The sequence below is a fragment of the Paenibacillus hunanensis genome, assembly GCF_014645615.1.
In the GTDB taxonomy this organism is placed as follows: Bacteria; Bacillota; Bacilli; order Paenibacillales; family Paenibacillaceae; genus Saccharibacillus; species Saccharibacillus hunanensis.
On record NZ_BMMB01000006.1, the window covers coordinates 57672 to 115342 of the forward strand.

The 57671-nt window shown below is 47.2% G+C and carries 43 protein-coding genes, 1 pseudogene and 1 riboswitch (1 of these 45 only partly in view); of the genes and pseudogenes, 35 read left to right on the forward strand and 9 right to left on the reverse strand.

Annotated features, from left to right (window positions below; translation table 11 throughout):
- Positions 1-216 precede the first annotated feature (216 nt).
- From IEX62_RS13865 to IEX62_RS13900, 8 genes are all read left to right on the forward strand, one after another.
- The gene (locus IEX62_RS13865) at positions 217-477 is read left to right on the forward strand and encodes an IreB family regulatory phosphoprotein (RefSeq protein WP_188776137.1); all 261 of its coding nucleotides are present in this window, start codon (positions 217-219) and stop codon (positions 475-477) included.
- A 20-nt stretch (positions 478-497) separates the two neighbouring features.
- Positions 498-914 (forward strand): Holliday junction resolvase RuvX, encoded by a 417-nt coding sequence (gene ruvX, locus IEX62_RS13870; RefSeq protein WP_188776138.1) that lies wholly within the window; start codon positions 498-500, stop codon positions 912-914.
- Between the two features lie 11 nt (positions 915-925).
- Positions 926-1222, forward strand: a complete 297-nt coding sequence (locus tag IEX62_RS13875) for a DUF1292 domain-containing protein (RefSeq protein ID WP_188776139.1) — start codon at positions 926-928, stop codon at positions 1220-1222.
- A 4-nt stretch (positions 1223-1226) separates the two neighbouring features.
- Positions 1227-1535, forward strand: coding sequence for a DUF1292 domain-containing protein (locus IEX62_RS13880; RefSeq protein ID WP_188776140.1), 309 nt, complete (start codon positions 1227-1229; stop codon positions 1533-1535).
- Positions 1536-1637: 102 nt separating this feature from the next.
- Positions 1638-2729, forward strand: coding sequence for an endolytic transglycosylase MltG (mltG, locus tag IEX62_RS13885; RefSeq protein ID WP_188776141.1), 1092 nt, complete (start codon positions 1638-1640; stop codon positions 2727-2729).
- A 148-nt stretch (positions 2730-2877) separates the two neighbouring features.
- Positions 2878-3807, forward strand: a complete 930-nt coding sequence (locus IEX62_RS13890) for a peptidase U32 family protein (protein ID WP_188776142.1) — start codon at positions 2878-2880, stop codon at positions 3805-3807.
- A 35-nt stretch (positions 3808-3842) separates the two neighbouring features.
- The gene (locus IEX62_RS13895) at positions 3843-5204 is read left to right on the forward strand and encodes a peptidase U32 family protein (RefSeq protein WP_188776143.1); all 1362 of its coding nucleotides are present in this window, start codon (positions 3843-3845) and stop codon (positions 5202-5204) included.
- A 493-nt stretch (positions 5205-5697) separates the two neighbouring features.
- On the forward strand, positions 5698-8265 hold the full coding sequence (locus IEX62_RS13900) for a methyl-accepting chemotaxis protein (RefSeq protein ID WP_188776144.1): 2568 nt from the start codon (positions 5698-5700) through the stop codon (positions 8263-8265).
- A gap of 431 nt (positions 8266-8696) precedes the next feature.
- Here the strand turns inward: IEX62_RS13900 and IEX62_RS13905 are convergent, their stop codons facing one another.
- Positions 8697-9857 (reverse strand): AI-2E family transporter, encoded by a 1161-nt coding sequence (locus tag IEX62_RS13905; protein ID WP_188776145.1) that lies wholly within the window; start codon positions 9855-9857, stop codon positions 8697-8699.
- Positions 9858-10113: 256 nt separating this feature from the next.
- On the opposite strand from IEX62_RS13905, the gene IEX62_RS13910 reads away from it, so the two are divergent.
- Positions 10114-11595, forward strand: a complete 1482-nt coding sequence (locus IEX62_RS13910) for a polysaccharide deacetylase family protein (RefSeq protein WP_444544139.1) — start codon at positions 10114-10116, stop codon at positions 11593-11595.
- A 353-nt stretch (positions 11596-11948) separates the two neighbouring features.
- Here IEX62_RS13910 and ilvD read toward each other — a convergent pair whose 3' ends face one another.
- From ilvD to IEX62_RS13925, 3 genes and pseudogenes are all read right to left on the reverse strand, one after another.
- A complete protein-coding gene (gene ilvD, locus IEX62_RS13915) occupies positions 11949-13622 on the reverse strand; it encodes a dihydroxy-acid dehydratase (protein WP_188776439.1) in 1674 nt (557 codons plus the stop codon).
- Positions 13623-14009: 387 nt separating this feature from the next.
- A pseudogene (locus IEX62_RS13920) lies at positions 14010-14249 on the reverse strand (KGG domain-containing protein); the annotation flags it as partial.
- Positions 14250-14372: 123 nt separating this feature from the next.
- Positions 14373-15443 carry an acyltransferase family protein gene (locus IEX62_RS13925; RefSeq protein ID WP_188776148.1) on the reverse strand — a complete coding sequence of 357 codons (1071 nt, stop codon included), beginning with the start codon at positions 15441-15443 and terminating at the stop codon, positions 14373-14375.
- A 219-nt stretch (positions 15444-15662) separates the two neighbouring features.
- On the opposite strand from IEX62_RS13925, the gene IEX62_RS13930 reads away from it, so the two are divergent.
- From IEX62_RS13930 to IEX62_RS13955, 6 genes are all read left to right on the forward strand, one after another.
- Positions 15663-16625, forward strand: a complete 963-nt coding sequence (locus IEX62_RS13930; RefSeq protein WP_188776149.1) for a sugar kinase — start codon at positions 15663-15665, stop codon at positions 16623-16625.
- Positions 16626-16706: 81 nt separating this feature from the next.
- Positions 16707-17372: a bifunctional 2-keto-4-hydroxyglutarate aldolase/2-keto-3-deoxy-6-phosphogluconate aldolase gene (locus IEX62_RS13935; protein ID WP_188776150.1), complete on the forward strand. Its 666-nt coding sequence runs from the start codon at positions 16707-16709 to the stop codon at positions 17370-17372.
- A gap of 438 nt (positions 17373-17810) precedes the next feature.
- Entirely contained in the window at positions 17811-18629 is an 819-nt protein-coding gene (locus IEX62_RS13940; protein WP_188776151.1) for an alpha/beta fold hydrolase, read from the forward strand.
- 168 nt (positions 18630-18797) lie between these two features.
- Positions 18798-19541, forward strand: a complete 744-nt coding sequence (locus IEX62_RS13945; protein ID WP_188776152.1) for an NAD-dependent protein deacylase — start codon at positions 18798-18800, stop codon at positions 19539-19541.
- Positions 19542-19730: 189 nt separating this feature from the next.
- Positions 19731-20738: an L-glyceraldehyde 3-phosphate reductase gene (gene mgrA / locus IEX62_RS13950; RefSeq protein WP_188776153.1), complete on the forward strand. Its 1008-nt coding sequence runs from the start codon at positions 19731-19733 to the stop codon at positions 20736-20738.
- 365 nt (positions 20739-21103) lie between these two features.
- Complete coding sequence (locus IEX62_RS13955; RefSeq protein WP_188776154.1) at positions 21104-22174, forward strand: ankyrin repeat domain-containing protein; 1071 nt, start codon at positions 21104-21106, stop codon at positions 22172-22174.
- 121 nt (positions 22175-22295) lie between these two features.
- On the opposite strand, the gene IEX62_RS13960 is transcribed toward IEX62_RS13955, so the two are convergent.
- A complete protein-coding gene (locus tag IEX62_RS13960) occupies positions 22296-23165 on the reverse strand; it encodes an AraC family transcriptional regulator (RefSeq protein WP_188776155.1) in 870 nt (289 codons plus the stop codon).
- A 220-nt stretch (positions 23166-23385) separates the two neighbouring features.
- Between IEX62_RS13960 and IEX62_RS13965 the strand changes: the two genes are divergently transcribed.
- The 11 genes from IEX62_RS13965 to IEX62_RS14015 all read left to right on the forward strand — a co-directional run bounded on the left by IEX62_RS13965 (position 23386) and on the right by IEX62_RS14015 (position 39323).
- Positions 23386-24555, forward strand: a complete 1170-nt coding sequence (locus tag IEX62_RS13965) for a galactokinase (protein WP_188776156.1) — start codon at positions 23386-23388, stop codon at positions 24553-24555.
- 189 nt (positions 24556-24744) lie between these two features.
- Entirely contained in the window at positions 24745-25737 is a 993-nt protein-coding gene (galE, locus tag IEX62_RS13970) for a UDP-glucose 4-epimerase GalE (protein WP_188776157.1), read from the forward strand.
- On the forward strand, positions 25730-27340 hold the full coding sequence (locus IEX62_RS13975) for a UDP-glucose--hexose-1-phosphate uridylyltransferase (protein WP_188776158.1): 1611 nt from the start codon (positions 25730-25732) through the stop codon (positions 27338-27340). The genes galE and IEX62_RS13975 overlap by 8 nt, the downstream gene beginning before the upstream one ends.
- An 838-nt stretch (positions 27341-28178) precedes the next feature.
- Positions 28179-29345 (forward strand): iron-containing alcohol dehydrogenase, encoded by a 1167-nt coding sequence (locus tag IEX62_RS13980; protein ID WP_188776159.1) that lies wholly within the window; start codon positions 28179-28181, stop codon positions 29343-29345.
- 671 nt (positions 29346-30016) lie between these two features.
- On the forward strand, positions 30017-30571 hold the full coding sequence (locus IEX62_RS13985) for an NfeD family membrane protein (protein ID WP_188776160.1): 555 nt from the start codon (positions 30017-30019) through the stop codon (positions 30569-30571).
- 199 nt (positions 30572-30770) lie between these two features.
- Positions 30771-32426, forward strand: a complete 1656-nt coding sequence (gene floT / locus IEX62_RS13990; protein WP_188776161.1) for a flotillin lipid rafts scaffold protein FloT — start codon at positions 30771-30773, stop codon at positions 32424-32426.
- Positions 32427-32782: 356 nt separating this feature from the next.
- Entirely contained in the window at positions 32783-33625 is an 843-nt protein-coding gene (gene glcT / locus IEX62_RS13995; RefSeq protein WP_188776162.1) for a glucose PTS transporter transcription antiterminator GlcT, read from the forward strand.
- A gap of 297 nt (positions 33626-33922) precedes the next feature.
- The gene (gene ptsG / locus IEX62_RS14000) at positions 33923-35977 is read left to right on the forward strand and encodes a glucose-specific PTS transporter subunit IIBC (RefSeq protein ID WP_188776163.1); all 2055 of its coding nucleotides are present in this window, start codon (positions 33923-33925) and stop codon (positions 35975-35977) included.
- 413 nt (positions 35978-36390) lie between these two features.
- A complete protein-coding gene (locus tag IEX62_RS14005) occupies positions 36391-36666 on the forward strand; it encodes an HPr family phosphocarrier protein (RefSeq protein WP_188776164.1) in 276 nt (91 codons plus the stop codon).
- Positions 36659-38371 (forward strand): phosphoenolpyruvate--protein phosphotransferase, encoded by a 1713-nt coding sequence (ptsP, locus tag IEX62_RS14010; protein ID WP_188776165.1) that lies wholly within the window; start codon positions 36659-36661, stop codon positions 38369-38371. Before IEX62_RS14005 ends, ptsP begins: the two co-directional genes overlap by 8 nt.
- Before the next feature lie 505 nt (positions 38372-38876).
- Complete coding sequence (locus IEX62_RS14015) at positions 38877-39323, forward strand: GNAT family N-acetyltransferase (protein ID WP_188776166.1); 447 nt, start codon at positions 38877-38879, stop codon at positions 39321-39323.
- Between the two features lie 314 nt (positions 39324-39637).
- Here IEX62_RS14015 and gcvPB read toward each other — a convergent pair whose 3' ends face one another.
- The 3 genes from gcvPB to gcvT all read right to left on the reverse strand — a co-directional run bounded on the left by gcvPB (position 39638) and on the right by gcvT (position 43770).
- A complete protein-coding gene (gene gcvPB, locus IEX62_RS14020) occupies positions 39638-41098 on the reverse strand; it encodes an aminomethyl-transferring glycine dehydrogenase subunit GcvPB (protein ID WP_188776440.1) in 1461 nt (486 codons plus the stop codon).
- Positions 41099-41160: 62 nt separating this feature from the next.
- Entirely contained in the window at positions 41161-42516 is a 1356-nt protein-coding gene (gene gcvPA / locus IEX62_RS14025; RefSeq protein WP_188776167.1) for an aminomethyl-transferring glycine dehydrogenase subunit GcvPA, read from the reverse strand.
- 138 nt (positions 42517-42654) lie between these two features.
- Positions 42655-43770: a glycine cleavage system aminomethyltransferase GcvT gene (gene gcvT / locus IEX62_RS14030; protein WP_188776168.1), complete on the reverse strand. Its 1116-nt coding sequence runs from the start codon at positions 43768-43770 to the stop codon at positions 42655-42657.
- Between the two features lie 384 nt (positions 43771-44154).
- Positions 44155-44251, reverse strand: a riboswitch (glycine riboswitch).
- Positions 44252-44433: 182 nt separating this feature from the next.
- Here gcvT and gcvH point away from each other — a divergent pair.
- The 4 genes from gcvH (at position 44434) to IEX62_RS14050 (ending at position 47852) form a co-directional block, all read left to right on the forward strand.
- On the forward strand, positions 44434-44826 hold the full coding sequence (gene gcvH, locus IEX62_RS14035; protein ID WP_188776169.1) for a glycine cleavage system protein GcvH: 393 nt from the start codon (positions 44434-44436) through the stop codon (positions 44824-44826).
- A gap of 744 nt (positions 44827-45570) precedes the next feature.
- Positions 45571-46434, forward strand: coding sequence for an SDR family oxidoreductase (locus IEX62_RS14040; RefSeq protein ID WP_188776170.1), 864 nt, complete (start codon positions 45571-45573; stop codon positions 46432-46434).
- A gap of 249 nt (positions 46435-46683) precedes the next feature.
- Positions 46684-47232: a DUF2569 family protein gene (locus tag IEX62_RS14045; protein ID WP_188776171.1), complete on the forward strand. Its 549-nt coding sequence runs from the start codon at positions 46684-46686 to the stop codon at positions 47230-47232.
- 107 nt (positions 47233-47339) lie between these two features.
- On the forward strand, positions 47340-47852 hold the full coding sequence (locus tag IEX62_RS14050) for a GNAT family N-acetyltransferase (RefSeq protein WP_188776172.1): 513 nt from the start codon (positions 47340-47342) through the stop codon (positions 47850-47852).
- Between the two features lie 412 nt (positions 47853-48264).
- On the opposite strand, the gene IEX62_RS14055 is transcribed toward IEX62_RS14050, so the two are convergent.
- On the reverse strand, positions 48265-48435 hold the full coding sequence (locus tag IEX62_RS14055) for a hypothetical protein (protein WP_188776173.1): 171 nt from the start codon (positions 48433-48435) through the stop codon (positions 48265-48267).
- A gap of 279 nt (positions 48436-48714) precedes the next feature.
- Between IEX62_RS14055 and map the strand changes: the two genes are divergently transcribed.
- The 5 genes from map to gntK form a co-directional block, all read left to right on the forward strand.
- Complete coding sequence (gene map / locus IEX62_RS14060) at positions 48715-49461, forward strand: type I methionyl aminopeptidase (RefSeq protein ID WP_188776174.1); 747 nt, start codon at positions 48715-48717, stop codon at positions 49459-49461.
- 562 nt (positions 49462-50023) lie between these two features.
- Positions 50024-52918 carry a type I pullulanase gene (gene pulA / locus IEX62_RS14065; protein WP_188776175.1) on the forward strand — a complete coding sequence of 965 codons (2895 nt, stop codon included), beginning with the start codon at positions 50024-50026 and terminating at the stop codon, positions 52916-52918.
- Positions 52919-53122: 204 nt separating this feature from the next.
- Positions 53123-54091 (forward strand): Ppx/GppA phosphatase family protein, encoded by a 969-nt coding sequence (locus IEX62_RS14070; RefSeq protein WP_188776176.1) that lies wholly within the window; start codon positions 53123-53125, stop codon positions 54089-54091.
- 912 nt (positions 54092-55003) lie between these two features.
- On the forward strand, positions 55004-56377 hold the full coding sequence (locus IEX62_RS14075) for a GntP family permease (protein WP_188776177.1): 1374 nt from the start codon (positions 55004-55006) through the stop codon (positions 56375-56377).
- A gap of 42 nt (positions 56378-56419) precedes the next feature.
- Positions 56420-57671: the 5' portion of a gluconokinase gene (gene gntK / locus IEX62_RS14080; protein ID WP_188776178.1), read on the forward strand. Its footprint extends 329 nt past the window's final position; only the first 1252 of its 1581 coding nucleotides appear in the window; its start codon is at positions 56420-56422; its stop codon lies off the right edge, out of view.

Genomic DNA, 57671 nt, shown 5'->3' on the forward strand with positions numbered 1-57671 from the left:
ATCAAATGCAATATAGCGGCAATCGCCTGCAAAATATTTGGCATTTATGTGATAATACTTTAAAATTCTGTAACTTTTCGATTAGTTTGAACGTAAATATTCCTTGTACATCCTTTGATGTGTTATGATGATAAAGAATCAACATGAACATCAGGGGATTCCATTTTGAGGAAGTGTGTGTTCATACACTATTCCGAAAAAGCGAGGTGTCAGCGAGTGGACTCCATGGACAAAACGGTCAAGTTTAATGTCAAGGGTGATGAGCATGAAAGCTCGTCACAGGAAATACTGCTCACCGTGTATGATGCACTGGTGGAAAAAGAATACAATCCGATTAATCAGATTGTAGGTTACCTCATTTCCGGGGACCCCGCTTATATTCCCCGGCATAATAATGCACGCAGCCTAATCGGCAAAAAAGAGCGGGACGAATTAATTGAAGAGCTGGTCCGTTCCTACCTGGCCAGTCATCGGTAGAGACGGAGCGTAGACACATCATGAAAATATTGGGTCTGGATTACGGAGATCGCCGGATCGGTGTCGCGGTTAGCGATGCGTTTGGCTGGACTGCTCAGGGCGTTGAGGTTATTGACCGCCAGCGCAATACAGCAGTCGACGAACGGATTGCTGAACTCATTCAGGAGCACGAGATTAGCGAGATCGTGGTGGGGCTTCCTAAGAACATGAATGGAAGTATCGGTCCCCGTGGTCAAATATGTATCGAATTTGCAGAACATCTTCGGGAATCTGTGCATCTGCCTGTTCACCTATGGGATGAAAGGCTTACAACGATGTCAGCTGAGCGAACTTTGATTGAGGCTGACGTAAGCCGCAAGAAACGCAAGCAGGTCGTTGATAAAATGGCCGCAAGCTTGATTTTGCAAAATTACTTGGATTCTAAAAGTAAAGGGTGAGGGTGGTTAATATGGCGAAGGATCAAAATTTGCTTGAGGACGAACCAGAAATTATTTACATTCCAGATGATGATGGAAATGAAGAGGAATTTGAAGTCATCATGAAATTCGAGGTTGATGGTTCGGACGCCAAATATATGATGGTCGTGCCTATGGAAGCCACAGAGGACGATACCGATGAAGTATATGCGTTCCGGTACGAGGAAGACGAAGATGATCTGAAGCTCTACATCATTGAAGACGAAGACGAGTGGCAGATCGTTGAAGAGACCTTCAATACATTAGTGGCTGAATTGGATGGTGAATAAACCCATGAGTGATCTTTCTGCGAGTAATGTCAAATTATCGTCCAAGTTGCTTGAGGCTTACGGGGTACTGATCGAGTTAACCGACGAGAGCGGCGAGAATGTCGTTTATCGTTTGATCAGCGAATTTGAGACAGAATCAGGTGCCTATGCTGTCTTGCAAAAGGATACAGCATTGCCTGATACCGAAGTCGAAATTTTGAAAATTGTAGACGGTGCGGATGGACATCCGGAGCTGATTACGATTGACGACGACGATGAATGGGAAGACGTAGCTGAATTGTACGACGAGCTGACCTTACCGTTTGAAGATTAATCACGGATTTGTATACGGCAGTTCCATACTGCTACAGTTATGTCTTGAGAAGAGCGGAGCCTATTCCGCTCTTTTTGACTGTCAAAGGAGTTGTTATGTCCATTGCGTAAAAAGGTCAGGACCCTTTTAGGAGTTATTGTTTTGCTGATTATTATCATTGCAGGCGTAGCGATATACGGATGGAATGCGATGCAGCCGACTGCGGCTTCATCTGAGCCGGTTGCTTATACGCTTGCGGAGGGCACGTCAACAGCTAAGCTTGCGGGCGATCTGGAAAGTAAAGGCATCATTCGCAATGACTTCGCGTTTCGAATGTATCTGCGCTGGAACAATGAAGGCAAAGCGTTCAAGGCAGGTGACTATGAATTCACACCTGGCATGACGTATGAGCAGATTGTGACCAAGCTGAACAATGCGGAGGTTGTCGTACCGAAAACGATGAAGTTTACGATTCCGGAGGGCTACACCGTTACCCAGATTGCCGACAAGCTCAGCAGTGCGGGCTATGTGGATCGGGATGAATTTTTGAAGCTGGTAGATGATCCGTCTCAGTTCAAGCAAGCACGTGATTGGAAGGTACCGACAGGTAATGGCATTTTACATCCGTTAGAAGGCTATCTGTTCCCGGCTACATACGATTTGCCACTGGATAGCACACCGCAGGATGTGATTGCGAATATGCTGGCAGGTACGCGTTCAAATCTGGCGACGATCGATAATTTTGATCAAAAGCTGAAAGCACGAGGTATGACCTTGCATCAGCTCTTAACCGAAGCATCGCTGATCGAGCGCGAGGTTGTCGTTCCAGATGAGCGTGCAGAGGTGGCAGGTGTCATTAACAACCGCATTAAGCAAGGGATGCGTCTGCAAATTGATGCGACTGTGCAATACGCACTGGGCAAGCAAAAGCAGCGTCTGCTGTACTCCGATCTCAAAATTGACAGTCCATATAATACGTATCTGCACGACGGACTGCCGCCAGGACCGATTGCCAATCCTGGTATTGAAGCGATTAAGGCAGCATTAGAGCCGAAGACATCCGATTATCTATACTATGTAACGAAAAAGGATGGCTCCGGTGGACATCTATTTGCTAAAACCTATGCAGAGCATCAGAAAAATATCGCTGCGAGCAAAGAAACCAGTGCAGCAGGCCAAGCGGAGAGTAGTAATACTTCCGATGAAGCCAATTGATGCGTTAACAAATACACATCCACAGGCAGCGAGCCATTCGCTGCCTTGTGATGCGTGGAGCTTCAGATAATAGAAGATGTGTATCACCCCATACTTAGCAATACGTACAATGATGAAATAACAGCCGTAAGGCTGGGAGGTGCTTGATATGAGTAATAAACCTGAGCTGTTAAGCACAGCTTCTTCGCTGGAGGAGCTACGTGTACTGGCGGAAGCGGGAGCAGACGCTTTTCTAATTGGTGAAGAACGCTTTGGAATGCGCTTGCCAGGAGACTTTACTTTAGCAGAGATCGCTGAAGCGGTAGCATACAGTCATGATAAGGGCAAGCGTGTGTATGTTGCGGTGAACAATCTGATGACCAATGATATACTGGCTGAACTGCCTGCTTATATCGAAGGTCTGCGCGATGCAGGGGTAGATGGTATTGAATTTGGCGATCCAGCAGTGTTGACTACTGTACGCGAGCTGGCTCCAGACCTTCGTCTACACTGGAATGCGGAGATGACCTCAACCAACTCGTCTACTGCGAATTACTGGGGACGCAAGGGAGCGACACGTGTCGTACTGGCACGTGAGCTGAATATGGATGAGATTACTGGCATGACGGACAAGCTGGAAGTGGAAGCACAGGTACAGGTGCATGGTATGACGAATATTTATCATTCCAAGCGCCGCCTTGTGCAAAGCTATATGGCGCATCAGGGACGTCAGGTAGAGGGCGAGCTGGGGCTAACACGTGGACTGTTTCTAATCGAGGCGGAGCGTCGTGATGAAAAGTTCCCGATCTATGAGGACAGTAACGGTACCCATATTATGAGTTCAGAAGATATTTGTATTCTGGAAGACCTGCATCTACTAATGGAGGCAGGCATCCATAGCTTCAAAATCGAAGGGATGCTCAAGCCGATTGCTTACAATGTCGCTGTCGTTCGCGCCTATCGTACCGCAATTGATGCGTATGCTGCTAATGCAGAGGAATATGAGTTTGACGAATCATGGCTGGAAGAAGTTCGTGAGCTGCAAGACCCTGAGCGTGAGCTGTCGTTTGGTTTCTTTTATAAAGAGCAAGTCTATTAAGATATCATCGTAACAAGATCGAGGGGGAGATCTCCATGGGTACTACATCCAAACCAATTCATTTTGGCAAAAGATACCGTCTGGATAAGCCTGAGCTGCTTGCACCAGCGGGGAATCTGGAAAAGCTGAAATTTGCTATTCATTATGGCGCTGATGCTGTATACATCGGTGGACAAAAATACGGCCTTCGGTCCAACGCAGATAACTTCAGCTTTGAAGAGATGCGGGAAGGCGTAGAATTCGCGAATCAATACGGTGCTAAAGTATTTGTTGCGACTAACATTTATGCGCATGATGAGGATGTTGATGGCATCGAGGAATATCTGCGCAATCTGGAGGAAGCGGGCATCTCGGCGATTATTGTAGCCGATCCAACGATTATCGAAATTGCTCTGCGCTGTGCACCGAAGCTAGAGGTGCATTTGAGCACTCAGCAATCAACATTGAACTGGCAAGCGGTAAAGTTCTGGAAAGAAGAAGGCTTGCCGCGTGTCGTACTGGGGCGCGAAACCAGCCTGGAAGAAATTGCGGAGATTAAGAAGAATGTGGATGTAGAGATTGAGGCATTTATTCACGGTGCGATGTGTTCTTCCTTCTCGGGACGCTGTGTGCTGTCCAACCATTTTACCGACCGTGATTCTAACCGTGGTGGCTGCTGTCAGTCGTGCCGGTGGAAATACGATCTGTTTGAGGATGCGCGTCCACAGGCGGAATGGATCTCGGAAGAGGAAGCGGCAGAGCAGCGTGTACTGGAGCAATTCCAGCTGGGCGTGAATCAGCTTCCGCTATATGAAGAAGGCGATAATCCGTTCTCGATGGGTTCCAAGGATCTGTGTATGCTGGAGGCGATTCCTGATCTGATCGAGGTCGGCATCGATAGCTTTAAGATCGAGGGTCGGATGAAATCGATCCACTATGTGGCGACAGTGGTGAATGCGTATCGTCAGGCGATCGATTCCTACATGGCTGATCCTGACAATTATGAACTCAAGCCAGAATGGCTGGAAGAGCTAAACAAGGCGGCGAATCGTCCACTGAATACAGGCTTCTTCTACGATACACCGGATCAGGAAGATCATATTTACGAGCCAGAAGATAAGGCGGTTCCTTATGATTTTGCCGGGTTGGTGCTGGATTATGATGAAGCAACAGGTATTGCAACTGTGCAGCAGCGTAATCATTTCAAGCCAGGTCAGGATATTGAGTTCTTCGGTCCGAATGGTACATTTTTCAAGCAGCAGGTCGGCACGATCTGGGATGAAGAAGGCAATGAGCTGGATGCCGCTCGTCACCCCTTGCAAAAGATTCGCTTGAAGGTGGATCAGCCGGTTCGTTACTTTGATATGATGCGTAAAAAGAATGTGAAGGCCGCTCCAAAGACAACGGTAACTGTCTAATAGACAAGCTTGTTGTGCGAGAAGGCTAAGCGCCTTTACGTGCATAGTAATCATAAAATAGAGATCTAACAGGATTGGGTAGGCATACGTATCCTTCTACATCGTAAAGGCAGAAAATAGTCTTTTTGGTAAGCTAAAGCGTAATTGAGTTTAGCCCAAAAGACCTGTTTCCTGCCTTTTTTGTGTCATTTACATAACATATAATGATATATTCATGTTTTTTCAGAAAAATAATATCGCTTACAAAAGAGATAATAGCCTAAATTATGGTATTATTTAAATCGTAATGTTAAGTTTTTTATAAATAATAGTATAAAAGACCTTACTTTTTCAAAAAAAGAGTTCATTTTTACTGGATAATCACCGATAATGGAAGCATAACTATAGCTCTAGGACTCCAGCAGGAGTTCTGACTGAATAAAATAAGGAACAGGTAAGCCGGGAGAGAAAGGTATATTGCAGGTCCTGAATTTTGAGATGGTGGGTGAATCGTATGGGTTTATGGCAAAAACCGGGGAAATCGGAAGGCAAGCCAGCAAAGTTATCCAAAAAGTTACTCAAGCAACCAGGCGAGACCAAGCAACTAAAGAATCAAACTCCAAAGCCGAAGCAACAGAAAGTCAACAACGGGAAAAATCCTTCTCAACGGGCGCTACATAAGTGGTTTAAAGAGCGCGGCAGGGGAGCGAAGCAGATGCCTGTTCAGGGTGTAGACGCTGTAGCAGCGTCATCAACAGCCGAACCAGGTAAGCCAGGCAATAGTAAGTTTAACTTGAAAGCGCCACGCATTTCGCGTGAGCAGCTCAAGCATGCTGGTCGTTCCTCGCTGTCTGCTGCTAAAAATTGGCGTAGCTTTAATCCTTCCAAATCAGTTGGAGTAAAGCTATTCTTAATGTTTTTTATTGCTATTATGCTATGTGTTGTTTTGCTAGGCTCATTTTCTTATCTACGCGCGAAAAGTGTAATTAAGGAAAATGCAGCGATTAGCAATGAGCAGACGATCATTCAGACCGGGGAAAAGCTGGATGTGATGCTCAGTCAGATCGTGAACTCTTCTGTACAGGTGTTTTTTGATCCGACTATGCAGAATGATCTGACGAAGCTTACTAGCCCGAATCTGTCGGAATATGATAAATATCAAACGATCAATTCGATTAGCCAGAATCTGCAAAATCAAATGAACTCTACCGATTCGATCGAAGCGATCTATCTGATCCCTGTCGACACAAAGCTGAATGTTATCGGTGCAGGTACAGGTATTCCTGATCCGACTGCGGTTCGTCAAAAGGATTGGTATAAAACATTGACCGATGATAAAGGGGTCATGCAGTGGATTCCAACGGAGTCTGCCGCTGGCACGAATAAAAACTTTACGTATGCGCGTGCAATGCGTTTGTCGAGTAGTCCGGAATCCTTCGTCTTTGTTATGAGCATTAATAGCAAATGGCTGAATGACCAGATCGATAACCTTAATCTGGGTGACGGCGGCAAAGTCGATCTGGTAGGTGGCCCGAATAATACAGTGATTGCTTCCACACAGCCAGAGACCGTATCGGAAGCATCAGCTTACAAATTCCTGGATCAAATCAAGGGCGGTAGCGGACGCTTCCAAAATGATGAAGGCCCGCAGCCCATTCTAGTTGCTTACTCCGTACTTGATACAGCGGATACGTGGAAGCTGATCGGAACTGTACCAGTACAAGCACTTGTATCGAGTGCAAGTCCGATTCTGATGCTAACATGGATTATGGCGATTGTGTGTGCGGTTGTAGCGATTCTGATCGGTCTGGTCATTATTCGCACCATCGGTACGCCACTGCGCAAGCTACAGCGTCTGATGAATCTAGGCTCACAGGGGATTCTGAGCGTACGTACCAATCACAAATCCTCGGACGAGATTGGACAGCTTGGAGTAGCTTTTAATACGATGATGGAAAATATTACAGGTCTGGTGAAGCAGACGAATGAATCTGCCCAGCACGTACTGGACACTGCAACTACGCTTAGCTCGGCTTCTCGCCAAACGGCTACCTCAGCCCGCGAGATCGCTGTAGCTACCGAGGAAATTGCGAACGGGGCAGGTAGTCTGGCACTGGAGGCTGAACGCGGTACAGAGCTGACCGAGACGATGAATGATCGAATGGGTCGCGTTGTTGAGGCGAACAAGCAGATGGAGCTGTCAGCTGAGAAGGTAGAAGAGGCAGGTAAAACAGGGGTTCATCATATGGATGAGCTGATGGGCAAAACGAAAGTGACCGAGGATATGATCCGCTCGCTGAGCGTACGGATCGATTCACTCAAGGAAAGCACATCGTCTGTACAGCAGGTACTTGATGCCATGCAAAATATTACGAAGCAGACGAACATTCTGTCCTTGAATGCAACGATCGAGGCAGCACGTGCAGGCGCTGCGGGTAAAGGCTTTATGGTCGTTGCCGATGAGGTTCGTAATCTGGCAGAGCAATCCCGTCAATCGATCCTGATGGTTGGCGAGATTACCACTAATATCCAGAAGGAAATGGATGAGACGGTGCGTGTGCTGACCGAAGCATTCCCGCTGTTCCGTCAACAAACCGAAGCCGTACAGGCAACAACAGGTATTTTTGAAACGGTACAGCAGCAGATGACCGAGTTTGTGCACAAGCTTGGCTCTGCTACACAATCGATTAATGAGCTGAATCGCGTGCAGCAATCGATGAGTGAAGCGATGAGCAATGTGAGTGCGGTAGCCGAGGAATCCTCTGCAACTTCGCAGGAGGTTGCTTCCTTGAGTAGCGAGCAGCAAAATGTAAGCACACAGCTCGTGACGCTGTCCGGTCAACTGGAAACGGTATCGATTGGCTTGAAGGATACGATTGCACGCTTCACAATCGACGATGTAGAGGTGCCTGAGGACGCTATAGCTGAGGCTAACGCGACTGATGCTACAGCAGGTGAAAACGAATCAACATCGGAGACGGCTGACGTTGTTCCTTTACAGTCGGTTGATGCGGTTCATGCAGAAGAAAATGCGGATGCACCAGATAGGAAGGATGTATCGCATTTGGAAAAAGAAGCGTAAAAAAAGAACGCTGAGCAGCGCAAGAGATCCGAGAGCATTATGGTATCCTGCTACTACGTAATAGAAGGGTATTGCAGGATAGCAGGATGAATGAAAAATCTCGAATAAAGCAATATCAAACGATACTAAAAAGCTGCACTCTTTGTAATCGAAGAGTGCAGCTTTTTGCATTTTTTGTATATGTAGCTCGATGAAGGTAGATCACGCCAAACTGGATACCGCCGCTAATTTTCGTTAAAATTACTTATACGTAACATACACAGCCTTTACATTCAAACGGTATCATAAGCTAAACCCTGCATAATGAATGTCATGATACAGTGTAGTAGCAAATGGTAAGCTGTGAGTTGATCCATTCTATAGGAATAGTAGCAGGGATATCCAGTATCGATGATTTGCATTTGCTTATTCCGATCTAGATCTCGTCAGAATTACAGCTGGTCTGTTGAAGGCTCTGAGTCAGGTGTAGCAGCTGGAGCAGGAGGATCATCTGCACGATCCATCGGCTCAAATTCTTCCTTAGGCAGGCGAATCCAGCGTTGTAGATAGCCCTGCACAAACAATTCTTTGAGCAAAATAATGAGAATCGGCGACAGCACCAGACCTGCCACGCCGAAAATGGACAGCGAGATGATCATCGCAGAGAGCATCAGGTAAGCAGAAGTAATACCGATCGAATTACCGGTAATTTTGGGCTCCAATAGCTGGCGAGTCAGCATAACGACCACAAGCAGTACCGTCAGCCCAATCGCAAGCCCGGTCTGTCCGACAATGAACAGATACACAATCCACGGTATGAAAATAACCGGTATACCGAGTAATGGCAAAATATCGAATACCGCACTCAGGATCGCTAGTGAAAAAGCATGATCGACCTGTAAGATCAGTAATCCTATGTACACAAGTACAAATGTGAGCGACACCATCATCAGCTGCGCTTTAATATACGCGCCGATGGCAAACAATACATGCTCCTTTAAAAAGTAAAAGGATTTTTTGATCGTGTTGGGTGTCTTTTCCGTTGCAATTCTGCGCCACAGATTAATCTCAGCACTCAGGAAGAAGGCGAGCACAATCCCAACGGCAAAGCTACCGATAAAGGATGAGAAGGTGCCAAGCCAGCCAAGCGCTGCATTAAATAATGACTTGCCCCATACGGCGAGTCCAGCAGTAAAGGTAGCAAAGTACTCGTTAATCTGCTCGGCTACACCCGGAGGCAATGCCTTGAGCTGATCCTGTAAAAAGCCAGTGAACTGCGAAAAATGATGCTGCACGATAGAAGCATAGCCTGGCAACGCATCTGTCACCTGACTGATTTGAGCCACAAACACAAGCCCTGCACCAAACAGTGCTCCCAGAATAATAAGTACGAATACCAGCACAGCAATCGCGGAGGAAGCCATTTTCGGTAAGCCACGCCGATTCAAAAACATTGCAAATGGCTCGATCATTGCAAAGATAAGCAATGATAAAAATACAGGTGCAGCAATCCGGTATAACCAGCTGGATAACAGCAATACCAGATAGACGGTCAGAACGACGACACCGATATCAAATGCGGTGCGCCAATACTTTTTGTACAGTGGCAGCATGAAACGTAAAACTCCTTTTCCGTCAAATCGTTGAAATTCCTTCTTACTCTAGCAGCAGGAGGGTATGATAAAATAGTATAGATGCAATACCCCGAAAAGCCAATATAGCAGATTAAGCTAAAATTCATCTCCGTGCATCGTTCTGCACTGCGATAGCAAGATCACAATAATTGCAATTTGCTTGCTCCAACCCTGCAATGAACTAGAGACATGTTACACATCATTATCGCTGGATAAGGAGCTGAAAGGAGCAATGATGGAACATCTGTTTTTATGGCTGCTTTACATATGTTCATTTTATGCCTTTATTCCGGGGCTAGTTAGTCGATTGTTTGGCTATCGTGTATTTCGACGTGGAGACAGCAAGACATCGTTCGCACTGACCTTTGATGATGGCCCCGATCCGATCTATACACCGTTGTTATTAGACCTGCTCAAGCAGTATGAGGCAAAGGCGACCTTTTTTGTTGTAGGGCTTCATGCAGAGCAGAATCCAGACATCATCCGCCGCATTCATGAGGAAGGACATCAGATTGGTATCCATAATTATATTCATCGCGCTAACTGGTTAATGTCGCCAGCCGCAGTACGCCGGCAAATCTATTTGACGCAAAAAATCATTCACAATCTTACAGGCAAGCGGCCTCTATATTATCGCCCACCGTGGGGAATCGTAAATCAGTCTGATCTTTCGCGTAACAGCCATTACGATATTGTGCTCTGGTCGTCTCTGTTTGGTGATTGGCGTAAACGGGTAGGTAGAGATAAACTCGCTGCTCGTATGCTGCGTAAGCTACGAGGTGGCGAGATTATGCTGCTGCACGATTGCGGCAACACCTGGGGAGCGAATCGTGATGCTCCTGCCGAAATGCTTGCTGCGCTGGAGCTTGTGCTACAGGAGGCGCAGCAGCGTGGTCTGGAAGCAGTGACGATCGGCTCTCTGATGGAAGGGAGCAAATATATGTCCAAGCAGAGAAAAGATCGCGCTACTCGTGAGTCAGAGGATGGAACATACGCCCGCCGTGCACCACTCGGCACGCTCCTGTCTCCATTTAAGAAGCTGCTCGTTCAGCTATGGCTGGGCTGGGAAAAGCTGTTCCACTGGATGTTTCATTTGCAAAAGACAGGCCCGGATGGACTATTTCATTACAGACTACGCTCGTATCAAGGCAGACCGCTACAATTAGAAACTGGAGAATGGTTGGAACGTGGAGACTCGATTATCGAGCTTCATTTTGATAATCGCCGTTTATTCGATCTGACCTCAGGCTCACGCTCAATGATGCAGCTTGCGATCCTGTTCATTCAAGCCGCCAGACAGGACTTTCCGAAGCTGGCGCTGCAAATGAAGGAGCAGCCCGAGCTTATGCAAGCACGCGCGCTGTATGGCGTAAGCATGGTCAACCGCGGCCCGGAAAAATTCGGCTTTGCGATACGAGAACTGCCACAGGGCCTATTCGCTTTCCTCACGCGCTGGTATCTCAAGCTGCTGCTAACCATTATCCACCCATCCGGTAGCATGCGCCTAAAAGAACAATCCGAGCATCTGATTCCGCGTGCGATGATACTATCAACACCTGCTTTTATGCAACGTTATGATGTCGACACATCATCCATTGTCGATCCTTCTACACAACACGCCGAACGCGGCATAGCACTAACTGCCGTATCATCAGAACCATCCACATCCATAGAAGATACATTAACAACGACCGATGTACAAACTCAGCCTTCGTAATCATGTGGCAATGAATATAGTATTCGATTCTTCTATGTCCCGGACACTATTCTATACCTTACAGCCCGAAACAAGACGTCTGTTATGCTATTACACAGACATTTGTTTCGGGCTGTTTTTAATATAGGTATAGAAGGTTGATATTAATGACTTTGAGAAACGGGCGGTATTAAAGTGTGTCATACAGATGCACGATTCGAGTATACATATGACGTGTAGATAGTATACTTGCAACAGCAACAGCGTTAATTTAGGGTTGTCCAGCTAGCAGAGATTATCCTGACAGCAAAAAAAGACGCTCCAGATCGCAGCTCACACGATCCAGAACGTCTCTATTAAACCGAATATACCGATTAGATTTTCATAATACCGCCCATGCTAGCATTGGTAACAAGCTTGGAATAACGCGCCAGATAACCGGTTTTCACCTTCGGCTCGAATTCTTTCCACTCATTCTTACGGCGTTCTTCCAGCTCTTCGTCGCTCACATGCAGCGTGATATGACGCTCGTTCAGATCCAGCTCAATGATATCGCCATCATGAACGAATGCGATCGGGCCGCCTTCTGCTGCTTCTGGTGAGATGTGACCGATGCTGATACCGCGAGATGCGCCGGAGAAGCGTCCGTCTGTGATCAGACCAACCTTCGCGCCCAGACCCATACCAACGATCTGAGATGTTGGAGCGAGCATTTCTGGCATACCTGGGCCGCCTTTCGGGCCTTCGTAACGGATAACGACAACATGACCTTCCTTGACGTGACCATTAGCGATGCCATACAGCGCATCATCCTGAGAATCGAAGCAGATCGCAGGGCCTTTGTGGTAGCCGCCAACCGACGGATCAACCGCACCGACCTTAATGATCGAGCCTTCAGGTGCCAGATTACCGAACAGAACTGCCAGACCGCCACGTTCGGAGTGTGGGTTATCAATCGCATGAATAACTTCATGGTTTTGAATTTCCTGGCCTTCTACATTTTCACGAATCGTTTTACCTGTAACTGTAATGCAATCCTCATGCAGAGCCCCCGGCTTTTTCAGCAGCTCATTCAGTACGGCGCTTACGCCACCTGCCAGATGCACATCCTCGATATGCCAGTCCGATGCAGGAGCAAGCTTCGCCAGGTGAGGTACACGGTTGGCTACTTCATTAATGCGTTCGATTGGATACTGGAAGCCAGCTTCGTGTGCCAGTGCCAGTGTGTGCAATACCGTATTGGTAGAACCACCCATTGCCATATCCAGTGCAAATGCATTATCGATCGCTTTTTCCGTTACGATGTCGCGTGGCTTCAGATCAAGCTTGATCAGTTCCATCAGCTGTGTAGCCGATTTGCGAACAAAGTCACGACGTTCTGGAGCAACAGCCAGAATCGTACCGTTACCTGGTAGAGCCAGACCGAGTGCTTCTGCCAGACAGTTCATGGAGTTCGCTGTGAACATACCCGAACAAGAACCACAGGTTGGACAACCGAATTGTTCCAGCTCCAGCAGTGTTTTGTCATCAATTTTGCCAGCCTGGTATGCACCAACGCCTTCAAATACCGATGTCAGAGAGATGGAGCGTCCTGTGCTGTCTTTACCAGCCTTCATTGGGCCGCCGCTGACAAACAGAGTCGGGATATTCACACGCAGTGCGCCCATGAGCATACCTGGTGTGATTTTGTCACAGTTTGGAATACAAACCATGCCGTCAAACCAGTGAGCGGATACGACTGTTTCCAGAGAATCAGCGATGATCTCACGGCTTGGCAGGGAATAGCGCATGCCGATATGGCCCATTGCGATACCGTCATCGACGCCGATTGTGTTGAACTCGAACGGTACACCGCCCGCTTCGCGAATCGCTTCTTTGACGATTTTACCGAACTCTTGCAGATGCACATGCCCCGGAACGATATCAATGTAGGAGTTACATACAGCGATAAACGGCTTGTCGAAATCTTCTTCCTTAACGCCAGCTGCACGCAGCAGGCTGCGGTGCGGTGCACGATCGAAACCTTTTTTGATCATGTCCGAGCGCATTTTGTTTTTTGTGTTGGCTGCCATGGTGTCGGTTTCCCCCCAAATATATGATAGTAGCTTTGTGACTTTAGCGCGGTTGAATAGCAAAGTCCAAGGCTGGAAAAGGATTGCATAATACAGCAAACTAGCAGATGAACATAAGGCAAATAGCGTTCTGGCATACGGACCAATATGTGTCAACATAGGCTTACAGGCTGATATTACACAAAAGTTTTTAATAGAGTCTATCATATGTGTTAGCTTTTTGCCAGCTTATATTATGTAATTTACAGAGAAAAAGACAACAAAAAAGCAGACTCTTTTTGTGCATCGTTAAAAGAGTCTACTTTCGATGATTAGGCTATCGTATACATTTCTCCTGTTTAATAGGAAGAAATGTTAACGACTCCCACCTTTACGACCGATTTCTTTGTAAAAGTCACGATCATGCGTTTCCGAAGTGGCTTCGCCACCCTTACGTCCAATCTCTTGATAGAAATCCTTATCATGGTTGCGGGAGGTTGCCTGTCCGCCTTTTTTGCCAATCTGCTGATAGAATTCTTTGCTATGTTTACGGGAAGTGGCTTGACCGCCCATGCGACCGGCTTCTTGGCGGGTCATTTTGCCATTGCTCTTGGTGTTTGCCATAACAATTTCACTCCTGTCAGTATAAAGGTAAAAAACCTTATTATTGTGATACAACTAGTTGCTCATTAATTACCCTGTCTAAATTGCCTGAAACGAAAATTCCCTAATTTATCCACCTGCCATTTATTTTGTAACTGAAGAACTATGCTGAATATAGTGCCAGAAAACCGTGATTGGACGCGGAACGCAAGGCTCGATCCAGGTTTTCGTCCATTTTTGTACAATCGGCTGAGCGAGCGCGACTGCCATTAATATGGAAAATAATACTAGAAATATTACACTTGCCGGGCTGTAGCCAAGTGCATGAACAAAGCCCGCTGCAACAAGCGTACGCACAACAAGTCCGTGTAAAAGAAACACATATAATGTGCGCCGACCCCATCCGGTGAGATAACCTACCCGCCGTGGTACCCAGGCGAGAAAGGCAAGAGAAGCAACTAGCTGTAAGCTGTACATGCCGATTCGTATGAGTAGTCCATGCTCTAGAGAGACGCCGAGCTGCATAAAGGTCTGATTTCCATAAAACCAGCCATGCGGTAACTCCCAATGCAGCATAATAAAGGACAGCATTAGCAGCACAGAACCGATCGTTCCAAGCCGTCGACGCTTCTGCACGATCATGGCAGACAGCTTGGACACATTCAGACTATAACCAATCATGAAAAAGGGAAAATAAATCAATGTACGTGAAATAGCCAGCCACACACCGTCCAGCGGCAAGCAGCCTGCCAATAGACCGAGCAGAATTGCAATCGTCAGCTGAAGCGGTAAGCTCAAGCGATGCAGCGCAATAGCGAGCAAGCGCCAGAAAGCATGCCCTGCCAAAAACCATAGCAACAAATAAGGTGCAAAAAACGAATGTACAACTCCATCGACACGGAAAAAGGTCATATCCAGTAATGAATATAGCGATTGAAATAAAATGTATTGTAGCAGGATTGTACGCAGCACCCGTTGCCCTGTGCGACCATGCAAATTAGAACGTGCAAAAAATCCAGTCACCAGCACAAATAGCGGCATATGAAACGAGAAAATCCATAAAAAGATACCTTCTGCCATCGCAGAATGGCGAACAAGCGGTTCTAGCATATTGCCAGCCACTACACATACAATAAGCAAAAAGCGCAAATTAATAAAATACGTTTCGATCGCCTCTGTATGATGAGCAGTCAGCTGCTTATGTGCGGTATTCATGAATTTCAGACTCCTTTGGCAAGTTGATAGTTTAAAAATAAAGCAAACGGAATTTTAATATTGTGAATTTAATCACAAGTAGTTCATTATTGTTGAACAAAAATGTACAAACATTGATGGAGCGGAATCATTGACAAGCAAGAAAGCGGTTGCGAAAATGGAGAGTGTACGCGGTTACATATCCTGTATCACAAATCGCTTGAATCAGGGGGATGAAACATGAACAATCAGACAGGCTCTCCGGAAGTCGTGACCTTTGGGGAATCGATGGGACTGCTGACGGCGGAGGACTCTCGTGGTCTGGAATACGCAGCACAGCTGCGCAAGTCGTTCGGTGGTGCAGAGAGTAATCTGGCAATCGGTATTGCCCGGCTCGGTCATTCAGTTGGATGGTGTGGCAGACTTGGCAATGATCCGCTTGGTCATATGATTCAAAAGGCAATTCGTGGAGAAGGCGTGGATGTGTCACGCTCGATTCTAGCGGATGGCGAACCGACTGGACTCATGCTACGTGAAAATGTGTCTGGTAAAGCATCGGTACACTATTACCGCCGTTTTTCGGCAGCAAGCCATATGCAGCCGGACGATCTGAATGCTGACTATATCGCGGGCGCACGAATTTTGCATGTGACTGGGATTACAGCAGCGATCAGCTCCTCTGGACTGGCTACCGTGAAGCGTGCGATGGAGATTGCAACTGAAGCAGGTGTAACGGTATCATTTGATCCGAATCTGCGCTTGAAGCTGTGGACGCTGGAGGAAGCACGGCCTGTGCTGCTTGATCTCGCCGAGCGCTGCGATTATTTCCTGCCCGGGCTGGATGAGCTGGCTTTGCTGTATGAGACGTCCAGTGATGCAGAGATTTTCGATCGTTTGCGTCAGCTCAAGGCGATTAGTATCGTCAAGGGCGGCCCGGATCTGACTTATGTTGTCGAAAAGGATCGTACATTGGAAGTACCGTATTTTAAAGCAGAGCAGGTGCTGGATACCGTCGGTGCCGGAGATGGCTTCTGTGCGGGCTTTTTGACAGGCTTGCTGCGTGGCTATTCCAATGAAGAAGCGGTGCGACTGGGGAATCTGAATGGCTCCATGGTGATCCAGGCGGTAGGCGATTGGGAAGCATTACCGACCCATACCCAGGTTGAAGCAAAGCTAGGTAACAAAGTACACATCGAACGTTAAATGTGAAGCAGACAACATAGAACAGTCACCGTATTCATGCAAAGGTAAGGCAAGTATTCTCAAGTCTAAAGGAGAACTGACATGAAAAAACTGCAAATCCTGCAAAAAATGATGGACTACGGTGTCGTTGCCGTTCTGCGCGGTGAATCCGCGGATCAGGTATTCGCGATGGCAGAGCAAGCGATTGCTGGCGGCATTAAAGTTATTGAGGTTACACTCACTGTTCCAGGTGCACTCCATGCGATTGAGAAGCTAAGCCGGATGTATAGCTGGAAATCCGATAAATCAGACAATTTTGCAATTATCGGTGCAGGTACCGTATTGGAGCCACAGACTGCACGCGCAGCAATGATGGCGGGTGCTGAATTCGTGGTAAGCCCTTCGCTTAATCCAGAAACAGTTAAAATCTGCAATCTGTATCGTGTTCCGGTCTTACCAGGTGTGACCACGCTCGAAGGTGTACAGCACGCGCTGGAGCTCGGTGTGGATATTGTGAAGCTATTCCCGGGCAATCTATATCAGCCATCCATTATCAAAACGCTCAAAGGTCCAATGCCGCAAGCGAACTTTATGCCAACTGGTGGCGTGTCACTGGATAATCTGGGTGAATGGATCAAGGGCGGTGCAGTCGCTGTTGGCATCGGTTCCGATCTAACTACCGATGCGATCAAAACAGGCGATCTCAGCCTGGTGCGCCAGAAGTCCGAGCAGTATATGAAGGCATATCATGAAGCCAAGCAAGGCTAAATTCTGTGTTAAGTATTCTTCTTGTAAGACAGGAACCATTCTGTAAAATGGCAGAAATGATAATGTAGGGCATGAACAAAATCCATTTTGCAAACGTCTGCAAAACTTGTATAGCTTGTCTTAAAGTGGATTATACCGCTGGATTGGCATGCAAGGTTTCTTCTGACATAGTGGAAATGTTATACTAGACATACCAGCGGCCTGTTGTCCTGCGAGGGAGACAGGCTGCTTTGCATCCATGTTGGTCTGCTTGGACACTGGTTGCTCAGATAAGCGCAAACCAATGATTACCGCAGCAACATGAAGTATAGACGGGAAGCGTCAGGCCTTGTGCTTGGTCTGTCAGTTGAGGCAATCACTGATCAGATCAGGTGCAGCACGTGGACAACGTGATCCTATACGGACATCATGCCTGATTGCTGATGGAAGGAGATAAGGATGTTTAGACGGAAAACAAGTGGTTTTGGAAGCTATGGAGGTACCCGGCGTAAAAGTCGTGCGCGCACCATCGGCAAAATATTGCTGGTTATTTTAATTCTGCTCGTTATTGCTACGGGTGCAGCGGCGTGGTATGTACTCACACCATATGGCCCAACACCACAGGCAGAGCAGGCGATAACGACGCCAGCTGAAGGCGTAACTGTAAAAAATACCGACCAATGGATCGAATTTGCTCCAGCGAAGTCGTCCAAGGTAGGAATTATCTTTTACCAGGGTGCACGGGTGAAGCCAGAGGCATATAGCTTGCTGGCGCAAAGTCTAGCCAAAGCCGGTCATCCCGTATATATTGTGAAAATGCCATTTAACTTCGCTTTCTTCAAGCCCGATGCGGCACAGGCGATACTGGATAATCATCCTGATCAGAAGTTTATTATCGGTGGTCATTCACTGGGCGGCGTATTTGCTGCACGTTATGCGGCAGAGCATATTGATCGTATGGCAGGGGTGTTTTTCCTGGCTTCCTATCCAGATTCTAAAGGAAGTCTTGGTAACAGCGGACTGCCTGTAATGTCGATTAGTGCATCCAATGATGGTGTGTTGCAGCGCGATAAATATGAAGCTGCACGCACAATGCTGCCAGCCGATACGGTCTATTATAGTATCAAGGGCGGCGATCATGCCCAATTTGGTAGCTATGGTGAGCAAAAGGGCGACAAGCCTGCTCAGATTACCGAGCAGGAGCAGCGCAATCAGATGGTCAATGCACTCGTAAGCTGGATGAAGGACATTCCAGCAACTTCGCAAAAGTCCAAGTAAGATTCAAGTAACAATGATATGCATGTAGAATAAGTATTGGATAGAAGCAGCGTTTCGTGCCATTTCAGGCGCACAGGGAACGCTGCTTTTTATCGATAAAAGGGTAATAATAACGAGGATAGATGCCAATCGTGCATCTTTAGAATAAAGTTATAGGAGGCGAAGCTAATGGACAAGGTAGATCAACTGGCTGGATGGATCGAGCAGTCACAGCGCATCGTATTTTTTGGCGGTGCAGGCACATCGACGGAGAGCGGAATTCCTGATTTTCGTTCAGCACAGGGGCTGTATAGTGAGAGCGGGCAGCGTGGCTATTCGCCAGAAGAGATGCTCAGTCATCGTTTTTTCCAGCGCGAGCCAGAGCTGTTTTATGAATTTTATCGTACACGTCTGCTTCATCCGGATGCACAGCCGAATTCGGTGCATCACCTGCTTGCCGAGCTGGAGCATGAGGGCAAGCTAAGTGCGATTATCACTCAAAATATCGATGGTCTTCATCAGAAGGCAGGCAGTCGGCATGTGTTAGAGCTACATGGCTCGGTGCATCGTAATTATTGCATTAGCTGTGGGCACACCTATTCTCTGGACGATGTGCTCGCTCAGGAAGGGATTCCGCGTTGTCCGGTTGATCATGGCATTATTCGACCGGATGTAGTGTTATATGGAGAATCGCTGGATTCCGATGTAATCGGCAATACGGTTGCTGCATTGGGTGAAGCGGATCTGCTTATTATTGGGGGTACCTCGCTGACTGTTTATCCAGCAGCCAGCTTTATTCAATATTTCCGGGGAAATTATACGGTGCTGATGAATGCTTCAGCCACCGCGCATGATCGTCATGCCGATCTGATTATTACAGAGCCGATTGGACAGATTATGGAGCAGATTCGCCAGCGGCGGTATTCCAGATAAAAGAATATCGATAGAGATTGTTGCAGTGGAAGCGAGACTATTGCATGGTATAAAGTCTGCTGCTATCAATACGGCAAACAATAGCTATACATCAACAGCTGCAAATTCATTTGCATAATGATAACGCTTCCGTTATGATTTGTGTGGAAATGGGCATTGATTTTATTTACCAGAAGGGTTGGGATCATTGTGGTCTATGTAGCTTCAGAACAACGCTATGACAATATGAAGTATAACCGTACCGGACGCTCGGGCTTAAAGCTACCAGCGATTTCACTCGGTTTATGGCATAATTTTGGCGGTGTACATACGCTTGAAAATTCTCGTGATATGCTAACACGCGCTTTCGATCTTGGCATTACACATTTCGATCTGGCGAATAACTATGGCCCACCAGCAGGCTCGGCTGAGGAGACATTTGGACAAGTGCTGCGTCAGGATATGGCTCCTTATCGCGATGAGATGGTCATCTCTACGAAAGCTGGTTATTATATGTGGCCAGGCCCGTATGGTGAATGGGGCTCCCGCAAATATCTCGTATCCAGCCTTGATCAAAGTCTGAAGCGTATGGGTCTGGATTATGTGGACATTTTCTATTCTCACCGCTTCGATCCAGATACACCGCTGGAGGAAACGATGATGGCGCTGGATCATATCGTGCGCTCCGGTAAAGCGCTATATGTGGGTATTTCTAGCTATTCTGCTGAACAGACACGCGAAGCGGCTCGTATTCTAAAAGAGCTCGGCACGCCGCTGACGATTCACCAGCCGCGTTATTCGATGTTGGATCGCTGGATTGAAAACGGCTTGCAGGATGAGCTGGACGTAGTTGGCGCAGGCAGTATCGCATTTTGCCCATTGGAGCAGGGCGTGCTGACAAGCAAATACTTGAATGGCGTACCCGAAGATTCCCGTGCTGCTAGCGGATCGCAATTTCTCGGTAAGGATCAGATCACACCGGAGACAGTACGTAAAGTGCGTGCACTGAATCAGGTCGCTGCTACTCGTGGTCAAAGTCTGGCGCAAATGGCGCTGGCATGGGTACTGCGTCATGGCAAAGTCACCTCTGCGCTTATCGGTGCCAGCCGTGTATCTCAGATCGAGGAAAATATCGCTGCACTGGATAATCTGGAATTCTCTGCGGAGGAATTGCAGCGCATTGAGACGATTTTGAAGTCAGCTCCAGAGCAAGCGTAACTAGCAGACAGGTAAATAATGAGTGCTAGCTGATTGATAAGAACAGGCTTGGCTAGCATTAAACATTCAACGTTCTAAATAAATACAGGCAGTCATGTTGAATGGCTGGTTTGATGCCTGTGGCATGTGCACATTCAGCAGAAATACATTCCGGGATGAAGCTTCAAGGGGAATACTCTGCTTCTATTCTAACGAATACCGTCGGTATCTATACACGCTTTAATAGCGATCCAATAGCCATAGTTGTAGTGCCGCCAGATCAGGCACACAGCAACTATGGCTATTTTGCATATAGATTGTATTTTTCGCTAAAAACAAAGACAATAAAAAGAAGTCAAAGCGTAAACGAGAAGGAGGAAACGGATATGTATACGATCAAAGATAAAGGCAAATTCCATACTTTGCCTGAGCTAGCATTATGGATCTATGAGGGACAGGTACAAAAGCTGCGGGAGGCATGGGCAGCAGGCAGGTATACCGAACTGAATCAACCATTGTCCTTAAGCAAAAACATCAAGCTTACTCCACTGCAACTTGCATTGATCATGGGGAAAAGCTCCATTGTGGAAGCCCTGCTGGAGCGAGAAGTTGAACTGAATGATCCGCAATATCCGGCTATGCTCACGGCTGTGCGTTATGCTAACGAAACCGATATACGCAAACTGTATGCAGCAGGAGCTAAGCTGGAATTAATGAGTCGTTTGAACAATAATGCTTATGATGAAGCCTATTACGGGAACAAAAAGAATATTCCGCTTCTGCATGAGCTTGGTCTGGATATTCGTCAGCATGCCGGGGCGATCCTGCGCAAAGCGGTGAGCCAGCATGATCTGCGAATGATCGAATATTTAGTAGAGCAAGGGGTAGACATTAACTATAATAAGCCGGACTCCATTTTCCCCTATCGCGCCACTCCATTAACGGTAGCGGTACGGAATGGCTACGATAAGATCGCACGCTACCTGATTGAACAGGGCGCTGATCTGACAATCTGTGAAGATAATGGAGATCGTGCGTATACGATTGCGGTTAGTGAGAAGCATACCGAACTGGCTGCTTATATCCAGAGTCTGGAGCCGCCAGCCTTTCATGATCGTAGTAATAAGCTGCATGCGTTACGAGCGTACAAGCTTCCAGCAGCGCTTGTAGAGAGACTTAGCGGTGATCCATTGACGTTAACGCTACCAGAAAATGAGCTGGGCATCGGTTACATTGAATTTTTCACGCTAACCGATACGATCGAAATGAGGCTCGGGCGTACACGTTTGTTACGTTTATCCGCTACAATAGACAACTATAGTGGGCTACACATCGTCTGGCATCCAGGCTCACGCAAGATCGGCTGCTATGATGAGGAGCATAAAGGGTATCATTCGCTGGCAAGCTGGAATGACTTTATCGCCCATCCATTAGCATCGCTTGACCGTGTATTTTAAGCTTACGTTCTGGCTATACTTGAGCAGAAGCCGTTCAGTTACTGGTAGGACTATCTCCTCTAGTTTTACTATCTAGCTTTACTGCCTAGCTTTACTATCGTGCGAACGATCGACTTTGCAACTAGCCCGGGCGCTGAATCGATGCTCGATACTGACTCGGTGACACACTATAAAAACGTCGAAACTGCTTGGAAAAGTACAGTGCATCCGTCAATCCTACCGAAGCAGCGATCTGCTGTGTGGATAGCTCTGGACGCTCACGCAGTAGCTGACGCGCTTTGTCGATACGTAGCTTGAGCAAATATGTTACTGGCGTCATCCCTGTTTCTTTTTTGAAAATGCGCGACATATACGCACGGTTATATCCGATGCTACTGCACATATCCTCGATGGAGACAGGATGGGCATACTGGCTCGACATGTAATGGATCATCTGCTTGACGGTTCGACGCGTAATTGATTCTGCACCCGGTAACGCCTCCTGCTGAGTCAATTGCTCGCTCGCCTCGGCCATAATTAGATGCAGATAACCGAGTGCGCCCAGATCGGAGCTATCCTTTTGTGTGTAAAAGGCTTGCAGCATCGCGCTCAGGTGATTGCCGATCTGGTTAGTAATATCAGTCTGCTGACTGGCGCGTGCTACAGGAGCATCTGCACAAAACCCTGTCTGACGTACTAGCTCGGCTGCCTGCTCACCAGCAAAAGCAACCCAGTGATAATGCCACGGCTGCTGCTGATCCGATACATAGCTAACCAGCTGCCCCGGATGAATGAGGAAGGAGTCTCCACTACTAAGCTTGTATGTGCGATTCTCTGTGATGAACTGTCCACGTCCTTCTGTTACATAATGATACAGATAGTAGTCATAGATTTTGGGACCGAGTCGGTGAGCTGGTGCTGTCTGGCTTTCGCCTGTGAACAGCACGTAGAGAGAGCCGGAATCATGAAAAACAGGATTCGGTGCGACCTGATAAAACTTGTCTTGCAGCATGGTAATCCCCTTTCCGCATATTTTACATAGACGCGTAGCTCTGTTCATATGCTCGTCATATAGACCTGTTATCATTATACAATTCCGAAGTCACATTTATCCATATAAACAGCACATCTGTTCATTACGCGAGGTAGCGGTTTCAGGCTATACTGATATCAGAAACAAGCACAGCTAGAGTGCAATCGATGAATTTGGATAGATAAGGTGGAATTGACTCATGAATCAGGAACAGATGAAACAGGCATTTACAGATAAATATGGTGCAGGTAGCGCGATCCGCGTATTCCATGCTCCAGGGCGCGTCAATCTGATCGGCGAGCATATTGATTACAATGGTGGCTACGTGCTGCCTGCCGCTTTAGAATTCGGTACAGCGCTGGCAGTTCGTGCCAATACGGACGGCATGATCCGACTCGCCTCGGTCAATTTTCCAGAGCTGGAAGGTGAATTTGAAGTCGATTCCATCGGCAGTGACCACACTGGAGAATGGATGGATTATCCACTCGGCGTAATGACCGTATTGAAGCAAAAGGGCACGCTGCTCAGCAGTGGCTATGACCTGTTGTTCTTTGGTAACATCCCGAATGGCTCTGGTCTTTCCTCCTCGGCTTCTATCGAGGTAGTTACGGGCTATGCGATGCTGAGCATGGAGCAAGGTCACATTGATACTGTTGAGATCGCTGTTCTTTCCCAAAAAGCGGAAAATGAATTTGTCGGTGTCAATTGCGGAATTATGGATCAATTTGCAGTGGCTAACGGCTTGAAGGATCATGCGATTCTGCTTATGTGCGATACGCTTGAATACAAGCATGTGCCTTTTCGTACCGGACAATATCGCATCGTGATCGGTAACACGAACAAGCGTCGTGGTCTTGTAGATTCCAAGTACAATGAGCGTCGTTCCCAGTGTGAAGCCGCATTAAGCGCACTACAGCCACATGTCGAGAATCTGAATTATCTGGCACAATTAACACCTCAGCAGTTCGATCTGCTGCAAGTACAGATTGAAGATGCGATTGTACGTGATCGTGCTCGCCACGTTGTGGAGGAAAATGCACGTGTGCTGGCGTCTACACAGGCATTGCAGGAGGATGATCTACAGCGCTTCGGTGAACTTATGAATGCTTCACATGAATCGCTACGCGACCTGTACGAAGTGAGCTGCGAGGAGCTGGATGTGATGGTTGAGGAAGCACGCCGCATCTCCGGTACGATCGGCTCGCGTATGACAGGCGCAGGCTTTGGTGGCTGTACCGTATCACTCGTACATGAGGATTCGGTAGAGACATTCCTGCAAGAAGTGGGAGCTGCATATGAAGAACGGACTGGCTTGAAGGCAGATTTCTACGTCTGCTCGGCTGGAGATGGCGTTACAGAATGGAAGTAATGCGTCCTCTATAGAGCGGGATAGACTGGGTTACACATAGGAGCGCATCGGCTGGATTACCGATGTGAGGAGAGAACAGAGCGGATTACAGGTATACTGAATATACGGTATGCCTGAACATATACAGATACAATACAGAGAATGGTACAACGCGATTTCACACTACACATTGATCAGGAGGAATAAACAATGGCTATTTTGGTAACAGGTGGAGCAGGGTATATCGGATCACATACGGTAGCAGAGCTACTGGATCGTGGTGAAGAGGTTGTCGTTATTGATAACCTGCTGACAGGGCACCGTGAAGCTGTACTGGGCGGTACTTTTTATGAAGGCGATCTGCGCGATAAGGCGCTACTGGAACGTATTTTCACAGAAAATAAAATTACAGCGGTGATCCACTTTGCAGCAAGCTCGCTTGTAGGCGAGAGCATGCAGAACCCTGCCAAATATTATGATAACAACGTGTATGGAGCGATGTGTCTGCTTGAGGAAATGCACAAAGCTGGCGTGAAAAACATCGTATTCTCCTCCACAGCAGCAACCTATGGCGAACCGGACAAGGTACCAATTGAAGAAACGGATCGTACGGAGCCAGCTAACGTTTATGGCGAAACAAAGCTTGTGATGGAGCGCATGATGTCCTGGTTTGATAAAGCACACGGTATCCGTTATGTGGCTCTGCGCTATTTCAACGCAGCAGGCGCACATGCAAGCGGCAAAATCGGTGAAGATCATCGTCCAGAATCCCATCTGGTACCGCTCGTCTTGCAAACGGCACTTGGGCAGCGTGCTCATATCTCCGTCTTCGGTGATGACTATCCAACTGAGGATGGCACCTGCGTACGTGACTACATTCATGTTAGCGATCTGGCAGATGCTCACCTGAAAGCAGTAGAGTACCTTGCTGGTGGCGGCGAAAGCAGCGCCTTTAACCTCGGTAATGGTCAGGGCTTCTCGGTTAAACAGGTAATCGAAACTGCGAAAAAAGTAACCGGACGCGAAATTCCTACCGTATTCGAGCCACGTCGTAGCGGCGACCCGGCTGTACTGATCGCTTCCTCTGCAAAAGCACGCTCTGTACTGGGCTGGACACCAAAGCATGATAGTCTTGAAAATATTATCGCCAGCGCATGGCAATGGCACGAATCCAAACCACAAGGATATGGTAACCATGAATAATACAGAACGTACGAACGAACAAAATCAGACACTGCTAGCGATTGATGAACTTGTCAAATTCGCTTTTGATAAGCAGATGATCAAGGTTGCAGACCTCGATTATGCGCGCAATATGCTACTAAGCAAATTCCGCTTTGATGAGCCATACGACGCTAACGTACCGCTGCTGGCAAGTGTGGATCAGGGCGAGCCTGCTGATTCTCCGCAGCCGATGATCGATACCATTCTCGATTATGCGTACAGCATCGGCATGCTGCCAGAAAATACCGATACGTACCGTGACCTGATGGATGCTGAGATTATGGGTCTACTGATGGCGCGTCCATCCGAAGTGACCGCAGATTTCTTCGATACACTAGATCGGGAAGGTATCGAATCGGCAACCGATCAATTTTATCAGCTGTCGATCAATTCCAATTACATCCGTATGGATCGTATCGCGAAAAATGTATATTGGAAGCAACCAAGCAGCTACGGCGATCTGGAAATGACGATCAACCTATCCAAGCCAGAGAAAACGTCAGCTGAAATCGCGCAGGCAAAGCTGTTGCCACCGCCATCGTATCCGAAGTGTCTGTTATGCCGCGAAAATGTAGGCTATGCCGGTCGTATCAATCACCCAGCGCGTCAAAATCTTCGCGTGGTGCCACTTATGCTGAGTGGAGAAGCGTGGTTCCTGCAATATTCGCCGTATGTGTACTATAACGAGCACTGCATCGTGTTCCATCATGACCACGTGCCGATGCAGCTCACCAAGCAGACACTGCGTCGTTTACTTGATTTTGTTGGCGAATTCCCGCATTACTTCCTGGGCTCGAATGCCGATCTGCCTATCGTAGGTGGCTCGATCCTGACACATGATCATTTCCAGGGTGGACGTCATACCTTCCCGATTGAAAAAGCAGCGGTAGAGCAGACGTATCGTCACGAGACACGCGAAGATATTACGCTGGAGCTGGTCAATTGGCCAATGTCCGTAATTCGTCTGCGTGCCTTCAACGATACCTTACTGCTGGAAGCAGCTAACGATATCTACGAGGCATGGAAAGTGTATAGCGATGACGAAGTGGACATTCTAGCATCTACACCAGATGCAGACGGCAACCCGGTACGACACAATACCGTAACCCCAATCGTACGCCGTCGTGGTGAGCAATACGAGATGGATCTGGTATTGCGCAACAATCGTACCAATGAGCAGCACCCGGATGGCATTTTCCATCCACATCGTGAAATGCATCATATCAAGCGCGAAAATATCGGTCTGATCGAAGTCATGGGTCTAGCTATTCTGCCCGGTCGCTTAAAAGACGAGCTGGATCAGATCGGCTCGATTCTGACAGGCAATACCGCGCTGCTGGACGAGCTGCGCAGCACAGCCGACCACAAGCTAGCACATCATCTGGAATGGGCAGAGCAAATGGTCACCCAGTACGGTACAGAGCTGGAGCAAGAAGCGGCTACCCTGACCGTACAAGACGAAGTCGGCCGCAAATTCGCCGAAATTCTGGAACACGCTGGCGTCTATAAAAAAGACGAAACAGGCCGCGCCGCTTTCCAACGCTTCTTAGAAAGCACCGGTTACCAGCTCAACCCTAAATAAGCTCTATCCAAGCCATTCAACAAAGTAATATCATTAAACAAAGCCACCGAACACATTCAACCAATCAATCAAGCAACCAACGAACCAAACAACCAAACAGATGAACCAACCCACGCAACAAACACAAAAAGCCAAACTACGGTCCCCCAACATAACCGTAGCATGGCTTTTTGTGCTATTCACCTCCACTCCAATCATCAAATCACACCAACCCGATTTGAAATCTGAATATAAGTTTATTAAAATATAATTGCCTAAAATTATTTTATTGTAACCCAACCCATTCTCAAAATCATAATATATGTTGGTTCCAGGTGATAAGCATCTACAATAGCTACAGGTATAAGGATACGGACAAGATAGAAGTAATAAAGCAACTAATTTCACTACTTTTACTAATCTCTGTTCTTACTAGTCGCTTCCTACTGCTCTCTCCTTTTACCGCTGCATTTATTCATCTGCTCCACATCAATTACGAATGTTGCAAGCATCACGGAACGAAGGAAAGGAAATAAGGGAAAAGGACGGCTTACCGTGTTAGTGCTTTCCTAACACGAGGTCCAATGAAGAGTGATTTTTGCGAAAGCAAAATATCTTACCCTTTCCGAGGGGCGGGAATCTACATTCATTCCTAATTCAGTAGATTCCCGCGGCTCCACCCGAGTCCGTTCCCTTATTCCTTTCCGAAGTGGTATACGCACAATCACCTAATGATTCAAGCACACGCCCCGATAGATGCAGCCCCCCCAACACATTTTGATTTTGCCAGCTTACAGTATATAATTGTAAAGGGCTAAGAAACAGTAACTAACTTATCGCTCAAGGAGGCTTTTTCAAGATGAAATCTTTTGAATTCTATAACCCAACTCGCCTGATCTTTGGTAAAGGCCAATTGGAAACATTAAAACGTGAAGTACCTAAATACGGCAAAAACGTGCTGCTCGTATACGGCGGCGGAAGCATCAAGCGCTCCGGTCTGTATGATGAAGTGATTGCCAAGCTGAATGAAGCGGGCGCAACAGTAACCGAGCTGGCAGGCGTAGAGCCTAACCCTCGTCTGACCACTGTACACAAGGGTGTTGAGCTGTGCAAAACGAACCATATCGACCTCGTGCTTGCTGTAGGTGGCGGTAGTGTAATTGACTGCGCTAAAGCGATCATCGTCGGTGCAAAATATGATGGAGACGTATGGGAGATCATTGAGCGCAAAGCAGCTGCAACTGGCGCATTGCCACTAGGTGTAGTACTGACTATGGCAGCAACTGGCTCTGAAATGAACTCCGGTTCCGTTATTACCAACATGGACACACAGGAAAAATTGGGCTGGGGCAGCGCATACTCATTCCCATCGTTCTCCATTTTGGACCCAGAATTCACATATTCCCTGCCAAAAGACCAGACGGTATACGGCATCGTAGATATGATGTCTCACGTACTGGAAACTTATTTCCATCCAGAAGAAAATACACCGGTTCAGGACGGTTCCTGTGAGTCCGTGCTTCGCGCTGTCATCGAAGCCGCTCCAGGTCTGATCAATGATCTGGAAAACTTTGAGCTGCGTTCTACGATCATGTACTCCGGTACAATGGCGCTGAACGGCGTATTGAGCATGGGCGTAACGGGTGACTGGGCGACACACAATATCGAGCATGCGGTATCCGCTGTTTATGATATTCCGCACGGCGGCGGTCTGGCGATCCTGTTCCCGAACTGGATGCAATACAATCTGAAAGTAAATCCTGCACGTTTTGCGAAGCTGGCGGTAAACGTATTCCACGTTGACCCAGCAGGCAAATCCGATGAGCAGGTAGGCGAAGAAGGTATCCAGGCATTGCGCGATTTCTGGACATCGATCGGTGCGCCTAGCCGCCTGGCAGATTACGAAATCGACGATAGCCAGATCGACCTGATGGTTGAAAAAACACTCAAATTCGGCCCATCCTTCGGTAACTTTGCGAAGCTGAAAGCGGACGATGTACGCGAAATCTACCGTATGTCTCTGTAAGTTATCGATTCAATATGGATTGAATCGTAGTAGCTTTTGCAATAGAGCATGAGCCGTTGAACAGGCTTAACTTATGCAATGAAAACAATAAGATAGAATGAGAAGCGATCTGTCCTTTATTTCATATGGGGCAGATCGCTTTTTTGTGTCAGGTATTTTAAAAATAGGTTTATTTTCAACATCGAATCTTTTATTGAACTTTTCATGTAGAGCCGATACTGTATGCAGTACATCAGACGATAATAAAATTTTGCTTAGTAACTTTGCTTAGTAACCTGTTCTCATTTCAGCGAATTTTTCTCATTATAAAGCTAATTGTTCCTATAATGATTTACTTTCTATGGCAGGCAGATGCTCCTGCGTAGCTTCGCTAAACGTTATCATACTTTGTGAACCTCCAATCTTAAAATTCGTTCATCAATATAATGATTCATTTCTTGAAAAGTAACTCTCCTGATTACACAGATCCTAATCCTCTATTCCCCTCAATAATCGTCCTTATTTTATATAAATTTGGATAAATTTATATAAATATGAAACCAATATCCTTTGCATACGTAATTATAGGTATATCGCCATTTTCTATGTCTGTGGTCGATATGAAAAAGCGCTACTTGCTACTTATTCATTTCTCCACAGCGTTAGAAATCGAGAGAAAGGAGTACACCGTTATGGAAACGCTATATTGGACGTGTCTGATTATTGGAGCGGTCTATGCGTTGTTCAGTCTTGTCTTTGGTGACTGGCTAGGAGACGTGCTAGGTGGCTTGGAGCTACCAGGTGTAGATTTTCTCAAGCCGATTGTATTAGCCGGGACAGTGACGGTTTTTGGCGGGGCAGGCATCATTTTGGACAAATACACAACATTGTCCACATCGCTTGTGCTGGTCTTATCGCTTGCAGCGGGAATACTGGGTGCGTTGCTCGTATTTTTTGCTTATATCAAGCCGATGGAGCACAGCGAAGTATCGACAGGCTATTCAATCCGTGAGCTGGTTGGCAAAATTGGAGAAATCACCATTCCCGTTCCAGAGACTGGTTATGGCGAAGTGATGGTTCGTTTATCTGGAGGCAATGTCGTGCATATTGCTTCTAGCTTTGATCATTGCTCCATTGCTGTGGGTTCACGCGTGGTCATTATCGAGGAACAGGAAGGAATACTGGCAGTAGCAGAATTTGAAAAGCAGGATGTATTGTCCTCCTTATCCCATTCTTCGCTACGCTAATATGACCAGCAGATTGAAAGGTTGCAGTCACTACCGTAAGGAGGTAGCTGCGCCAATAGAACGGCTTTAACGTTACATTAGAAAGATGATATACATAGCCGTTCATAATCCCTGTCTGTCTTTGTCCCAACAAAGTAAGCGGTATGGCGATATCCGGCAGGTATGCCGAACTACAAATAAGCCAAAAGGGGAGAATGCGATGCCATTTGTAAATGAAGTTGTACTGATCGTAGCAGTCGTTGTTATTGTACTGGTGGTGCTCGGGATTACGTTCTGGGCGCGCTACAAAACGGTGAGCACAGATGAAGCAATGGTCGTTACCGGTTCATTTTTAGGAAGTAAAAACATTTCTGACGATGGTTCTGGACGCAAGATTAAGATTGTACGTGGTGGCGGTGCATTTATATGGCCGATCTTTCAAAAGGCAGAGTTCCTGTCCTTACTGTCGCACAAGCTCGATGTGACCACACCTGAGGTGTATACCGAGCAGGGTGTGCCTGTTATGGCAGACGGGGTAGCGATTATCAAAATCGGTAGCTCGGTTGAAGATGTAGCTACAGCTGCTGAGCAGTTTATGGGTAAACCGATCCAAGCGCTGCAAAGTGAAGCACAGGAAGTGCTGGAGGGTCATCTGCGTTCGATTATGGGCTCGATGACGGTAGAGGAAGTGTATCGTAATCGGGATCGTTTTGCACAGGAGGTACAGAGCGTCGCAGCGCGTGATCTCAAGAAAATGGGCTTACAAATTGTCTCCTTTACGATCAAGGATGTACGTGATAAGCATGGTTATCTGGAAGCGCTCGGTAAGCCGCGTATCGCAATGGTGAAGCGAGATGCCGAGATTGCCGAAGCGGAAGCGGTACGTGACTCTCGTATTCAAAAAGCACAGGCAGAGCAGGAAGGACAGAAGGCAGAGCTTCTACGCGATACGAATATCGCGGAGGCAGAGAAGGAAAAAGAACTCAAAATTGCTGCCTTCAAAAAAGACCAGGATACCGCTCGTGCCGAAGCGGATCAGGCTTACCATATTCAAGAAGCTAAAGCAAAGCAGATTATGATGGAAGAGCAAATGAAGATCGAGCTTGTTCGCAAAGAGCGTGAGATCGATCTGAAGGAACGCGAAATCACCGTAAGCGAGAAGCAGTACGACGCACAGGTGAAAAAGAAAGCCGAAGCGGATCGCTTTGCGGTCGAGCAAGCCGCCGAAGCCGAAAAGTCGCGTAAAATGCGTGAAGCTGAAGCACGCAAATATTCGATCGAAACCGAAGCAAAGGCATCTGCTGAGCAGCAGCGTCTTGCCGGTCTGGCGGTTGCCGAGGTCGAGCGTGCACAGGGTACAGCCGAAGCGGATGTGATCCGTCTGCGTGGTCTTGCCGAAGCCGAAGCGAAGCAAAAGCTGGCTGAAGCATTTGAAAATTACGGTCAGGCAGCAATTCTCGATATTATCTCCAAGATGCTCCCAGAGCTGGCAGGCAAAATCGCAAGCCCACTGAGCAGCATTGATAAGCTAACCGTTGTCGATACGGGGAAAGGTGAAGGCGGCGGTGCTGCACGAGTGAGCAGCTACGTGACCGAGCTGATGGCAACTGCTCCTGAAATGCTAAAAAGTGTCTCCGGTCTGGATCTGGAATCGATGATCAAAAATTTCACCGGACAACCAACCGAGCCGAGCACACCAGCTGCCAGTCGCAATAAAAGTAAAGTAGACGCTCGCCCGGCTACAGCAGTGGATGTGCTTGACGCTTTGACCATTGAGCCTGTTGCGGTGGTAACGCCATCCGAAGCTCCGCGCAGCGTGCAGCAGCCTGTAGCTCAGCAAGATACGATAGAAGAACGTGAAGAAAGTAAGGCTTAATGCTGGAAAAAGTCATGCACAATAAGAAATTGAAGCTTCAATCGATACACAACATGCATGCTTCCAATTCATACGTTACATGCATGAACTCGATGGGTTTAGTATAAGAAAGCCAAACGCAATCAGTAGCTGGATCGATATCGAATCTCTTCCCATATAAAATAGAGATGGCATTAGCTTTTGTTAAATAGATGAAATTGCAAAGCTTCACGTATCCTAAAAGGGCGGTAAAGTCGCATCAAAAAAGGCTTTGCCGCCTCTTTGCGTTGCCGCACTGCCGGGCGTTTCGTATTGACGTAGCAGTGATTTTTTGATAACTTATTCGGGATAAGGCGATAGTAAAAAGGGGTGCAACTGTGAGCAGCCTACAGGTAGCTAAAGTGCTGAATAATAACGTAATTATTGCAGATCATCCCCAGTATGAAGAAGTCGTGGTGATCGGTAAGGGAATCGGTTTTAACCGCAAGGCGAGCGATCAGATTCCGCTGGATGTCGTCGAGAAAATGTTTATTTTGACCAATCAACAGGAGCAGGAGCAGTATAAGCAGCTGGCGACACAGATTGACGAGCGAATCATCGAAGTGATCAATGAGATCATTCATTATATTAATAAAGAAAGCAAAACACCGCTGAATGAGCATATTCACATCGCATTAACCGATCATATTGCATTTGCGATCAAGCGTGCCGAGCAGGGGATGACCGTGCAAAATCCATTTCTGTATGAGACACGTGAAATGTATCCAGCAGAATATAGACTGGCTGAGCATGCGCTGGATATTATTAATAAGCGTCTGGGGATCAGTCTGGAAGAGGATGAGATCGGCTTTGTGGCTCTGCATATTTATAGTGCGCTGACAGATCAGCATATTACGGAGATCAAGTCGCATTCGCGGCTTATTGCCGATATGATCAAGGTGGTTGAGGATTCTTTGCATCTGAAAATTGCCGGAGACAGTCTGGACTATTCACGTCTGCTGACGCATCTCCGCTTTGCGATCGAGCGTATTCGGCGTGGAGAGAAGGTAGCAGCCACTCATCGACTGGAGGAAATGCTCAAGTCGGAATATCCGGAAGTGTATTCGCTCGCATGGAAGCTGACCAAGATGATGGAGAAGCGTCTACGTCGCCCGGTCTATGCGGCTGAGGTTAGTTATTTGACAATGCATTTACAGCGTTTCGTCGAAAAAAACGAATAGTTCTTGTAACTTTTTTAATGAAAAGGCTTGCAAGTTGGAAATGTCAATGTTATAATTCAGAACGTAATCAACAAATGAATAACGGATATAACGTGTTACTGATTCGATCAGGCATGAGTTTACAAAGTATCTGAAATGCAAGACTGCATATGCAAGGACAGGTCTATCCTGAATCCCAACATACAGCTTGAATTTACAGGTGCATTGTTTGCTCATGTCTTTTTTGCGTGGTCTCCTTTATTCGTGTTGTTGAGCGTCGCATACTATATTTTACTATCTAGAGGGGAAGTGGCTGTATTGTTTAAACGTCTGTTTGGCGTTTTGCAAAAAGTAGGTAGAGCACTGATGTTGCCAGTCGCAATTCTGCCTGCAGCAGGTTTGCTGCTCGGTATCGGTAATCTACTGGTTAATCCAGACTTTTTGCAGTATATACCTGCACTGAAAGCACCGTGGATTCAACTGGTTTCCAGTATTATGATGAACTCCGGTCAAATTGTATTTGATAACCTATCCTTACTGTTTGCTGTCGGGGTTGCTGTTGGTTTAGCAGGAGGAGAAGGTGTTGCTGGTCTTGCAGCAATTATCGGTTATCTTGTTATGAACGTAACAATGGGTACTGCTAAAGGCATCACTTCTGAAATGGTAGGTAAAGGTGATTATTCCGTTGCGTCTGTACTGGGTATCCCAACACTACAAACTGGTGTATTTGGTGGTATTATCGTCGGCGTTTTAGCGGCATCTATGTATAAGAGATTTTTCAAAATCGAGTTGCCTTCGTACTTGGGTTTCTTCGCTGGTAAACGTTTTGTGCCTATCATGACGGCATTGACATCCTTACTTCTAGGTGTGGTTATGATTTTTGTATGGCCACCGATTCAAGGTTTACTGAATAATATTTCTCACAACATGGTAGATTCTAATCCGACTTTGTCGGCATTTATTTTCGGTGTTATCGAACGTTCTCTTATTCCATTCGGTCTGCACCATATCTTTTATTCTCCATTCTGGTTCGAGTTTGGTCAGTATACAGACAAAGCAGGTCAGATTATTCATGGGGATCAAAAAATCTTCTTTGCACAGCTACGTGATGGCGTTCAGTTTACAGCTGGTACATTCATGACTGGTAAGTTCCCGTTCATGATGTTCGGTTTACCTGCTGCGGCACTCGCGATTTATCACGAAGCAAAACCTGAAAACAAAAAAGTAGTTGCTGGTATCATGGCTTCTGCGGCACTGACATCGTTCCTGACAGGTATTACAGAGCCACTGGAATTCTCGTTCCTGTTCGTAGCTCCAGTTCTGTTCGGTATTCACGCTATCTTTGCAGGTCTGTCCTTCATGACTATGCAATTGCTGGGCGTTAAAATTGGTATGACATTCTCTGGTGGTCTGATTGACTTTATTCTGTTTGGCGTATTGCCAAACCGCACAGCATGGTGGGATGTCATCATTGTTGGTTTGATTCTGGCTGTTATTTACTACTTCGGTTTCCGCTTTGCGATCCGTACTTTCAAACTGAAAACACCAGGGCGCGAAGATGCAGTTGCTGCAACGGATACTAATGGCGGCGGTTCCGCTTCTCAAGATGAGCTGCCAGGTAAAATTCTGGACGCATTCGGCGGTCAGCAAAACATTTCCAGTCTGGATGCTTGTATTACGCGTCTGCGTATTCAAGTAAAAGAACCAAAAGAAGTAGATAAAGCACAATTGAAAGCACTGGGCGCTTCCGGTGTACTGGAAGTGGGTAATAATATCCAGGCGATCTTCGGAACACGTTCCGATACAATCAAATCGCAGATGCAGGATATCATTGCAGGACGTACACCACGACCTACACCTCCAAGTGTGGACAATGAGCCTGTGAAGGCGACTGCTGAGGGACAGGTAAACTTACTGGCAGAAGAAATGATCGTAGCTCCAGCTGAAGGCGAGCTGCTGAACATTTCCGAAGTTCCAGACCCTGTATTCTCGCAAAAGATGACAGGTGACGGCTTCGCCATCCTGCCATCGAACGGTACGATCGCTTCTCCAGTTAACGGTAAAGTATTCAACGTATTCCCAAGTAAGCATGCGATCGGCATTATGTCTGAAGCAGGCAAAGAAATCCTGGTACACGTTGGTGTGAATACCGTTAAGCTGAAAGGACAGGGCTTCAACGTACTCGTTGCCGAAGGTGACGATGTTATGGCTGGACAGCCAATCCTTGAAGTGGATCTGGAGTATGTAAAAGCAAATGCTCCATCGATCATCACACCGATCATCTTCTCCAACCTGCCAGAAGGCGCAGCGGTAACGCTGAAAAAATCCGGCACTGTAAAAGCTGGAGAAGGCGACATTATCTCCATTAAGTAATGATCGATATCGAATCAGGCAACAGAGCCTGACACCGTTCTTTGAGCGGTGCACAACAGAGCAATCGATCCTATTTTACAAATGCATAATGACATCATTGTTAGCCTTCTCGGTTGATATGACCGACATCAGGCAATTCCCGCAAACTATAGGCGACCCTTTACCGGGTTCGTCTATAGTTTGCTATCATTATGGAATGAAAGCATTTTGCGGTGAATGTGAGTATTTATCTGATTCGTTCATGAATTTGCCTAAAAATTACCGTAAAATGTTGGGTATTGCTGAAAAAAGTCGATTTTTTTTCTGACAGAAGGTGCATCCGGCGTTATTATGCTGTACAATGGAATGGATGGCTTGATGATTTACATCTATCTAACAAAACCCCAAATTATAAGAAAGCGAGTGACTCTATAATGGAAAAAACATTCAAAATCGTTGACGAAGATGGTATCCACGCACGCCCAGCAACAGCTCTTGTAACTGCTGCTAACAAATTTGCTTCTACTGAATCTTTTGCTGAAGCTAAAGGTAAAAAAGTAACACTGAAATCCATCCTGGGCGTTCTGTCCCTTGGTCTGGAGCAAGGTGACACTATCGTTCTGTCCACTACTGGTGCTGAAGAAGCAGCTGCTCTGCAAGCTCTGACAGACGTAATGGTGAAAGAAGGGCTAGGCGAAATCAATGGCTAATATTTTGGGAATCGCGGCGTCTTCGGGCATCGCTATTGCCAAAGCATTCCGTCTGGAGCACCCTGAATACGAAATCAGTAAGCGCTCCGTAAGCGACGCCGATGCAGAATTGGCTAAACTGCAAGCTGCTTTGGAAACTTCCAAAGGTGAGCTTGAAGCGATCAAAGAACGTACGTTGCAAGAAATGGGGGAAAAGAAGGCTGAGATTTTCCAATCTCACCTACTGATCCTGAGCGATCCTGAGCTGATTGATCCGGTCAAAGACAAGATCACCAGCGAAATGATCAATGCTGAATATGCACTTAACGAAATCGCTTCGCAATTCGTAGCGATGTTTGAAAATATGAAGAGTGCTTACCTTCAAGAGCGTGCGGCTGACATGCGTGACGTTACAAAACGCGTGATCAACCATCTGATGGGTGTTAACTTCCAGAGCCCAGCAGAAATTCGTGAAGAAGTGGTCATCATTGCAGAAGACCTGACTCCTTCCGATACAGCACAGCTTGATCGTAACTACGTAAAAGGCTTCACGACTAACATTGGTGGTCGTACTTCCCACTCCGCAATCATGGCACGCTCCCTGGAGATTCCAGCGGTTGTTGGTACGAAGGAAGTTATGGAAGTCGTACAAAACGGTGATGTCGTTATCGTTGACGGTCTCGAAGGTAACGTTATCGTGAACCCGGACGATGCTACACTGGCTGATTACCGTGCAAAACGTGAAGCATACGAGGCTCAAGTAGCAGAATGGCGCAAGCTGCGCGACGAAGCTACCGTGTCCAAAGATGGCGTTCACGTAGAGCTGGCAGCTAACATTGGTACACCAAACGATGTTGCTGGCGTTATCGATAACGGCGGCGAAGCAGTAGGTCTGTACCGTACCGAGTTCCTGTACATGGGTCGTGACGAATTGCCATCGGAAGATGTACAATTCAACGCGTACAAAACGGTACTGGAGCGTATGGAAGGCAAGCCAGTTGTGGTTCGTACACTCGATATCGGTGGCGACAAAGAACTGCCTTACCTGACATTGCCAAAAGAAATGAACCCGTTCCTGGGCTTCCGTGCAATTCGTCTCTGTCTGGATCGTCAGGACATTTTCCGCACTCAACTGCGTGCGCTGCTGAGAGCAAGCGTATTCGGCGAACTGCGTATCATGTTCCCAATGATTGCGACACTGGGCGAATTCCGTCAAGCGAAAGCGGTTCTGCTGGAAGAGAAAGACAAGCTGGTATCCGAGGGTGTTGCGGTATCCGACAACATTCAGCTCGGTATCATGGTTGAAATTCCTTCGACAGCGGTACTAGCTGACCAGTTTGCCAAAGAAGTGGACTTCTTCAGTATCGGTACTAACGATCTGATTCAGTACACAATGGCAGCTGACCGTATGAACGAGCGTGTTTCCTATCTGTATCAACCATATAACCCGTCCATTCTGCGTCTGGTTAAAATGGTTATCGATGCAGCACACAAAGAAGGCAAATGGGCTGGTATGTGTGGCGAGATGGCAGGGGATGCAACAGCAATTCCACTGCTGCTCGGTCTGGGACTCGATGAGTTCAGCATGAGCGCAAGCTCGATCCTGCCTGCACGCAGCCAGATCGCGAAGCTGTCCAAAGCTGAAATGCAAGAGCTTGCTACCAAAGCACTCGATATGCAAACAGCAGAAGAAGTGGTTGAGCTGGTTAACGCGATTCAGGCGTAATACGAACGTGTTATTTGCTTTATCGCAATAGCTAATGGAGTGTATTGCCTGCAATTTTGAGGCGCGCTCTATTGAATCGTTTTCCAACAATCCCATTAAGCTGATTTCCTGAATGTTTCGGGGAATCAGCTTTTTTTATTTAAAATGCTGGGCGGAGCATTGGAGAGCGCTCCGTAAAAGGATTGTCCAACGGCCTCCGGTTAAGCCTGCAAATGTTGTGATTGGAGATGGTGAATTTGCAGGCTTAAAGGTCGGCCTTTTGGACAATTCCTTTTCCTCCGCTTGGTGCGTGTATATTCTGTTTTTGCACATAGGAAAGCATTTTTAAAAGAGTGTGATAGAGGCATTGACGGATAAGAGAAAAATAAAAGGTTAGAGTAATTTTTCTATAATGGATCTGTAGATAGAAGATCGAAGGAGTGTTTTTATTTTATGATAATCTTTAGCGTTAAAATATATAACTAGAGATTGGATACTTCTCATTATAGAAAGTGGGTAGAGTACAATGGAAGCTTTTACAATTAGAACTGTACAGATCGAAGATGCTGAACAGATTTACGTGTTAAATCAGGAATTTAATCCGAAGTTTTATCAATTTACAGCAGAGCAGGTACAGCAACGAATTCGTTCTTTGCTGATTAATGAACGAGACATTGTACTTATTGCAGAAAAGAATCAGCAAGTTATAGGATTTATTCATGGTAGCTTGTATGAATTATTGTTTTCAGAGCTGATGGTGCATGTGGTATGTCTTATTGTTAGCGAATCTAATCGACAGCAGGGAGTTGGCAGCCAATTATTAGCTGAGCTTGAACAATGGGCAACACAGCAAGGAGCTAAAGCAATGAAACTATTATCCCATCCAAGTCGTACCAATGCTCATCGACTGTATGAAAAGCGAGGCTACACGTATACAAAAGATCAAAAGAATTTCGTAAAGCAACTACTTTAAAAAAAGTCTCATCCAATACCATGTATAATAACTAGGTTCGTGTATGAATGATTAGGTATCCAGCACAATAAGATAATTAGAGTTAAGGAATGTAGAGAGAAGGCTGGGAATTTACAGCTTATTCTCAATCAGTAGATTTCTGAACTTCATTTCAGGATGTTCCCTTCTTCCTTCCGATATTCGTTTGTTCTAACCAGACATTCTTATCAAAGGCTTACAGGCTCGAAAATTAAAAAGGCTCCCAGAAGTATGCAATGTGCATATCTCTGGGAGCTTTTCTTTATAAGGTTTGTAATCAGATTCTAAATCATCAATTAGCTACAAGCGCAATTCAACACCGGCTTACGTGCAGCAGTCGCTTCATCCAAACGACTCACATACGTCGTATACGGTGCATTCAGTACCAGCTCTGGATTTTCCTTCGCTTCGTTGGCAATCTGGATCATCGTATCGATAAAGCCATCGAGTGTTTCTTTGCTCTCGGTTTCGGTTGGCTCGATCATGATACATTCTTCCACGTTCAGTGGGAAGTATACGGTTGGTGGGTGGTAACCAAAATCAAGCAATCGTTTGGCAACATCCAGTGTGCGTACGCCGTATTGCTTTAAGCCTTTGCCAGACATAACGAATTCGTGCTTGCACACATTGTCGTACGGCATGACATAATGATCCTTCAGGCGGTGCATCATATAATTGGCGTTCAGTACCGCACATTCGGATACGCGGCGCAGACCTTCTGGGCCGTAGCTGCGGATATACGTATAGGCACGAACGAGAATGCCGAAGTTACCATAGTAAGCTTTGACACGACCGATCGAATCCGGTGAACCAGAACGAAGGGTATAGGTGCCGTCTTCTTGCTTTTCTACAACGGGCTCAGGCAGGAATGGCAGCAGCTTACTTTTCACACCGACTGGGCCAGCACCTGGGCCACCGCCGCCGTGTGGGGTACTCATCGTTTTATGCAGATTCAAGTGAACAACGTCGAAGCCCATGTCGCCTGGGCGAGCAATGCCCATGATCGCATTAGAGTTGGCACCATCATAATAAAGCAGACCGCCTGCTTCGTGTACAACTGCGGCAATCTCAGTAATTTGTTCCTCGAACAAGCCGAGTGTGTTCGGATTGGTCAGCATCAGTGCTGCCGTATCCGGGCCGACCGCAGCACGCAGTGCATCCAGATCAACCAGTCCGCGTTCATTGGAAGGAATCGTTACCGTTTGGAAACCGGCTACGGTTGCACTCGCCGGGTTTGTGCCGTGCGAGGAATCCGGTACGATGACCTTTGTACGATGCTCGCCGCGTTTTTCATGGTAGGCACGGATCATCATAAGACCTGTCCACTCGCCGTGTGCACCAGCAGCAGGTTGCAGGGTAACAGCATCCATACCAGTTAGCACAGCCAGATCGTTTTGTAATGTATGCAGCAGCTCCAGCGCACCTTGAATGCTTTGCTCTGGCTGGTACGGATGGATTTTGGCAAATCCAGCGTAGCGAGCTACGTCTTCATTTACTTTTGGATTATATTTCATCGTACAGGAGCCGAGGGGATAGAAGCCATTGTCGACCCCGAAGTTCATACGGGACAGCTCGGTATAGTGACGGATCACATCCACCTCATAAACTTCCGGCAATGCCGCCGCTTCGCTACGCAGCATATCCTGCGGAATCAGGCTGCTCAGATCGGCTTCGGGTACATCACATTCCGGTAAGGAGTAACCGACACGACCAGGCTGACTCAGCTCGAAAATTAATGCCTTTTCCTTTGCGACCATAGCTTGTTGCAATGGATTCGTGTCGACAGCTTGCGTTTCGCTTGCAGTTAACGTTTCGTTTGTCATAGCGATGCCTCCAATTCGATTGCCAGTTGATCGATTTCCGCTTTGGTGCGTTTTTCGGTTACAGCGAACAGCATATGACCGGACAATTCTGGATACGATAGACCGAGATCATAACCACCGATGATGCCTTTTTCGAGCAGCTTGCTATTAACTGCTGCTGCGGAAGTACCCTCCGGCAGACGAACGACAAATTCATTGAAGAATGGAGCGGCAAATGCCAGTGTGCAGCCTTTGACAGCACCGATCGTGGTAGCAGCGTAATGTGCTTTTTGCACGTTCAATCCAGCGACATCAGCCATGCCCTGCTTGCCCATAACGGACAGGTAGACGGAAGCTGACAGTGCCAGCAATGCCTGATTGGAGCAAATATTCGATGTGGCTTTATCACGGCGGATATGCTGCTCACGGGTTTGCAAAGTCAGCACGAAGCCGCGTTTACCGTTACGGTCTGTCGTTTGACCGACGATACGACCTGGCATACGGCGCATCTGTGCTTGAGAAACGGCGAAGAATCCGCACGTTGGACCGCCGAGCGACATGGAGATACCGAGCGGCTGTGCATCACCGACTACGATATCGGCTCCGAGCTTGCCTGGCGCTTCCAGCAGACCAAGCGAGATCGGATTCGTGCTCACAACGAGCAGTGCGCCATGCTCATGCGCCAGATCGGCAGCGGCACGGATGCCTTCAATGCCGCCGAAGAAGTTAGGCGATTGAACAAGCACGGCTGCTGTATCGTTATCCAGCACTTCGGCAAGTGCGCTAATATCGGTCACGCCATCACCATAAGCAACCTCAACGACATCCAGATTCAAGCCGCGTGCATAGCTGCGTACCACTGCGCGCGATTCCGGGTGAATGGTAGAGAAAGCGACGATCTTGCTACGACGAGTAGCCGATGCCGCAAGGGAGGCAGCTTCAGCAAGTGCGGTTGCCCCATCGTACATACTCGCATTAGCAACCGCCATGCCTGTTAATTCACAAATATACGATTGAAACTCGAAAATCGCCTGTAGCTCGCCCTGGCTAATTTCCGGCTGGTACGGTGTATAGGCTGTATAAAATTCGGAGCGTGAGATCACATGATTAATAACGGAAGGTACATGGTGATCGTAGATGCCTGCACCGAGAAAGCTTGTATAGCGATCGGTATCTGCATTACCTCCAGCAAGAGTAGCTAGATGGCGAGTCAGTGCATATTCGTCCAGCATGCCAGACATCGGCATCGTTCCCTCGTAACGAACGGAAGCAGGGATGTCCTTGAACAATTCCTCAACAGAGGAAGCACCGATGACAGCCAGCATGTCGGCTTCATTTTGTGGGGTCATCGGAATGTAGCGATGGGATTTCATAAATTATGCTCCTTTCGGTAGCGTGCTACCGGAATATTATCAATCGAATCGTTCCTAGCCATATATTTTGATTGACGATAAATCTATACAACAGTGAATGTACATATATGCAACAATCGATTAAATAAGATGAAAAGCTTACGATTTTACCGGCTGACGTTTGTAAAATGGAGCTTTCACGACTTCAGCCTTCAACTGCTTGCCTCGAATTTCAACTTCCAGCGGTGTACCCAGCTCAGCGCTGCTTGCCTCGATCAAAGCGAGACCAAGATTACGCTTCAATGTTGGCGACTGTGTCCCTGTCGTTACCTCACCAATCTGACGACCCTCGCGGAATACCGGATAGTGGGAGCGTGGAATACCGCGATCCAGCAGCTCAATACCGACCAGCTTGCGTGGAACGCCATTTTGCTTTTGCTCTGCGAGAATATCACGCCCGACGAAGTCACCTTTATCCAGCTTGACGAAAAAGCCAAGCCCTGCTTCCAGCGGCGTAATATCAGCAGATAGCTCCTGACCATACAGCGGCAGCTTCGCTTCAAAGCGGAGCGTATCCCGTGCACCCAGACCGCAGGCGATCAGACCATCATCTTCACCTGCTGCCAGCAGACCTTTCCAGATTGCTCCAGCCTGCTCTGCGGGACAATAGATTTCAAAGCCATCCTCGCCAGTATAGCCTGTACGGGAGATGATCACGTCCGCACCGTATAGCTTCACATCCGTAACAAATGTAAAGCTGGATAGCTCAGTCAATGCATCCGTGCCTGCTGCCTTACTCATAATCGATGCAGCCAGTGGACCTTGCAGCGCGATCAGTGCCGTTTGCTCAGAGATATTATTGAGTAGTACATCATCTGGCAGATGCTGCTTGAGCCAGTCAATGTCTTTATCAATGTTGGAGGCGTTCAGAACGAGCATGTACAGATTCTCGTGAATGCGATAGACGAGCAGATCGTCCACGACACCGCCATTCGGATAGCACATCAAGGTGTACTGGGCTTGCCCATCCTGTAGACGAGTCACATCGTTCGTCAGCATCTTTTGCAAAAAGGCTTCGGTGCCTTTGCCACTGAACATGACTTCGCCCATATGGGATACATCAAACAATCCAGCACGTTCGCGCACAGCTTCATGTTCTTTTTGAATGCCATAAAATTGTACTGGCAAATCCCAGCCTCCAAAATCGATACAGCGTGGGTTACCTGTTTCGGCGTATAGCGGATAAAGCGGTGTTCTTTTCAGCTCTGTTGTCATTTTGGCTCACCTCTAATTCATAATATGAACGGTCAAGCGATCTACAGACTGGGTTACTATGCCGCCCAGCCTAAGATTATCATCAGGAGCAGGGCTTATTTATTTTGCGATAGCATCTTCTCAATGTGAGGACGAAGGAGCATTGATCCTTACCAAAGAGCAATCGTTCTGCAACAGAACACAAAAAACAGGGAGGACAGGGAAGAAACGGGTACCTGACCCGCTCATTCCTTGTCCTCCCTGTCCTTGATACCTGAGAGTTACCTTGCTGCCTGTCAGCATATCGCTGATGGAGCCGAAATGAACATTTCAGCCAGAACAAGCAAGTTTCCCCTTTGGTGATCCGCTGCGTAGATGCTCTACGCCGGATGCTCTCCAGAGCCGCGTCCCGTACAGGTCCCTTTTACCTGAGAGATTCACCGTTTCCGGCTTACTCCTTCGGCGCTGCCATCCAGTGGTCAGTCTCTCCCTGTACATTCATCCGCTTCCATATGATGTTATGTATTTCCGAACATTAAATCACTAAACGATCAAAAATGTATGTTTATTATATTAATACTTGATTGAGTAAACGATGTCAAGCCTCTTGACAGCGCAAACTCGCTTACTATACTCTTGTGGCATTAGGATACTAACATGACAAGAATCGGAGGAGCATAAACGATGAGCGAGATTAAGGATCAATTGCTGTACAGTAAAGAGCACGAGTGGGTGGAGCGCATTAGTGAGGATACTGTACGTATCGGTATTACCGATTTTGCTCAGCATCAGCTGGGAGATATCGTGTTTGTAGAGCTGCCTGAAGATGGACGTGCTGTAAGTGAGGACGAAGAAGTAGGCACAATCGAATCGGTTAAAACGGTTTCTCAATTGTTTTGCCCGGTAGCCGGAACGGTAAGCAAGCTCAATCCTGATCTCGAAACCGAACCAGAGCTCGTCAACTCCGACCCATACGGCCGCGGCTGGATGATCGAACTCAAAGTAGACGGCGACCTGGACACAGCCCTGTCCACATTGCTTGATGCGGCTGCTTATGCGGAGCACGCACAGGATTAATCTGTTAGCTCCAGCACCATATCATTGCCCGGCATGATCGAATTATCGAAATACTTAAAAACGTAATATTGGAAGTATTTAACTTACCCTCCTCGAGCGCCTGGCGTTCGGGGATTTTGCTATGGAGAACTATAAAAGCTAGCTTTAAAAGAAAGTAGGATAGGGATAAAAAGACTGTATCAATCAAAAGATAAGATCAACTCCAAGATGAAACCCATTCAAAGAACATACACATCGAAGCGACCCAACGTCAAAAGGAGCAACCTTTACAATACAAGACATGGAACAGTTGATAAAAGTTGATATAGAGGAAGTGAATGAAAAGTAGATACGGTGCAACAAACAACGAGAGAAATCGATATATTGAAGCCATACTTCAATAGTAAGCTTAAAGCGCTTTCCTGCTCCCAGTATATCATACTACCTCGTAATAATGCGCGATCCGATGCGTATGAAATGAATCCTATTTTCTAAAAATGTATCCTAATTAACCTCAGACCATTTCATGCGTAGATTCCCCAATATACGTTTACAATTCTAGTAAAGTCTCTGCTAAAGCCGAACGAAGTATTCAATGAGAGTCTTTATTAACATCTCAGAAAAAGTATCGCTAAAAAAGTATTACCAAAAAATTTGCCACAAAAAATAATTATAAATCAACGAATATATGAACTTCTTCCTTACTGAAGTCATATCCATCTATACCAGCATAATCTACAGCCACAATGAAAGGAGACACCCACATTGAACACCCAACGCATACTTATCACAGGCGCCAACTCCGGCATGGGACTTGCCTCCAGCATTGCGCTTGCCAAGCAAGGACACGAAGTGATCATGGCATGCCGCAACGAGGAACGCGGACAGCAAGCATTACAGCAGGCTCGTGAGCAAAGCGGCTCTGATCGACTAAAGCTTATGCAATGTGATCTCGGTTCCCTTGACGGCATCCATCAGTTTGCCGAGCAATTTTATCAAAACTATGATCGACTCGATGTGTTATTGAACAATGCTGGTGTGGTCAACCTGAAGCGTAAGGAGACAAAGGATGGCTTTGAGATGTCATTAGGTGTCAATCATCTTGGACACTTTTTACTCACCCGTCTGCTGCTGGATGCGGTTCGACAGTCGCCATCTGGACGTATCGTCACCGTTGCCTCTGGCGCGTATAAAATTGGCAAAATTCACTGGGACGATCCGAATCTGGAGCATGGCTACACGGTTATCAAGGCCTATGCTCAGTCCAAGCTAGCGAATCTGTATTTTAACCAGATTCTAGCGGAGCAGCTTCAAGGCACGAATATAACGGCTAATTGTCTGCACCCTGGCGCAGTAGCGACAAGCATCGGTGTCGATCGAGACACGGGCTTTGGTAAACGATTGCTAGCAGCGCTGGCGCATACGCCCTTTTTTCAAACACCTGAGCAGGGCGCAGAAACCGCGATATTTCTTGCAACCGATCCATCTGTAGAAGGACAATCCGGGCACTACTATTATCGTAAAAAAGTGCATTCTCTACATTCACGAGCGATGAACCGTGAGGAGGCGCTGCGGCTATGGGAATGGAGTGAGCAGCAAACGGGAATCGAATCCTCCCTTCATGTATAAACGGATTGAAGGTGAAGGAGCGGCCTGTTTAGCAGGAAGCGACATGTTTTGCATGATTGAAATAGGATTCTGGCAATGGCTGTGATAGACTGGAGAAAGCGGGCAACTACACGAATAAGGCGTTGTACCGATCGGTCTGATCATTTGTGAGATCGCCTTTTTCTAGTGTCATCCTGACATTTGTACAGGCTGCTCATATGGGATCGCATAGATCGCAAATAGATTTAGAAACAGAAAGGAACGGAAACAATGAACAATAATTATCCGCCAAATCCGAATGGTCAGGAGCAGCCACCTCAGCCACCATTTGGTCAACCACAACCACCACAGGGGCGTCCGCCACTCGTTGGGCTTGGAGGCTGGTTGGTCGTGTTTCAGATTTACATGTATTGGAGCCTACTCGTCGCTCTCCTTGCGATTCCAACCTACATATTCATGATGTTCCTGGTTGCCAATCCAGACGTCTTTCCAGCGGAAGTGAGAGGGGATATTGATCGGGTATTGGCGCTATACAATGGGAATCTACAGGCTCTTTCCGTATATGAAATGATCGTAGCGGTTATTCAGATTGTGCTGCTGGTAATCATGCTCGTGCAGTTGTACACGCGCAAGCGTTCTTTCCCACGTACAGCGCGTGCATATTTACTAATTAATCTGGCGTTGACTGTCATTGCCTTTTTCATTGTCCCACCAACCTCAGGTATGGTTACAGGCATGATCATATCGGCAATTATGACGCTACTATGGAACCTGTATTTTTCTCGCTCCGTACGAATCAAAAATACATTCGTTCGCTAAACGCATCGATTTTACGCACGGTAAGGCTACAGGAAGCAGATAGACAGCTTTCTCTATAGCTATTACAATAAGTAGAAAAATCTATGCTGTATGTGGGGGAATGGACGATGCAAGAAACCGAAAAGTACGAAATTCAGATTGCTCGTCAGCAGGATCTGGACGAGATTGTCAGCATTTATAATTCATCGATTCCCGGTAGACTCGCTACCGCGGATACTGAGCCCGTAACCGTAGCAAGTCGCCAGACCTGGTTTGACGAGCATGATCCAGCCCGTCGACCATTATGGGTACTCTGGCAAGGTGATCGCATCGCTGGCTGGGCAAGCTTGCAAACCTTTTACGGTCGTCCGGCATACAATGGTACCGTTGAGCTGAGCGTGTACGTGCATCCCGACTTTCAGGGTAAAGGAATCGGCAGCAAGCTCGTAAGCTATGCTATTGAGCAAGCACCTGCACTTCATATTCATACCCTGCTCGGCTTTGTATTTGCTCATAATGATCCAAGCCGTACGCTGTTAAGTAAGTTTGGCTTTGAGGAGTGGGGACATCTGCCACGGGTTGCTGTACTTGATGGTGTTGAACGCCATCTGGCTATTCTCGGTAAACGCATTGGTGAATAATCCAATCTGAACGATGATCGTTCGCTTGCTCGTTATTTTTGCATGATGATATACATAAAAACCTGTCCTTACACGACCTTACCTCCTATACAGGTGGCTCGGTTGAGTAAAGACAGGTTTTTTAGTGTGGTGGTTGGCGGGTGAGGATAGCAGAATGAATTGGCAACTGTACAGCATACCGATGAAGTCTAATTTCTTTGTTACTCGATCAGTGAATGGACTTCGATATGCTTTATGCAAATGCCAGAGCACATCGTTTATTTATACAAGACGTGACAGGCAACAATTTGAATCCGGGTAGTGGTATATAAGGGACTACGTATATTGCTTTAAGGCTAAGAATTAGATGTACAGATTAAGTAAAGTGTAACAGCTGCAATGAGGATTGCGATCTAGCTATAGGCACAGGTAGTTAGCTACGTATGCCCTCAATACGAGCGAGCATTTCGTCACCTTCATGCTGACGATCGCGCCGCATATCCTTGAATAGGAGCACCATGTCTTCTAGCTGTAGACAGCCTGCCAGTAAAATAATAGGCGTGAATACGATCCATTTGACGATCTTGATTACAGTGGTTTTCATTGATATCGTCTCCTTATTACTGCTTCGTGTAGTTTAAGCTTCATGACATATTCACCCGCCGATTATGTCATTTTATCAATATACGTAGCCGGATAAACATGCGTTTCAAGTAAAATAGGAGAAGTTAATAAAGAAGGTAGTAAGGTTGCTGAAATGGTAGACAGGCGTTACTATAATATAACGATAGTCGGACAGTGCTTGCAGAATGATTCCGTACGCTGATTGCGTCAGCAGCGTTAGATTCTGCTCGCAGCTGGTATGGAAAGGAAGTTATGAGCAATGATTATTTTGAAAACACCCGCAGAGATTGAGCAGATGAAGACAGCAAGCCAGATTGTGGCAGATTGTCATCGTCATCTGGCACAAATGATCGCTCCGGGCATTACGACCATGGAAATTAATGAATTTGTGAAAAAGCATATTACCCGTCTAGGCGGCAAGCAATTTACGAATGGTTACAATGGCTTTCAATATGAAACCTGTGCCTCGGTCAATGATGTGATTGCACATGGTTTTCCTAGCCGTCAGCCGCTGCAAGAGGGCGATGTGCTCAAGATTGATATTGTAGCTGAATACGGGGGCTGGCTAGGGGACTCGGCATGGTGCTATGCGGTGGGTCAGGTATCGCCAGCAGCCGAGCAACTGATGCGTGTTACGCGCGAATGTCTGTACAAGGGTATTGAACAGGCAGTAGTGGGCAATCGTCTGGGCGATGTGACCTCGGTCATTCAGAAGCATGCAGAGAGTCATGGCTATGGTGTCGTACGTGATTTGCTTGGTCACGGGATTGGACGCGATCTGCATGAGCAGCCAAGCTTTGCACATATCGGTCTACCGGGTAAAGGGCAACGCCTGAAAGAAGGCATGGTATTCACCATTGAGCCGATGATTAATGAAGGCACGTATCGAATGACGATTGATGAGGATGGCTGGACGGCACGCACCGCGGATGGCAGACTGTCTGCACAGTATGAGCATACGATTGCAATTACCGCAGATGGCCCACTTATTTTAACAGAGCAGTAATACACACCAGGAGCAGCCGACCGATAGTATAGCCGGCTGCTTTTGTGCTTGATAGACCAGATTGTAATCGGAAAATAGAGTGGAAATCCCGCATCGTTACGCTGGATTTATGCTTCATAAAAGAGACAGCTTAGACCGATAATAGAAGTACATAACAGCGTATTCAAACGAAGAATTTTGAGGTAATAGTCAATAAATCGGTATGCTCCTATCCAGATATTTCAATATGATTATAAGCATTTAAACGAGTATTCACACGTATATGGTAACGATTGCACAACCATATCACAGCCTTTTTTCCAAAATTTACTCGAACATACACAAAAATATATTACAAAACCTACAAAAATTCGACAAAATATCCGATATTTCTAGTACAATACATGAAATGTTATGCAAGTGCTGATACACTATATAGCGGAACAAATGGCTAATGAATAATGGACGATGATAAATGAGAACCTATAAAAGAGGTTAAATCGCAAGGCTGCTCTTCCGATCTACTGCCTAGATACAAATAAGCGACAATCGGACAGCCTGAGCTAAAATGGTGGTGAAGAGAATGCTGGATAAGATGAATCATTCCCTGACGCGAACGCTTGATGCGGCGACTGATTATTTTTACGATATAGATGATCTTGGCTTACAGTACACACGTGAGCACAGCATATTCAAGCTGTGGACACCGGATGCCGTGCGTGTTGATCTGATGCTATATGACAATCCAGGTACGTATGATCAAGAGGGACGAGTGAAAGACCATACGCACGGTACAGCAGTTCCGATGTATTTGGAGGAAGGTGGCGTATGGCAGGTGCGCCAGGAGGGCGATCTGGCTGGACAATACTATATGTATCGTGCCCAGTTCAAGGACGGCAGTGTGGAGTATGCGGTTGATCCGTATGCACATGCTGTGTCGGCGAATGGTCAACGGACAGCGATTGTCGATTTCCGTACAACCGATCCAGAGGGCTGGGAAAATGATATTCGTCCGCCAATGTCGAGTCTGACGGATGCAATCATCTATGAACTGCATGTACGTGACTTCTCTATCGATCCTGAGACATCCATTCAGCACAAAGGTAAATTTCTTGCTTTTACCGAAACCGGCTTGAAGGATGAGTATGGTAACAGTATCGGTATTGACCATCTGCGTGAGCTTGGTGTAACCCATGTGCATTTGCTGCCGATTGCTGACTTTCAAACTGTAAATGAGTTAAAAGTCGATGATCCAGACAGTGAGCAGGTCAAGTTTAACTGGGGCTATGATCCACAGCATTATAATGTGCCAGAGGGCTCGTATGCTACCGATCCGGCTGATCCAGGCTCACGTATTCGTGAATTTAAAAAGCTCGTACAGGCGCTGCATGGTGAAGGGATGCGCGTCGTCATGGACGTTGTGTACAATCATACATTTTCGGTAGAGGATGGTCCATTTGATCGCCTGATTCCGGGTTACTTTTACCGGACAGATGAGCGTGGGCAGCTGACCAATGGCTCTGGTGTAGGCAACGAGATTGCTACCGAGCGCCCAATGGTACGCAAATACATCAAGGACTCTCTGCGCTACTGGGCGACAGAATATCATCTGGATGGCTTCCGTTTTGACCTGATGGGTCTGATCGATACCGAAACCGTGACTCAATTAACACAGGAGCTGCGCCGTGAGGTCGATCCGTATATTCTGATCTACGGTGAGCCGTGGACAGGTGGCTGGTCACCATTGCCACAGCAGACGCTGAAAGGCTCGCAGCGTGGCAAAGGCTTTTCTGTTTTTAATGATAACTTCCGCAGCGCGATCAAGGGTGGAAGTGATGATGATACCAAGGGCTTTGCTACTGGAGAATTTGGCAAGGAAGGCGAGCTGGTCAAAGGGATTTACGGCTCCATTGGTGATTTTGCTGATAATCCAACCGAGAGCGTGAACTATGTCACCGCACATGATAACTTAAATCTGTGGGACAAAATCGTTCGTATTAGCGGAGCAGAGCAGCAATTGTCCTTTTTGCATATGGAGAACGGTAAGCTGGTGAATGGCGGCGATCTGGAGGCTGCTGTTGCGAAGGCTGATCCGTACGGCACGATTGATGCCAATAAGCTGATGGAGCATGAATGGGTACGCCGTTCCCTGCTTGCGAATGGGATTGTAATGACGAGTCAGGGTATTCCATTTATCCATGCAGGCGATGAGCTGTTGCGCAGCAAAATGGGTGATCATAACAGCTATCGCAGTCCGGACGAGATCAATATGATCCGCTGGATTAACAAGCAGCGCTTCCGGGATGTATTTGACTACTATAGCGGACTGATTCATCTGCGTCTGGCGCATCCAGCATTCCGCATGAGTGAGCGCAAGGATGTAGAAAAGCAGCTGAAAATGCTACGCAGTGATCATCAGGTGGTCGCATTCCAGCTGGGTGAATACGCGAATGGAGATAAATGGCGCCATATTATCGTCATTTACAATGCGGCAACAACCGAGCAAAGTGTGACTTTGCCACAATTTAGCCGCCAGTGGCAGGTCGTTGTTAACGAACGCACCGCAGGCACGAAGCCACTCGCTTCTGTGCTTGGTGGCAAGGTAAAAGTCGCTCCACTGTCGATGATGGTATTGTTCGATGAAGAGGATCAATACAAGCCGGTTCCTGCAAGTCTGGAATGGGAATATACGCCAAGCATTGTAGAGCCAGGAGAGAAGCTGCATCTGCGTGTGACACCTCGCGATCAGCGTGGACGCGTTTATACAGCTGAGCGTGTTCGTTTCCAATCGTCCAATGAAGAAGCGGTACAGGTTCGTGCAGATGGACGCATTACTGCACTGCGTGAAGGCAATAGCACGATCTGTGTATCCTGTGGCAATGTAGAAAGCTGCCTGCTGCTTCATGTGGAGACACTTGTGCCGCATATGGTGAATCTGCAAGGCGAGCATCAGGTGTACACAGGTAAGCGCATGAGATTAAAAGCGGATGTGCTTGACCAGTATGGACGTCCAATTGCACGTCCGAAGCTGAGCTGGAGCTCCAGTGATAAAGGCGTAGCACGCGTTAATCGTGATGGGATTGTGCGTGGGATTCATCCAGGCAAAACAAAAATCACCGTAACCTGCGGCAAGGCGACGGCACAGTGGTTTATCGAGGTAATGCCGTATGTACCACGCTGTATTGAGGTGGAGTACGAGCGTCCGAATCAGGATTATCGCGGCTGGAACCTGTGGGTATGGGGATCTGTACTGGGTCACCGCCAGGTCGACTTCGATCGCATCGAGAATGGTCGCGCGGTCGCTCGTATCCAGATTGCGCCGGATGAGACGAATATCGGTTTTATTATTCGTCTAAAAGACTGGCAGGCAAAGGATATTGATACCGATCGGTACATTTTCGTCGATACGAAGCAAGATTCGATGAAAGTGCTGATTAAAAGCGGAGATCCAGAAATTGATATCGAACCAACCGGTTGAGTGTACTCAGCCGGTTTTTGGTATCTTTATCCATACATTTCCATAAAAGATTGCGAAAAATACATTCACGGTGGAAATCCCCGTCTGTTCCTGATAAAATCATAAACAAATTAGCGTTTGGCTTCACCGGAATATGATTTGATGAAGGAGGAACTCGTTAATGGCGATGTTTGAATCACAGGATGCGTTCATGGCGAGGATACAATGAGCGATCATCGTAACCGGCTTGGAGTCATTGACATCGGCTCAAATTCGATCCGACTCATTATTTATGAGGCAGGTAGTGATCGAACATGCCGCATGGTGCATAAGGCAAAGGAAACCGTGCGCCTCGGTGTGAATAGGGATGAGCAGGGAAATCTGAGCGAACAGGATATCCAGACCGTTATTCCCATTTTGCAAAAATTCAAAAGTATCTGTACCGCTAACCGAGCAGATGATATTCGCGCTGTCGCGACAGCGGCAGTCCGCCAATCTGCCAATACCGAGCAGATTACCGCAACCTGGAAGCAGGAAACAGGTATACATGTGCAAATTCTGTCCGGTGAGGAAGAAGCGTATTACGGCTTCCTCGGTGTAACCCGCTCGATGCCTGCCCATGTGCAGGAAGGCTTTATCGTCGATATTGGCGGAGGAAGTACAGAAATCTCTTATTTTAAAGGCGATCAGCTGCTGCACAGCACGTCATTGCCGTGCGGAGCAGTGAACATGACCATACAAAACGGCGGCCGCGACCGCTGGTCAGATACATCGTGCGATCAACTCGAACGCAAGTTGCTCACGATGCTGGAGCAATACCCGTGGACTGGCGAGCACCAAGGCTTACCACTGATCGGATTAGGCGGAGGAATTCGCGCACTGGCTCGAATGGAACGCGAACGCCGCCACCAATCCAAGCCCGCAGGCGATCCATACACCATCGAACCGGATACGATCCGTTTCTACGCGGATGCGCTCGCTAACCTGAGCGTCGAAGAACGAATCAACCAATTCGACCTCGCCGCCGACCGAGCCGACATCATCGTAGCCGGAACCATGATCCTACGTACCGTTTTCGACCATATGGACTGCAATCTCCTGCTAGCCAGCTGGCGCGGCTTGAGCGACGGACTCGCTCATCATACGATGAACATGACCCCTCAAGCAGACGAACGACCAGTCAACGGACGCTGAGCTAGTATAGTTCTCGTTCGAGCAGGCAATGTTAGGCGAGAAATCAGTATGCAGCCACTTATCCATTCGCACTGATCCGCCCAATCTCCACCGGCATTTCAGCTTGTCTGAGCTACTGTTGGGGTTGTTCATTTAGTAGTGCGGATACCAACCGTCCTATCATTGGACAATGAAATGCGCGATTATTTTCATTGAGTAAGCTTAAAAGCTTTTCAAGGTCTATTCAGACTTTGGAAAGCTTTTTTTGTGTTATTTTGCTGTTGATTATCTTCCCATTAAGAAAGGTAGAGGTACGCTCATTAACAGTAGTTACAAAAAGCGAGATAGCGGGTTCATGAACAGATTAGGCTGTTTTTTTAATGCGTAGATACTTATCTATTTAGGTATTTAAGGATTTTAAGATTTAAGTATTCAAAGATTTAAGTATTCAAGGATTCAAAAATTAGTTTTTAGAATTTAGCGGTAAGGATCTCAGGTTCAATTATTTGGTTTGTAAGTTTTTTATAAGTTCTTTCAGGCCAGATTCTGAAGTTATGTGCATGGATGTGGACTCAGCACAGAACGAAGGGAAGGAAATAAGGGGTAAGGACTCCTTTGGAGGGGCGGGAATCTTCATTCTTTCCCAATTCCAAAAGATTCCCGCGGCTCCACCCGAGTCCGTCCCCTTATTCCTTCCCGGAGTGGTGCCCCTCCACTCCACCTCAAAACTCCAAATCCCCAACTTTGCAAGCGCTATCCTCCTCACGCCTCATTTATCTTCTGCTGACAAGCCGTTTAAACACCAAATAAATAAGGGTAATAAGGCAAAGGCAATATGCCTTTAATGACATGGTATTACGTACTACAGCTCATAAAAATGCTGTATACATAGCACGTCATGCACTATATATTCGGAACGGAGGACATGGTCGTATGTATTCTATTTTTGGACTAAGCCATGAATGGACGTTGCTTGTATGGGCGCTGGTGGCAATAGCGATATTGATTGTAATGATTGCCCGGTATAAATGGAATCCATTTGTCGTCCTGTTGCTGGCATCGTTATTCCTGGGATTGATCATCGGAATGAAGCCGCTGGATGTGGTCGATTCCGTACAAAGTGGATTAGGTGGAACGCTTGGCTCGATTGCGATCGTTATTGGACTGGGTACAATGCTCGGTAAAATGATGGCAGAATCCGGTGGAGCAGAGCAGATTGCGACGACGCTGATTGATCGTTTTGGAGAGAAGCGTGTGCCGTGGGCAATGCTGGTAGTCGGCTTAATCGTCGGAATGCCGGTCTTTTTTGAGGTGGGCATTATTTTGCTCATTCCGATTTTATTTACCGTTATTCGGAAAACGAATATTTCACTGCTCAAGGTCGGGATTCCGATGCTGGCAGGTCTTTCTACTGTACACGGTCTATTGCCGCCACACCCGGCACCGATGATCGCGATTAATGCGTTTCAGGCCAATATTGGCACGACGATTATGTATGCACTCATTGTCGGGATTCCGACTGCGATTATTGCCGGGCCATTGTTTGGTACATATATCGGCAATCGGATTGTTGTACAACCAGCTGCTGGACTGTCCGAGCAGTTTTCCTCCAGTCGGCAGGATCAGCCGGAACGTAAGCTGCCAAGCTTTGGGCTGACATTGCTGACGATTCTAATGCCGGTTATTTTGATGCTGACCGGCTCGATTACGGAGATTGTTGCACCGGATAGTGGTAGTGGTCTTGCGGTCTTTTTCCGCTTTATCGGTAATGAAGTGGTAGCGATGTTTATTGCAACGGTATTTGCCTTTTTCTCATTGGGGTTTGCCCAGGGCTTTACCAAAGAGCAGATTTCCAAGTTTGCCAGTGAGTGTCTGGCACCGACGGCTTCGATCATTTTGATCATTGGTGGCGGTGGTGCATTCAAGCAGGTGCTGATCGATAGCGGTGTAGGTGATGCGATTGCGCATGTGGCGACCTCTGCACATGTGAATGTCGTTGTGTTTGCCTTCCTTGTGGCAGCATTGATTCGTGTAGCTACAGGCTCGGCAACGGTCGCAATGACTACGGCTGCTGGTATTGTCGCGCCTGTGCTTGCACTCACCCCGGGAGCGAATATCGAGCTGGTTGTACTGGCAACGGGTGCGGGCTCGCTCATTCTATCTCATGTAAATGATGCAGGCTTCTGGATGGTCAAGGAATTCTTCAATATGTCCGTCCCGCAGACGCTCAAATCGTGGACAGTGATGGAGACGATTCTATCGCTGGTAGCATTTGTATTGATTTTGCTTTTAAATAGTATTGTATAAGCTAGAGGACGAGCCATAGTATAGGAGAGGCGGGAGCAGACAATGAGCACAGGCAAATATATGATTGGTGTTGATATTGGCACAACGAGCACGAAGGCTGTTTTATTTGAAGAAAGCGGGAAAATTGTTGCACAGGGCAGTGTGGAGTATCCGCTGCACACACCGGTTCCTTCTGTTGCAGAGCAGGACCCGGAGCAGCTATTTCGAGCGGTAATCAATTCGGTGCGTCAGGTGATGGATAAGAGCGAACGTAGCGCGGACGATATTTTATTCGTATCGTTCAGCTCGGCGATGCATAGTATGCTCGTTGTGGACGATCAGGGAAAGCCGCTCACACAGGCGATCACCTGGGCGGATAATCGCAGTGCCGCCTACTGGCGTAAGCTTAAAGAAAGTGGCAAGGGTCAGGAAATCTACATGCGTACCGGTACACCGATTCATCCGATGTCACCGCTCACGAAGATCATGTGGATTACAGCTGAGAAGCAGGAGATCGCGAAGGCAGCTCACAAATATATTTCGATCAAGGAATATATCTTTTTACGATTGTTCGGTGAATATGTTGCTGACCATTCGATGGCATCGGCGACTGGATTGATGAATCTGGAAAAGCTGGACTGGGATGAGGAAGCATTGGAAGTAGCAGGTATTACGCGTGATCATCTGTCCAAGCTCGTGCCAACAACGCAGGTGATGAACGGTCTGCATGGCACCTATGCTTCGGAAATGGGATTATCGCCATCTGTTCCATTTGTACTCGGTGCAAGTGATGGTGTGCTGTCCAATCTGGGTGTCGGCGCGATTGATCCAGGCGTTGTTGCCGTAACGATTGGTACAAGCGGTGCGATTCGTACGGTGACGGATAAGCCGGTTACCGATCCGAAAGGACGCTTTTTCTGCTATGCATTAACTGAGGATCGCTGGGTTATCGGTGGGCCGGTCAATAATGGTGGGATCATTTTCCGCTGGATTCGTGATGAGTTTGCGGCGTCCGAGGTGGAGACAGCGAAGCGGCTTGGACTGAGTGCATACGAGGTATTGACCCGAATTGCGGAAAAGGTCGACCCTGGCGCAGATGGGCTACTGTTCCATCCGTATCTGTCTGGCGAACGTGCGCCGCTCTGGAATCCAGATGCACGCGGCTCATTCTTCGGACTGGCGCTGCATCATAAGAAGGAGCATATGATTCGTGCGGCACTGGAGGGTGTACTGTTTAATCTGTATACGGTTATGCTGGCAATCGAGGAGCAGATCGGTGTACCGAAGAAAATTCACGCTACAGGCGGCTTTGCCC

Coding starts and splice junctions, on each gene's coding strand:
- ruvX (WP_188776138.1), top strand. CDS start 498: ATGAAAATATTGGGTCTGGATTACGGAGATCGCCGGATCGGTGTCGCG.
- IEX62_RS13875 (WP_188776139.1), top strand. CDS start 926: ATGGCGAAGGATCAAAATTTGCTTGAGGACGAACCAGAAATTATTTAC.
- IEX62_RS13880 (WP_188776140.1), top strand. CDS start 1,227: ATGAGTGATCTTTCTGCGAGTAATGTCAAATTATCGTCCAAGTTGCTT.
- IEX62_RS13890 (WP_188776142.1), top strand. CDS start 2,878: ATGAGTAATAAACCTGAGCTGTTAAGCACAGCTTCTTCGCTGGAGGAG.
- IEX62_RS13895 (WP_188776143.1), top strand. CDS start 3,843: ATGGGTACTACATCCAAACCAATTCATTTTGGCAAAAGATACCGTCTG.
- IEX62_RS13900 (WP_188776144.1), top strand. CDS start 5,698: ATGGGTTTATGGCAAAAACCGGGGAAATCGGAAGGCAAGCCAGCAAAG.
- IEX62_RS13905 (WP_188776145.1), bottom strand. CDS start 9,857: ATGCTGCCACTGTACAAAAAGTATTGGCGCACCGCATTTGATATCGGT.
- IEX62_RS13910 (WP_444544139.1), top strand. CDS start 10,114: ATGGAACATCTGTTTTTATGGCTGCTTTACATATGTTCATTTTATGCC.
- ilvD (WP_188776439.1), bottom strand. CDS start 13,622: ATGCGCTCGGACATGATCAAAAAAGGTTTCGATCGTGCACCGCACCGC.
- IEX62_RS13925 (WP_188776148.1), bottom strand. CDS start 15,443: ATGAATACCGCACATAAGCAGCTGACTGCTCATCATACAGAGGCGATC.
- IEX62_RS13930 (WP_188776149.1), top strand. CDS start 15,663: ATGAACAATCAGACAGGCTCTCCGGAAGTCGTGACCTTTGGGGAATCG.
- IEX62_RS13935 (WP_188776150.1), top strand. CDS start 16,707: ATGAAAAAACTGCAAATCCTGCAAAAAATGATGGACTACGGTGTCGTT.
- IEX62_RS13940 (WP_188776151.1), top strand. CDS start 17,811: ATGTTTAGACGGAAAACAAGTGGTTTTGGAAGCTATGGAGGTACCCGG.
- IEX62_RS13945 (WP_188776152.1), top strand. CDS start 18,798: ATGGACAAGGTAGATCAACTGGCTGGATGGATCGAGCAGTCACAGCGC.
- IEX62_RS13955 (WP_188776154.1), top strand. CDS start 21,104: ATGTATACGATCAAAGATAAAGGCAAATTCCATACTTTGCCTGAGCTA.
- IEX62_RS13960 (WP_188776155.1), bottom strand. CDS start 23,165: ATGCTGCAAGACAAGTTTTATCAGGTCGCACCGAATCCTGTTTTTCAT.
- IEX62_RS13965 (WP_188776156.1), top strand. CDS start 23,386: ATGAATCAGGAACAGATGAAACAGGCATTTACAGATAAATATGGTGCA.
- galE (WP_188776157.1), top strand. CDS start 24,745: ATGGCTATTTTGGTAACAGGTGGAGCAGGGTATATCGGATCACATACG.
- IEX62_RS13975 (WP_188776158.1), top strand. CDS start 25,730: ATGAATAATACAGAACGTACGAACGAACAAAATCAGACACTGCTAGCG.
- IEX62_RS13980 (WP_188776159.1), top strand. CDS start 28,179: ATGAAATCTTTTGAATTCTATAACCCAACTCGCCTGATCTTTGGTAAA.
- IEX62_RS13985 (WP_188776160.1), top strand. CDS start 30,017: ATGGAAACGCTATATTGGACGTGTCTGATTATTGGAGCGGTCTATGCG.
- floT (WP_188776161.1), top strand. CDS start 30,771: ATGCCATTTGTAAATGAAGTTGTACTGATCGTAGCAGTCGTTGTTATT.
- IEX62_RS14005 (WP_188776164.1), top strand. CDS start 36,391: ATGGAAAAAACATTCAAAATCGTTGACGAAGATGGTATCCACGCACGC.
- ptsP (WP_188776165.1), top strand. CDS start 36,659: ATGGCTAATATTTTGGGAATCGCGGCGTCTTCGGGCATCGCTATTGCC.
- IEX62_RS14015 (WP_188776166.1), top strand. CDS start 38,877: ATGGAAGCTTTTACAATTAGAACTGTACAGATCGAAGATGCTGAACAG.
- gcvPB (WP_188776440.1), bottom strand. CDS start 41,098: ATGGTCGCAAAGGAAAAGGCATTAATTTTCGAGCTGAGTCAGCCTGGT.
- gcvPA (WP_188776167.1), bottom strand. CDS start 42,516: ATGAAATCCCATCGCTACATTCCGATGACCCCACAAAATGAAGCCGAC.
- gcvT (WP_188776168.1), bottom strand. CDS start 43,770: ATGACAACAGAGCTGAAAAGAACACCGCTTTATCCGCTATACGCCGAA.
- gcvH (WP_188776169.1), top strand. CDS start 44,434: ATGAGCGAGATTAAGGATCAATTGCTGTACAGTAAAGAGCACGAGTGG.
- IEX62_RS14045 (WP_188776171.1), top strand. CDS start 46,684: ATGAACAATAATTATCCGCCAAATCCGAATGGTCAGGAGCAGCCACCT.
- IEX62_RS14050 (WP_188776172.1), top strand. CDS start 47,340: ATGCAAGAAACCGAAAAGTACGAAATTCAGATTGCTCGTCAGCAGGAT.
- IEX62_RS14055 (WP_188776173.1), bottom strand. CDS start 48,435: ATGAAAACCACTGTAATCAAGATCGTCAAATGGATCGTATTCACGCCT.
- map (WP_188776174.1), top strand. CDS start 48,715: ATGATTATTTTGAAAACACCCGCAGAGATTGAGCAGATGAAGACAGCA.
- pulA (WP_188776175.1), top strand. CDS start 50,024: ATGCTGGATAAGATGAATCATTCCCTGACGCGAACGCTTGATGCGGCG.
- IEX62_RS14070 (WP_188776176.1), top strand. CDS start 53,123: ATGAGCGATCATCGTAACCGGCTTGGAGTCATTGACATCGGCTCAAAT.
- IEX62_RS14075 (WP_188776177.1), top strand. CDS start 55,004: ATGTATTCTATTTTTGGACTAAGCCATGAATGGACGTTGCTTGTATGG.